The organism is Streptomyces sp. NPDC048288 (genome assembly GCF_043201555.1).
In the GTDB taxonomy this organism is placed as follows: domain Bacteria; phylum Actinomycetota; class Actinomycetes; order Streptomycetales; family Streptomycetaceae; genus Streptomyces.
In genome coordinates this window covers 114,379-171,053 of the sequence record NZ_JBICZD010000010.1, presented here as the reverse complement: position 1 = coordinate 171,053, position 56,675 = coordinate 114,379, and the positions used below count along the sequence as shown (strand labels likewise).

Below are 56,675 nucleotides of genomic sequence, written 5' to 3'. Positions count from 1 at the left end.
CACGACGACCGTCGCGGACCCGCCGCCCGCGGGCACCTCCTACCTCAGTGACCAGACCTGGCTCTCGGCCGACAACGGCTGGGGTCCGGTGGAACGCGACACCAGCAACGGCGAGTCCAAGGCCGGTGACGGGCATCCGATCACCATCGGCGGCGTGGTGTACGCCAAGGGGCTCGGCGCCCACGCCCCCAGCGACATCGAGTACTACACCGGGAAGACCTGCGAGCAGGTCACCGCCGATGTCGGGGTGGACGACGAGGAGGCCGCGAACGGGACCGTGGCCTTCGAGGTCTGGGCGGACGGCACGAAGGTCGCCTCCACCGGCGTACTGACCAATGCCATGCCCGCCCAGCCGCTCACCGCCGACGTCACCGGCGCGGAAGTGGTCCGGCTCGTCGTCACGGACGGCGGGGACGGCATCACCTCCGACCACGCGGACTGGGCGGACGCCAGGATCACCTGCTGAGAGCGCTGCCTCGGCGCGCTGCTCCGGGTGCCGGACGAGCCCGGCCGGCCGGACCTGAACCCCGGCCGGCCGGGCTTGAACGTTCCTGCGGTGCTCTGCGACGGCGTCAGACGCCCGCGGCCGTCGCGTCCGGCCTGCGGGCCAGGGCGGCCGCCGCGGCGCCCACCAGGCCCGCGTCGGTGCCCATCTGGGCCGGTACGACCGTCAGGCGCTGCACGAAGGAGAGCGTCGCGTAGTCGGTGAGGGCCTTGCGCAGCGGCGTGAAGAGGATGTCCCCCGCCTTGCCCACGCCCCCGCCGATCACCGCGATGTCGATCTCGACCAGGGTCGCGGTGGCCGCGATCCCGGCCGCCAGCGCCTGCGCGGCCCGTTCGAAGGACGCCACCGCGACCGGGTCGCCGGCCCGGGCCGCGGCCGCCACCGCCGCCGCCGAGGTGTCGCCGTCGGGCCCCGGCCGCCAGCCGCCGTCCAGCGCGCGCCGGGCGATGTTGGGCCCGCTCGCGATGCGCTCCACACAGCCGCGCGATCCGCAGGGGCAGGGATCCCCGTCCAGGTCCACGCTGATGTGGCCGATGTGGCCCGCGTTGCCCGTCGGGCCGGGATGGAGCTTGCCGCCCAGCACCAGGCCGCCGCCGACGCCCGTCGACACCACCATGCACAGCGCGTTGTCGTGACCGCGGGCCGCGCCCTGCCAGTGTTCGGCGGCCGTGATGGCGACGCCGTCGCCGATCAGCTCGACCGGCAGTCCGCCGGCCGCCGCACGCACCCGCTCGACGAGCGGGTAGTCGCGCCAGCCCGGCACGTTGACCGGACTCACGGTGCCGGCGGAGGCGTCCACCGGGCCCGCGCTGCCGATCCCGAGCGAGCCGGCCCGTTCCCACAGCGGTGAACCGGCGAGTTCGCCGACCACCTCCTCGACGGCCCCCATGACCGTCTCGCCGTCCTGCTGGGCGGGCGTCGCGCGCTGGGCGCGCGCCTGGATCCGTCCGTGGCCGTCCACCAGCGCGCCGGCGATCTTGGTGCCGCCGATGTCGAGGGCCGCCACGAGGTCGGTGTGCATCAGAGTCAGATCTCCCCGTCAACCATGAGTAGCCGAGTAAAGGGCGGATAGCCGGTCCAGCGGTGGGGGCGCAGGCCGGAGATTGCGGTGGACAGTCTCTCTTGCATCTGACAACGTTGTCCAGGCTCTATGCTCGACGCCACATCCTCATACAAACCCACGAGCCTGTGTATCCCTGATACAAATCCATGAGCCCAGGACCCGAACCCGTGAGCCCGTGCGGGCCGTGGACGACAGGACAGGACGCCGCATCGTGCCCGAGACCTCCCGCCGCGCAGACCGTCTCCCCGGCTCCCGATACGGGACCCGGCCGACGATGAAGGACGTGGCAGCGCGGGCCGGCGTAGGCCTCAAGACGGTGTCCCGGGTGGTCAACGGCGAGCCCGGGGTGACCCCGGACACCGAGCGCCGGGTCCAGGAGGCCATCGACGCGCTGGGCTTCCGCCGCAACGACAGCGCCCGGGTGCTGCGCAAGGGCCGTACCGCGAGCATCGGTCTCGTCCTGGAGGACCTCGCCGACCCGTTCTACGGCCCGCTGAGCCGTGCCGTCGAGGAGGTGGCCCGGGCGCACGGCGCGCTGCTGATCAACGGCTCCAGCGCCGAGGACCCGGACCGGGAGCAGGAGTTGGCGCTGGCGCTGTGCGCACGGCGGGTGGACGGGCTGGTGGTGATCCCGGCCGGGGACGACCACCGTTACCTGGAGCCGGAGATCAGGGCGGGCGTGGCGACGGTGTTCGTGGACCGTCCGGCCGGGAAGATCGACGCCGATGTGGTGCTGTCCGACAACTTCGGTGGTGCCCGCGACGGCGTGACCCATCTGATCGCGCACGGCCACCGCCGGATCGGCTTCATCGGCGACATGCCCCGCATCCACACGGCGGCCGAGCGGCTGCGCGGCTACCGGGCCGCGATGGAGGACGCCGGGATACCCGTCGAGGACGCGTGGACCTCACTCGGCATGACGGACCCGGAGCGGGTGCGGCGGGCCGCCGAGGAGATGCTGTCCGGGTCCGACCCGGTCACCGCGATCTTCGCGGGCAACAACCGGGTCACCGTCACCGTGATCCGGGTGCTCGCCGAGCAGACCCGCCCGGTGGCGCTGGTCGGCTTCGACGACATCGAACTGGCCGACCTGCTGCATCCGGGCCTCACGGTCGTCGCCCAGGACGCGGCCCTGCTCGGCCGGACGGCCGCCGAACGGCTCTTCCGCCAGCTGGACGGCACGCTGCTGGCACCGGAGCGGATCGAGCTGCCGACCCGGCTGGTCACCCGCGGCTCCGGCGAGCTGCCCCCGGCGGACTGAGCCGCGCGTGGGCGGCCGTACGCTCGCGGAACTGGGCCTGGACCGGGCGCCGCGCGACCATCCGCTGACCTACCCCGGCGCCTGGCCGGCCGACTCCGCCCTCCTCGACGGCGACCGGCTGTCGCCCCTGGACCGGCTGGTGTACGACGACGGCCGGGTGCCGGTGCTCGCGGTCGGCTCCAACGCCTCTCCCGCCCAACTCCAGCACAAGATGGCCGAGTTCGGGGTGAGCGGGCCGATCCCGATGGTGCGCGGCCGGGTGACCGGTCTCGACGTGGGTGTCTCGGCCCATGTCAGCCGGCTCGGCTATGTCTCGGCGGCCCCGGTCCACTCCCCCTCCTCGGTACGGGAGTTGTTCGTCCTCTGGCTGGACGGGCGGCAGCTGGAGGTGATCGACGCGAGCGAGGGCGTACCGCTGCCGCACGGCAACTTCCGGCGGGTCCGGCTGCCCGCCCCGGACGTCCGCGTCGCCCTCGCGGACGGTACGACGCTTCCCGGCGTCCACGCGTACGTCAACCGGCACGGCGTCCTGCACGACGGCACCGGCACCCCGCGCCGCCATCCCGGCGAGCGCGCCCTCCTCGCCGAACTCCTCGCGGAGTCGGTCGAGTTGAGGGAGCTGTTCGGGGTCACCCCCGAGGAGTTCTGCGCACGGGCGCGGGCCGACTCCGCGCTGTGCCGGCGGGGTACCCGGCTGTTCGCCGAGCGGCGATGGGCGGTCGCGTCGGGCCTGGAGCGGTACGCCGACGCTCAGCAGACGGGAAGCCCGGGCACGGGCTCGTCGTTCTCGCCGCCCTTGATGTAGACGTCGCTGATGTACACACCGGTGTTGCCGTTGTCGTCGTCGGTCCTGGCCCACCACACATTGGTCCGCTTCCCGTGCGTCGCCCGCAGTCCCAGGTCGGCCTGGCAGTAGAAGGAGTGGGTCCCGGGGTGGACCTTGCCGGCCTTGTCACCGGCGGCGGTGTAGGACTTGGCGGCGCTCCGCACCTGGCAGGCGTACGTACCGTCGCCGTCGGGCAGGCAGGCCGGGGCGGGCGTGGCGGTAGCCGTCCCGGACCCGGAACCGGCGGTGCCGGACGGGCTGGAGCTGGGGGTCTGCGCCGGGGGCGGCGTGGCGGAGGCGTCATCCGCCGGGACCGTCGGGTCCGCCGATCCGCCGGTCCCGGCGCGCGTGGCACCCTCGGCCGGGACCGCGCTCGTCTCCTCCCCCTGCCCGAGCGGATCCGGCCCGACCGTCCGCCCGGCCCCGGTGCCGCGCACGCCCTCCGAAGCGCCGATCCCGGTCGGGGCGGGCGGACCCGAGTCCACGTTCGCCGTCCGGCCCTTGTCGTGCAGCGAGGTGACGGTCAGCACGGTCGCCGCGAGAACGACACCGACGGCCACCACGACGAGCGTCCGGGCCCGGCGGCGCGTGCGGCGCGGCGGAACAGGGCTCATCATCGGGCCGCCCGGGGCGGCGGGTCGAGCCCCGCCATCTAATCTCCGCGCGAACACCGGACCGACGCCGCCCTGGCGTTCGACCCCCTGGGCTCCGGTCTCCTGGGCCCCGGTCTCCTGGGCCCCGGTCTCCTGGGCGAGTCCGGCGGCGGAGATTCGGCCGCGGTCTGCACCGGGCTCGCTGGCGGGCTCCGGGGCAGCCCCTTCGCCGAGCCCGGCCAGGGGCACCTCGGCAGACCCTCGGGCGGGACCGCGCCCAGCTCCCTCTACGGCCCCTTCCAAGAGCCCGCCGACAACCCCCTCAGCAGACTCCGGCCCGAGCCCATGAGCGGGCCCCTGGACGGATCCGGGGGCAAGCCTCTCGACACGCCCCTGGACAGCCCCCTCCCCGGCCTCACGCCCCGGCCCCTCGGCCCGCCCTTGAGCGCCCCCTTCGCCGACCCCTTGGGCAAGCCCGCCGTCAGGGCTGCCGGAGGCTCCCGGCACGAACCCACCGCCAGGCTCCTCGACGCCGCCCTGGGCGGGTCCGCCCTCAGCCCCCTGGGCAGCTCCCGGGACGAACCCTTCACCAGCCTCCTCCACCAACCCGCCGTCAGGCCTCCCGGAAGCTCCGGGCACGAACTCACCGCCGGCCTCCTCGACGCCCCCTTGGGCGAACCAGTCGGCCGCGCCGTCGGCAGGTCCGTGGCCCGGAGGGATCGGCGGGGTGCTGGGGGCGGTTCCCGGTCGTGCGGGGTCTCTCAGGGTGGTCGTCGGGGTGTCCGCCGCCGGTGTCCGGGCCGCGGTGCGCAGCAGGGCGCAGGCTTCCTCGGCGGCCGGGCGGGCCTCGGGGCGCTTGTCCATGAGGCGGCGCAGGACGGGGGCGAGGGGTCCGGCGTGGCGGGGCTCGGGGAGGGGCTCGTCGACGATGGCGGTGAGCGTGGAGAAGGTGGACGTACGGCGGAACGGCGAGGCGCCCTCCACGGCCGCGTACAGGGCGGCGCCGAGGGCCCAGATGTCCGAGGCGGGGCCGGGGTCCGCGCCCTTGGCCCGCTCGGGCGCCAGGTAGTCGAGGGAGCCGACGAGTTCACCGCTGCCGGTCAGATGGGTGGCGGAGCCGTCGCCGGGATCCTCGATGGTGGCGATGCCGAAGTCGGTGAGGACGACCCGGCCCGAGCGGTCGAGGAGGATGTTGCCGGGCTTGACGTCACGGTGCAGGACGCCGACCCGGTGGGCCGCGGCCAGGGCGTCCATGACCTCGACGCCGATCCGGGCGGCCTCGTGCGGGCCGAGGGTGCCGCGCTCGCGCAGCAGGTCGTCCAGGGAGGGGCCGTCGACCAGTTCCATGACGATCAGCGGCCGGCCCTCGACCTGCGCGATGTCGTGCACGACGATCACCCCGGGATGGCGCACCCGGGCGGCGGCCCGTGCCTCGCGCTGCATCCGCAGCCGCAGACCGGCCAGTTCGGGTCCGGCGCTGTCCGTGTAGGCGCGCAGCTCCTTGACCGCGACCTCGCGTCCGAGGACCTCGTCGACGGCGCGCCACACCACACCCATGCCGCCGCGGCCGAGCCGTGCCACGACCCGATACCGCCCGGCCAGCAGGCGACCGGTCCCGTCACCCTGTCCGTACGAACCCGACACAAAAACTCCGCCCCTCGCACACATCTGTGAATGGCGCACCAGAGTACGGGGCGGTGCCTGGGGCGGTTCAAGTCCGCCGAAAAAGCTGTGACTTGGCCGCTACCCGCTAGTTGCCGGAGGCCGTCAGGTCACCGCGCCGGGGCGCCGCGAAGCCCTCCAGACCGGCCCGGGTCAGGCCGGTCAGGCGGGCGACTTCGGCGAGGTCGAGGGCGCCGCAGTCCAGGCCGCGCAGCAGATAGCCGGCGAGGGCCTTGGCGGTGGCGGGCTCGTCCATGACGTCGCCGCCGACGCGGCCCGCGTACCGGGCGAGCCGGGCGGCCGCCTGCTCGAAACCCTCGCGGTAGAAGGCGAACACGGCCGCGTACCGGGTCGGGAGGTGACCGGGGTGCATGTCCCAGCCCTGGTAGTAGGCGCGGGCGAGGGCGCGCCGGGTGAGCCCGTAGTGCAGCCGCCAGGCGTCGTGCACCTGGGCCGTGGGGCCGACCGGCAGGACGTTGGTGGAGCCGTCCGACACGCGTACGCCCGTACCGGCGGCGGCGACCTGCATGACCGCCTTGGCGTGGTCGGCGGCGGGGTGGTCGCTGGCCTGGTAGGCGGCCGACACGCCGAGGCAGGCGCTGTAGTCGAAGGTGCCGTAGTGCAGTCCGGTGGCGCGCCCCTCGGCGGCCTGGATCATCCGGGCGACGGCGGCGGTGCCGTCGGTGGCGAGGATGGCCTGGCTGGTCTCGATCTGGATCTCGAACCCGATCCGGCCGGCCTCCAGGCCGTGGGCCTTCTCGAAGGCCTCCAGAAGCCGTGCGAAGGCGCTCACCTGTTCGGGGTAGGTCACCTTCGGCAGGGTCAGGACCAGGCCCTCGGGCAGGCCGCCCGCCGCCGTCAGTCCGGTGAGGAAGACGTCGAGGGTGCGGATGCCCCGGTCGCGTACCGCGGCCTCCATGCACTTCATCCGGATGCCCATGTACGGCGCCGCCGTGCCGGTGGGGTACGCCTCGGCGATCAGCCGCGCCGCGCGGGCGGCCGCCTCGTCCTCCTCGGCGTCGGGGCGCGGGCCGTAGCCGTCCTCGAAGTCGACGCGGAGGTCTTCGATCGGCTCGCGCTCCAGCTTGGCGCGGACCCGGGAGTAGACGGGTTCGGCGAGTTCGTCGGCCAGGCCGAGGACGGCGGCGAAGGAGGCGGCGTCGGGGGCGTGTTCGTCGAGGGCGGCGAGCGCCCGGTCGCCCCAGCTGCGGACGGTGTCGGCGGCGAAGGCGTCACCGGGGACGTAGACGGTGTGGACGGGCTGGCGGGTGCCGGGGTCGCCCGGATACCGGCGCTCCAGTTCGGCGTCGACCGGCGCGAGGGAGGCGCTGATCTCCTCGCCGACGGCGCCCGAGAGGCTCGTCGCCACCTTCTCCTGCTGGCTCTGACCCATCCCGCACCCTCCTGTTTTCCACTGTACGGAATCAACAATCCGTTGAATGAAGTTATCCGGGCGCCTTCGGGATGGTCAACACCATGTCCACGGGGCGACACGCCCCCATCTGGGCATGTTCACGATCGACTCACACCTGGGTAGCACACTCACTGCGCAGGACTCGCCTCACGCACCCCTCGCCCGGCCGCCGTCGCCACCGAAGGAGCACCCGTGCCGAACCAGCGCCGAGTCACCCGCCGCCTGGGCCTGAAGGTCATACTGGCCGCGGCGGTCACCGTGCCCCTCTCCAGTGCCGCGATCTCCGTCTCGTCCGCCTCCTCGACCTCCTCCGCCACCCTGCGCTCCGCCCGGTCCACCCCCTCGGCCCCGCCGCGCCGCGCTCCCCGGCTCGACGTCATGACCTTCAACCTGCGGTACGCGAGCAGCGCCGAACCCAACAGCTGGAGTGACCGCAGACCGGTGATGCGCGAACTCCTGCGCCGCGCGAACCCCCAGGTCATCGGCACCCAGGAGGGCCTCTACCAGCAGCTGCGGGACATCGACGCCGACCTTGGACCGCACTACGACTGGGTCGGCACCGGCCGGGAGGGCGGCAGCCGGGACGAGTCCACCGCCATCTACTACGACCTCCGGCGCCTGGCCCCCGTCGAGCACTACACCTTCTGGCTCTCCGACACCCCTGAGGTCATCCGCTCCAACACCTGGAACGCCGCCTTCCCGCGCATCGTCACCTGGGTCCGCTTCCGCGATCTGGCCGACGGCGGGCGGGAGTTCTACGTCGCCAACACCCACTTCGACCAGAAGAGCCAGTACGCGCGCGAGCGCAGCGCCACGCTGCTCGCCCAGCGGATCGGGGAGTTCGACCCCGCGCTGCCCGTCGTGGTGACCGGCGACTTCAACGCCTACGCCCACAAGAACCCGGCCTACGACACCCTGGTGGACTCGGGACTCGTGGACACCTGGGACGCGGCGGAGCAGCGGGGCCCCCAGTACGCGACCTTCCACGGCTACCACCGCCTCAAGCAGGACGGCGACCGTATCGACTGGATCCTGACCTCGCCGGGCGTGACCACGCACCGGGCGACGATGGACACCTTCTCGATGCACGGCCAGTTCCCCAGCGACCATCTGCCGGTCCAGGTCTCGCTGAGCCTGCGCTGACACGACGAGGCCCCCGCGACCGGTGCCGGTCGCGGGGGCCTCGGACAGCCTGACGGCGGTGATCAGCCCTTGCGGGCCTTGACCTCGTCGGTGAGCTGGGGGACGACGTCGAAGAGGTCGCCGACCACGCCGAAGTCGACGAGTTCGAAGATCGGGGCTTCGGCGTCCTTGTTGACGGCCACGATGGTCTTGGAGGTCTGCATGCCCGCGCGGTGCTGGATGGCGCCGGAGATGCCGTTGGCGATGTACAGCTGCGGGGAGACGCTCTTGCCGGTCTGGCCGACCTGGTTGGTGTGCGGGTACCAGCCCGCGTCGACGGCGGCGCGGGAGGCGCCGACGGCCGCGCCGAGGGAGTCGGCGAGTGCCTCGATGATCGCGAAGTTCTCGGCGCCGTTGACGCCCCGGCCGCCGGAGACGACGATCGCGGCCTCGGTCAGCTCCGGGCGGCCGGTGGACTCGCGCGGGGTGCGGCCGGTGACCTTGGTCCCGGTCGCGGCGGCGGAGAAGGTCACGTCCAGGGCCTCGGCCGTACCGGCGGCCGGGGCGGCCTCGACGGCGGCGCTGTTGGGCTTGACGGTGATGACCGGGGTGCCCTGGGAGACACGGGACTTGGTGGTGAAGGAGGCGGCGAACACCGACTGGGTGGCCACCGGGCCCTCATCAGAGGCTTCCAGGTCGACGGCGTCGGTGATGATGCCGGAGCCGATGCGCAGCGCGAGGCGGGCGGCGATCTCCTTGCCCTCGGCGGAGGACGGGACCAGCACGGCGGCCGGGGAGACGGCGGCGACGGCGGCCTGCAGCGCGTCGACCTTCGGGACGACCAGGTAGTCGGCGTACTCGGACGCGTCGTGCGTCAGCACCTTGACCGCGCCGTGCTCGGCGAGCGCGGCGGCGGTGTCGGCGGCACCGGCACCCAGCGCGACGGCGACGGGCTCACCGATACGGCGGGCCAGCGTCAGCAGCTCCAGGGTGGGCTTGCGGACGGCACCGTCCACGTGATCGACGTAGACGAGGACTTCAGCCATGGGATTGCTCTCCTGCGAAACGAAGTTGAGGGGCGGTCAGCGCGTGCGGGGCTCAGATGAACTTCTGGCCCGCGAGGAACTCGGCGAGCTGCTTGCCGCCCTCGCCCTCGTCCTTGACGATCGTGCCCGCGGTACGGGCCGGACGCGCGGTGGCATCGGCCACCTTGGTCCAGGCGCCCTCCAGGCCGACCTCCTCCGCCTCGATGTCGAGGTCGGACAGGTCCCAGGACGCCACCGGCTTCTTCTTCGCGGCCATGATGCCCTTGAACGACGGGTAGCGCGCCTCACCCGACTGGTCCGTCACCGACACCACGGCGGGCAGGGAAGCCTCCAGCTGCTCGCTGGCGGCGTCGCCGTCACGACGGCCCTTGACCGTGCCGTCCCCGACCGACACCTCGGAGAGCAGGGTCACCTGCGGGACACCCAGCCGCTCCGCCAGCAGCGCGGGAACCACACCGGCGGTGCCGTCGGTGGAGGCCATACCGGAGATCACCAGGTCGAAGCCGGCCTTCTCGATCGCCTTCGCCAGCACCAGCGAGGTACCGATCGCGTCGGTGCCGTGCAGGTCGTCGTCCTCGACGTGGATCGCCTTGTCCGCACCCATCGACAGCGCCTTGCGCAGCGCGTCCTTCGCGTCCTCGGGACCCACCGTCAGGACGGTCACCTCGACGTCGTCGTCGGAGTTCTCCGAGATCTGCAGGGCCTGCTCGACCGCGTACTCGTCCAGCTCGGAGAGCAGACCGTCCACGTCGTCACGGTCGACGGTCAGGTCATCGGCGAAGTGCCGGTCGCCAGTGGCGTCGGGCACGTACTTCACAGTGACAACGATCCTCAGGCTCACGCCGGCTCTCCTACTGCATCGTCTTTTCTGGGCTGCCTCTTGCAGGCAGCATAGGCGCCTCAAGCGGCTCATCCCGGTCGGGGCGGCCGCGCGCTCCGAACGAAATATTACTCACCAGTACACCCAGTGCGCTCCCGCTAAGCAAGCGCTTTGAACTGTGACCTTCGCAACGCAGCGTAACCGGAACTCGACGCGTTCGCAGAACGAGGAGCGCGTGATCAATCCCGCAGTCCGTGGAACCCGCCCTGGTGATAGAGGAGTGGACGGCCGGCGCCGGAGGAGTCACCGAGGACCACCTCGGCCAGCACGATGCGGTGGTCGCCGGCCGGCACGCGCGCGACGACCCGGCACACCAGCCAGACCAGGACGTCGGCCAGGACCGGGACCCCGGCATGCTCCTCACGCCAGTCGGTGGGCGCCCCGAACCGGTCGGCGCCGCTGCGCGCGAAGGTGGCGGCCAGCTCTTCCTGGTGCTCGCCGAGGACATGGACGCCGATGTGCTCGGCGGTGGATATCGCGGGCCAGCTGGAGGCACCCGTGCCCACGCCGAAGGAGAGCATCGGGGGCTCGGCGGAGACGGAGGTGAGGGAAGTGGCGGTGAAGCCGACCGGGCCGTCGGCGCCGCGCGCGGTGATCACCGCGACACCGGCCGCGTGCCGCCGGAAGGCGGAGCGGAGCAGGTCGGGAGAGGCGAGCTGAGGGGTGCCGAGGTCGGGCGTGGCCGTCATGGAGTTGTCCTTCGTCTGCGGGAGGCGGCGTGGAGGAGGGTCCGGGGTGCTCAGCGACCCGGACAGCGCGCGCTCGCGGTGCGGGCCAGGTCCACATGGACCCGCCCGAAGAGAAGGATTTCGTGAGGCATACGGTCAGGCTGACGATAGGTGGTGCGCCCAGTCAAGTACGTTCCGGGATATGGGAGCTGCCTCACCGTCATCGTCATGACCGTCAGACCGCCTCTCCCAGTGCCGCGATGACGTCGGCCTTGCGGGGCTGTCCGGTGGCCCGGCGGACCACTCGGCCGCCCGCATCGAGCACCAGTACGGTGGGTGTCTTGAGGATCTCCAGTTCGCGCACGAGGTCCAGATGGGCCTCGGCGTCGATCTCGACGTGGGCCACCCCGGGGACGATCCCGGCGACCTCGCCGAGCACCCGCCGGGTGGCCCGGCAGGGGGCGCAGAAGGCGCTGGAGAACTGCACCAGCGTGGCCCGTTCGCCAAGTTCGGTCCCCAGTTCGGCCGCTCCGAGCCGCTTGCCGTCGTCCCGTCCGCGCACCCGTACCCTCCCGCTCCGCCGCTTGTGCAGCACTCCGTATCCGCTCGCCGTCGCGAGCACCGCCAGGCACACCACCAGTCCGGTCGTCATCGCACCAGCATCGGCGAGACCGGCGGCCACCGGGCTCAGCGTTCACGAGACTGCAAAGATTCCCGGCTCCCCTGACGGCCCACGGGGCGGAATCCTTGGTTCATGGACATCGACGCACGTGGGCCGCGGTTCGGCGCGGCCGTGACGACGGTCGTGCTGGCCGCCGCACTGATCTCCCGCAGCCCCTGGATCCTCGCCTTGCAGACACTGGCGTTCGCGCTCGGCGCGGCCGGCGGTGTGCACCGTTCGCCGTACGGCTGGGTCTTCCGGACCCTGGTACGGCCCCGAGTCGGCCCCCCGACGGAGTTCGAGCCGCCGGAGCCGCCGCGGTTCGCGCAGGCGGTCGGGCTGGTCTTCGCGGGACTCGGTCTGGCCGGATTCGCGCTGGGCCCATCCTGGTTGGGGCTCGCGGCGACCGGGCTCGCGCTCGCCGCGGCCTTCCTCAATGCTGCGTTCGGGTACTGCCTGGGTTGCGAGATGTTCCTGTTCATACGGCGGTTGACGGTGCGCCCAGAGTAAAGGCAGGTTAAAAGCGCGAGGTGGATCAAGGGGCCAACGTGACGAGAATCTCGCCGCGCCCGGGCACCAGGGCTGGCTCCCCGTCCGTTCTTCGGGCACGATCTGCGAGACGCCGTAAACCTACGGCCGCGTAACTTTCCCGCCGGGAGCCCCTTTCCCAGGCAGAGCAGAAAGGGTCCGTCCCACCCATGGCAGAGCTGGTCTACCGTCCCGTCATCGGTTTCGCCAAGACGCTGTTCAAGGTCTGGGACCTCAAGATCGACTGCCAGGGGTCCGAGAACATCCCGCGCTCGGGCGGCGCCGTGCTGGTGAGCAATCACATCAGCTATCTGGACTTCGTCTTCGACGGTCTGGCGGCCCTTCCGCAGAAGCGGCTGGTGCGGTTCATGGCGAAGGAGTCGGTGTTCCGGCACCGCGTCTCCGGACCGCTGATGCGCGGGATGAAGCACATCCCGGTGGACCGCACGCAGGGCGAGGCCGCCTACCAGCACGCGCTGGACTCGCTCAAGTCCGGTGAGATCGTGGGCGTCTTCCCGGAGGCGACCATCTCCCAGTCCTTCACGCTGAAGAGCTTCAAGTCGGGTGCGGCGCGGCTCGCGCAGGAGGCCGGCGTCCCGCTGATCCCGATGGCGCTGTGGGGCACCCAGCGCATCTGGACCAAGGGCCAGCCGCGCAACTTCAAGCGCAACCACCTCCCCATCACCATCCGCGTCGGCGAGCCGGTCGAGGCCCCGCGCGAGCAGTACGCGGGCGCGATCACCCGGCGGCTGCGCGAGCGGGTCCAGGACCTCCTGGACGCCGCCCAGCGCGCCTACCCCGCCCGCCCGAAGGACGCGACCGACACCTGGTGGCTCCCGGCGCACCTGGGCGGCACGGCCCCCACGGTGGACCAGCTGAAGGCCGCCGAGGCGATCTGAGCCTCAGCCCGCCGTCTCCGGCGCGCGCACCTCGATGCGGGCGCCCGGGCTGAACTTCTCCAGCAGCTCGGCGAGTTCCGCGCCCGCCGACGCCACCTCGGGCACCGGCATCGGGGTCATGCTCTCCAGCAGGAAGATCGCCGAGGTCGTCCGTTCGGTGAGGCGGGTGCGCGGGCCCTGGCGCCAGTTCCAGCGCCGACAGGTGACTCCCTCGTCGTCGCACCACACGACCTCGCCGGCGTCGGGGTGCTCGACGCTCTCCTCGCCCCCGGCCACCGTCACGAAGTCCTCCTCCCCCGTGGCGCGCACCAGGCGCATCCCGCCCCGGATCAGGTCGAGGTCCTCACCACCGACCGGGATCAGGTGGGCGACGCTGATCGCGTTGTAGAGGTCCACGAGCAGGTTGATGCGGGGCAGGCCGCCGTCCGCGAGGGCCCGCTTGGCCAGCGCCTCGGCCGAGTTGCGGGTGCGGGACGGCTTGGAGCCGAACGCCGTGTAGACGGCGCGCCAGGAAACCATGTGCGGGTCCTCGTGCGGAGCACGTCCGTCCAGGCGTACGGCCAGACGCCGGGCCGCGTCGTCGAGGAGGGCCGAACTCGCCTCGGTACTGGGCCCGTTGACCAGTCCGTCGGCCTCGATCGCGAGGTGTGTGAAGCCGGGCGCGAGGGCGCGCACCTCGTCGGACACGGTGAGCGTGAGAGTCATCTGCCTTGCCTCAGAGTGCGGTGGGGAGCGTCTTCCAGAGGGCCGGACGGTCGGGCGCCGCCTGCAGCGCGCCGAGTACGGCCGGGTGAGGTTCAGCGTACAGGACCGGATAGTCCATCTCATTGGACTGCGGGTCGGGGATCCAGGCCAGCCGTTCGCCGTCGAGGGAGAACCGGGCGTCGACGCCGGGCTTGTTGCCGCGCGGATCCTGCCGGTGCCAGGCGCCGTCGAGACGGACGGCGACCAGGCCGTGCACGGCGTGACCGGCGCCGTCGTCGTGCGCCAGCCGCTGGTAGCACAGGGCCGTGGGGATGTCCTCGGCGCGCAGCAGGGCAGCGAGGGCGTGGGCCTTGGCGTAGCAGATGCCGGTGCGCCGCTCCAGCACGTCCGAGGCGCGCCAGGTCACGCGCGGGTCGCCGGAGTCCTGGGAGTGCGGGACGGCGTCCCGCACGAATTCGTACGCGGCCCGCGCATAGGCATACGAGTCCACGGCACCCGCGGCCAGCCGGCCGGCCGTCCCCCGGACCACGGGATGGTGATGGTCGATGACCTCGTCGGCGGCCAGATAGGCGGACAGGTCGGCAGTGTTCTGGATCAGCTCCATGTCCGCAGAGCATAGGAATGCGGTCACCCGAGCGTCAATGACTTTTCAGGTGACCGCATATCTATGCAATGTCACGCGTGACGCGTGACACGCTAACGTGCCATCTCCTCCTTGAGCGCCGCGACGAACGCGTCCACGTCCTCCTCGGTCGTGTCGAAGGCGCACATCCAGCGCACGTCCCCGGCGGCCTCGTCCCAGAAGTAGAACCGGAAGCGCTTCTGCAGGCGCACGCTCACGTCGTGCGGGAGGCGGGCGAAGACGCCGTTGGCCTGCACCGGGTAGAGGATCTCGACGCCGTGCACGGCCCGGACGCCCTCGGCGAGCCGCTGGGCCATCTCGTTGGCGTGCCGGGCGTTGCGCAGCCACAGGTCCTTGGCGAGCAGGGCCTCCAGCTGCACCGAGACGAAGCGCATCTTGGAGGCGAGCTGCATGGACAGCTTGCGCAGGTGCTTCATGTGGCTGACGGCGTCCTGGTTGATCACCACGACCGCCTCGCCGAAGATCGCGCCGTTCTTGGTGCCGCCCAGGGAGAGGATGTCCACGCCGGCCGCGTTGGTGAAGGTGCGCATCGGGACGTCCAGGGAGGCCGCCGCGTTGGCTATCCGGGAGCCGTCCAGGTGCACCTTCATGCCGTGCGCGTGGGCGTGCTCGCAGATCGCGCGGATCTCGTCCGGCGTGTAGAGGGTGCCCAGCTCGGTGCTCTGGGTGATGGACACCACCTGCGGCATCGCGCGGTGCTCGTCGTCCCAGCCGTACGCCTGCCGGTCGATCAGCTCGGGGGTGAGCTTGCCGTCGGGGGTGGGCACGGTGAGCAGCTTGAGGCCGCCCATGCGCTCGGGGGCGCCGCCCTCGTCGACGTTGATGTGCGCGCTCTCGGCGCAGATCACCGCGCCCCAGCGGTCGGTGACCGCCTGGAGCGCGACGACGTTGGCGCCGGTGCCGTTGAAGACCGGGAAGGCCTCCGCGCTCGCCCCGAAGTGGCTGCGGATGATCTGCTGGAGGTGCTCGGTGTACTCGTCCTCGCCGTAGGCCACCTGGTGGCCGCCGTTGGCGAGGGCCAGGGCGGCGAGCACCTCGGGGTGGGTTCCGGCGTAGTTGTCACTGGCGAAACCGCGGACCTGCGGGTCGTGGTGGCGACGCGCATCGGTCTTCGGAGGGTTCACGGCTTCTCGGTCAGCCACAGACGGTTTCCGTTCACTTCGGCGGCGGGCTTGCTCCAGACGCCCTCGATGGCCTCGGCCAGGTCCTTGACGTCGGTGAAGCCCGCGAACTTCGCGTTGGGCCGCTCGGCGCGCATCGCGTCGTGCACCAACGCCTTCACCACCAGGATGGCAGCGGCGGAGGTCGGGCCCTCGGGGCCCCCGGCCTTGCGGAAGTAGTCGGCCAGGGCGAGCGTCCACGCCTCGGCGGCGGCCTTGCCCGCGGCGTACGCGGCGTTGCCCGCGGTGGGCCTGCTCGCGGCGGCGGCGCTGATCAGGACGTACCGGCCGCGCTCGCTGCGCTGCAGCGCCTCGTGGAAGGCGAGGGAGGTGTGCTGCACGGTCTTGACGAGCAGCAGCTCCAGGAAGTCCCAGTCGTCCAGGCTGGTCTTGGTGAAGGTCTCGCTGCCGCGCCAGCCGCCCACCAGGTGGACGAGACCGTCGACGCGGCCGAAGTCCTTCTCGATGTGGGTGGCCCAGTCCCGCGTGGACTGGAGGTCGAGCAGGTCCACCGTGTCACCCGTGACGCTGGCGCCGCCGGACGCGTACCGCGCCGCGTCCACGGCCTCCGACAGGCGCTGCGGGTCGTTGTCCGCCCCGACCACCGTCGCGCCGGCCTCGGCCAGCCGCATCAGCGTCGCACGCCCCGCGGGTCCGCCCGCGCCGGCCACCGCGATCACCGCACCGCTGAGAGCCCCGTTGCCCACCATGTCGTTCCCCTCTTGAACCTCTTGAGCAGTGTTCCGGTGCCGGTCGCTCACGCGGCGACCGGCTCGGCGCTGTCCGCGGTGATGCCCTTGGTCTCGGCGATCACGTTCTTCAGTTTCTTGGACAGGGCCTCGTAGAACATGCTCAGCGGAAACTCGTCCGGAAGCACGTCGTCCACGAGCTTGCGCGGCGGGAGGGACAGGTCCAGGGCGTCGGGACCCTTGGCCCACTTGGAGCCCGGGTGCGGGGCCAGGTAGGTGGCGACCAGCTCGTACCCGGCGAACCAGTGGACGAGCTTCGGGCGGTCGATGCCGTCCTTGTAGAGCTTCTCGATCTCGGCGCACAGCTGGTTGGTGACCTGCGGGGCACGCTCCCAGTCGATGGCGAGCTTGTTGTCGGTCCAGCGGACCACGTCGTGCTTGTGCAGGTAGGCGAAGAGCAGCTGGCCGCCGAGCCCGTCGTAGTTGCGGACGCGGTCGCCGGTGACCGGGAAGCGGAACATGCGGTCGAAGAGGACCGCGTACTGCACGTCACGGGCCTGCGGGACACCGTCGGCCGCCAGCTTGACGGCCTCCTTGAAGGCGGTGAGGTCGCAGCGCAGCTCCTCCAGGCCGTACATCCAGAACGGCTGGCGCTGCTTGATCATGAACGGGTCGAAGGGCAGGTCGCCGTGGCTGTGGGTGCGGTCGTGGACCATGTCCCACAGCACGAAGGCCTCCTCGCAGCGCTTCTGGTCGTGGACCATGGCGGCGATGTCCTCGGGCAGGTTGAGGCCGAGGATGCCGACGGCCGCGTCGGTGACCCGGCGGAAGCGGGCGGCCTCGCGGTCGCAGAAGATGCCGCCCCAGGAGAAACGTTCCGGCGCCTCGCGCACGGCGATGGTCTCGGGGAAGAGGACGGCGGAGTTGGTGTCGTAGCCGGCCGTGAAGTCCTCGAAGGTGATGCCGCAGAACAGCGGGTTGTCGTAGCGGGTGCGCTCCAGCTCGGCCAGCCAGTCCGGCCAGACCATGCGCAGCACGACCGCCTCCAGGTTGCGGTCCGGGTTGCCGTTCTGCGTGTACATCGGGAAGACGACCAGGTGCTGGAGGCCGTCCGCGCGGCTCGCGGCGGGCTGGAAGGCCAGCAGCGAGTCGAGGAAGTCGGGCACCAGGAAGCCGCCGTCGGCCCAGTGCCGCAGGTCGGCCACCAGGGCGCGGTGGTACTCGGCGTCGTGCGGGAGCAGCGGGGACAGCTCCGCCACGGCCTCCACGACACGCCGTACGGCCGTCTCGGCGTCGGCCCGCGCGGGCGCGCCCTCGGCGTCGAAGTCGATCGAACCGTCCGTGGACTGCCATGGCCGGATCCGCTCCACGGCCTCCTTGAGCACGGGCCACTCCGGGTGCTCGACCACCCTGGTCACGGGAGGAACCTGCCCCTCCGAACCCACCTGCACAAGAATTTCCGTCATGACCCATCCTCTACAGCAGAACCTCGCGTAAGGACACCGTATGCATACGAGGTTTCTCCCAGCAAGGGGGCCCTCAGGAAATTATCCTGCGACACCGCTACTTCACCGTGCTTTTTCCTGTACTAAACCGTGAATGCGCTCACATCCACTACGAACGGTGAGGGGGCGTCAGATCCGCGGGACCGGACGGATCCGGCCGGTCAATGCGCGGCGGGACGCGCCCACCCCCGGGTGACCGCGAACGGGGGCACGGGCCAGGCGCCGTGCGACCGGCACACCAATCCCCCGTGTACGTACGGGTTCATCGAGGCGGGCGGCCATTAGGCTGCGCCCAACCGCGTGGACAGCGACGTCCGTCGTACGGCCCGCGCGCGTGCCCCCACCGCCGCCGTCGACGGAAGCGAGTTGAATCTTGAACTTCCTTACCATCGGTCACCGCGGAGTCATGGGCGTCGAGCCCGAGAACACCCTCCGTTCCTTCGTCGCCGCCCAGCAGGCCGGCCTCGACCTGATCGAACTCGATCTCCACCTCAGCAAGGACGGCGCCCTGGTCGTCATGCACGACGCGGAGGTGGACCGCACGACCGACGGCACCGGCCCGATCGCCGAGAAGACCCTGGAGGAACTGCGCGCACTGGACGCCGGCCGGGGCGAACGGGTGCCGGTGTTCGAGGAGGTCCTGGACGCCGTACGGTCGCCGCTGCAGGCCGAGATCAAGGACGTGGCCGCGGCCCGCGCGCTGGCCGAGGTCATGCTCCGGCGGGACCTGGTCTCCCGGGTGGAGGTGTCGTCGTTCCACGACGAGGCCGTCGCCGAGATCGCCCGGCTGGTGCCGGGCGTGCGCACCGCGCTGATCGCCAGCAGGTACGGCCCCGACGTGGTCGAGCGGGCCCGGGAGGCGGGGGCCGCGACCCTCTGCCTCAACATCCGGCGGCTGACCCTGGAGGTCGTCGAGCACGCCCGCAAGGCGGATCTGCGGGTGATCGGCTGGGTGGTGAACACCCAGGACGACCTGCGGCTGGTGCGCGCGCTGCAGCTGGACGGCGCGACGACCGACTACCCGGAGATCAAACGCACCGCCCGCTTCACCGCGTGACCCGCGGCCGGGACGTCACACCAGCGGCTTGACCAGCAGCTCGAACCGCAGGTCGTCGCGGAGCGGGATGCCGAAGCGCTCCTCGCCGTACGGGAACGGCGTCATCCGTCCCGTACGGCGGTAGCCGCGCCGCTCGTACCAGGCGATCAGGTCGTTGCGCACCGAGATCACGGTCATGTGCATCTCCGTGGCATCCCAGTCCTCCCGGGCCCGGCGCTCCGCCTCGGCGATCACCGCCTTGCCGACGCCGGCGCCCTGCAGGGCGGGGCTCACCGCGAACATGCCGAAGTAGGCGTGGGCGCCGCGGTGTTCCAGCTGGCAGCAGGCGACGACCCGGCCCTCCCGCTCGACGACGAGAAGCTTGCCGTCCGGGGTCTTGATCACTTCCAGGACGCCCTCCGGGTCGGTCCGCTGCCCGTCCAGGATGTCCGCCTCGGTGGTCCAGCCGACCCGGCTGGCGTCGCCCCGGTACGCCGACTCGATCAGCGCGACGAGCACGTCCACGTCGGCGTCGGTGGCGTCGCGGAAGGTCAGGCCGGCGGCGGCGTTCTCCATGGGCGGGTACTCCGATCTCGGGCGCGGTGATCCAGGGACGAGCCTAACGCCGCTGGTCCGCTCCGGGTTCCGGCCCCCGGGTGGCACTAGGCTCCCGTCGCATGGTGCACGTACTGAGCAGCCGAACCCTTCTGCGCCCCACCGATCCCGAACGCTCCCGCACCTTCTACGGCGAACGGCTCGGCCTCCCCGTCTACCGCGAGTTCGGTACGGGCCCGGAGCGCGGCACGGTCTACTTCCTCGGCGGCGGGTTCCTGGAGGTGTCCGGGCACTCGGACGCGCCCGCCTCGCCGGGGACACAGCTGTGGCTGCAGGTCGCGGACGTCACGGCGGCGCACGAGGAGCTGCTGGCGCGGGGCGTGGAGATCGCTCGTCCGCCGGTCCGCGAGCCGTGGGGCCTGATCGAGATGTGGATCACGGATCCGGACGGCGTCAGGATCGTGCTGGTGGAGGTGCCGGCCGACCATCCGCTGCGGTACCGGCCGGGGATCTAGCGCACGGCTTCCCGATGGCCGCTGTCAGAGGTGGGGTCTAGCGTCGGAAGGGAGATCCCGTGTGAGGAGGGGCCATGGAGTTCGACAAGCCGGTGCCGGGCGGACCCTGCTGGACGGAGCTGGGGACCGATGACCTGGAGGGCGCCAAGCGGTTCTACACGGAGCTGTTCGGCTGGCGTCCGGAGACGGACCCGCGGCAGGCGGCGGGCTGTTACACCGTGGCGCATCTCGGCGACGCGGCGGTCGCCGCGCTCACCCCGCTCTACCAGGAGTCCCAACCGGTCGCGTGGAACGTGTCGTTCGCGGTGGCCGACGCGGACGTGACCGCGCGGCTGGTGGAGGAGGCCGGCGGCACGGTGGTCGTCGGCCCGATGGACATCTTCGACGCGGGCCGCTTCTCGGTCGCCCTCGACCCCACCGGCGCGGCCTTCCAGCTGTGGGAGGCACGGGCGTTCCCGGGCGCCGGGCTGCTCAACGCGCCGGGCACGCTGGGCTGGGTGGAGCTGGCGACCCGGGACACCGGCCGGGCCGGGCACTTCTACACCACGGTCTTCGGCTGGGGCACCCGGGGTTCCGAGCAGTACACGGAGTTCGCCGTGGGCGGGCAGGAGTTCGGCGGGATGGCCGACATGGGCGACCGGTACCCGCCGGAGGTGCCCGCGCACTGGCTGCCGTACTTCGCGGCCGAGGACGTCGACGCGACGGTACGGGCGGCCGTGGCGGCGGGCGGTTCGGTGCGGGCGGAGCCGATGACGGTGCCGGACGGCCCGCGCATCGCCGTCCTGGCCGACCCGCGGGGCGCGGTGTTCGGTGTCTTCGCGGAGGACGAGGGGAGCTGAGCCGACGGCCACGCATCCGCGACGCGGCCGTGAGGGCCCGCACCGCAGCCGTGAGGCCCGCAACGCGGCCGTCAGGCCCGCAGCGCGCCCATCCGGCCCTCCAGCCGGCCCAGCAACTCGGCGAGCAGCCCGGCCAGTTCGCCCTGCCCGGTGGGGGCGAGGACGGACAGCACGGCCGTCTCGTAGGCGAGTTGCTCGGGCAGGATGCCGTCGACGAGGTCACGGCCGGCGTCGGTGAGGCGGAGGTGGGCGACCCTGCGGTCCCGGCTGTCGCCGCGCCGCTCGACCAGGCCGCGCTCGGTGAGCTGCTTGAGGCGTTTGGTGACGGCGGCGCCGGAAGAGAAGGTCTCCTTGGCGAGTTCGCTCGGGGTCAGTTCGTGGCCGGTGCGGCGCAGCGCGCCGAGCAGGTCGAACTCGGGGCGGCTGAGGCCCGCCCGGCGCAGCGGGGCGTCCTCGGCCTGCTGGAGGAGGGCGGCGCAGCGGTTGATCCGGCCGATGACCTCCATGGGCCCGGTGTCCAGCTCGGGGTGGACGGACCGCCACTGCCGGACCACACCGGCGACCGTGTCCTCCCGGTCCGCTCCCCGTCCCGCTCCCCCGCCTCTGTCCGCGTCGCTGCCGGCCGCCGGTCGTCCGTTGGTCGCCGTCATGGCCGTACGTCCTCCGTTGTCCTCGCGCCGTCCCAGGAGTGCGGTTCCTGGCGTCGTACCGTCGCGGCGAGCGTACGGTGTCCGGACTGCTCGGCGAGCACGACCCGCTCCTGGGGCAGTGCGCGTTGCCACCACTCGCCGGACGCGGCGTCGGCGGCGGCGCGCAGGTCGGCCAGGGCGGCGGACAGGGTGCGCCGGACGGTCTCCAGGGCGCGCGGGGCCGGCCGCGGCTCGGCGAGCAGCCGGGCGGCCTGCTCCCGGGCCCGTTCCACGGCGGTCAGGGCGTGCTCGATGCCCTCGCCGGCCCGGCGGTTGGTGACGACGATCGCGGTCACGAACCCGACGAACGCGCCGACCAGGGTGTCCACGACCCGCTCGGTGATCAGCTGCCCGGCGTCCTGGGTGCGGGCGAACTCGGTGATGAGCAGGGCCATCGGGGTGACGCAGACGCTGCCGAGCCAGTAGTTGCGGCCGATCAGCGCCTCCGCGCCGAAGTTGAAGGCGAGGCAGCACAGCACCAGGGCGGCCGGGTGCAGATGGGCGAAGGGGACGACGGCGGCGAAGACCAGGACGCCGAGGAGGTTGCCGACGACGCGCTGGACGCCCCGGCTCCAGGTGAGGGTGACATTGGCCTGGTAGAGGGAGGCGGCGGTGACCAGCGCCCAGTAGGGGCGGCCGACGCCGAGGGCCAGGGAGGCGTAGCCGGCGAGGGCGCAGCCGAGCGCGGTGCGGGCGGCGAGGGGGGCGAGCGGGCCGAGCCGGTGCCACAACGGGCGCGGGGGTACGGCGAGTTCGGCGTCGATGCCGAGGAGTTCGTCGTCGGCGCCGGCCACCCGCGGGACCCGTCCGGTGCCGCGCAGGTCGCGGGCCCAGCCGCGCAGCCGCCCGGGGTCCGCGTCGGCGGGGGCGGCGAGGGCGACCTCGGCGCGGACGACGAGGTGTTCCAGGGCGCGCCGGGTGCGGTCGGTGCGGGCGCCGGTGGCGAGCAGGGACTGCCAGGCGGCCTGCACGGCGGCGGCCGCGGCGGCCCGGGCCTTCGCGTGGCCGTCGCCGGTGCCGCGGGTGGCGGCGTAGGCGGCGGTGGCGTTCAGGGCGTGGGCGGTGGCCCGGCGTTCGGGGCCGTGCGGGCGCAGCAGCCCGGGCGCCATGCCGACCAGCCAGGCCCAGACGCCCGCCGCCAGCGCGAGGCCGACATGGGCGGGTACCTGGCCGAGGCTCTGCGGGGCGAACAGCGAGGCGGAGGTGATGAAGGTGAGGACCACGTTCCCGGGCGGGCCGACCCGGGTGGCGTCGCACAGCGTCTTCTGTACGGCGGCCATGAGCGCGCCGACGGTGACCAGGACGACCGCGTTCGTGGTGAGCGACGCGGCGACCAGGGCGAGGGCGAGGCCGCCGACCATGCCGAGCACGACCCGGACCAGGGTGCGGGCCCGTGCGGGATAGGGGCGGTTGTGGCCGTAGAGGGCGCACAGCGACCCGGCCATCGTGTACATCGCCAGGTCGAGACGGCCTAGGGCCAGCAGCGTCAGATTGGGCGGGGCGACCGCGGCGACCACGCTGAACGCGGGCTTGAACCAGATGTCGGAGGGCCGGCCGAGGCGCAGCACCCCGGAGAGGGGAAGGGGTCGGGTCGCGGTGCTCATATCTATGAACTTAGCATGTGTTTTACTCGTAAAACAATCTCGCTCACCTGCTGTGCTCCGCCGAATGCTCCCCGTGTACACCCTTGCGCCCGCGTGCGCGCCACACCGGCGGGGCATCGCATCCATCGATGCGACGTCGAGCGGGGAGGTGCGCGTGCACGGACCGGCTTCGCCCGGCTGGCTGCTGGTCGCGCTGTGCGCGGCGACCGGGGCCTACTGCCTGCTGCGGATGCGCAGCAGCGTCGAGGAACAGCGGCGCGCCGCGGGCGGCGAGGCGCTGATGGGGTTCGGCATGGCCGCGATGGCCGTGCCCGCGACCGTCTACACACCGCCGGCCTGGGCCTGGCCGCTGTACGCGGCGGTGTTCGGCGCGGCGGCGCTGCGCGCGCTGTGGAGCGCCCGCAGCAGCCCGCACCATCTGCACCATCTGGTGGGGGCGGCGGCGATGGTCTACATGGCGGTGGTGATGGCGGCCTCCCCCGGCGCCCACCACCACGGCGGCGCCGGAGTCCCGCTGGTGACCGGTCCGTTGCTGCTCTACTTCACCGGCTATGTCCTGGTGTCCGGCGCGCGGCTGGTGCCGGTCGCGGTGGCGGCCGCCGGGACCGGGGCGGCCCGCTGGGGCGACCGGCCCGAACTGGCGCGGGCCTGCCGACTGTCCATGGGCATCGGCATGGTGGCGATGCTGCTGGCCCTGTGAGCTTCTGACGGCACGCCCGGCGCAAACGTTGCCTGCGTCACTTTGGCGCAATGGCCTGTACCCCTGAGCACTCACCCGCTCATAGGGTGCTGGCCATGATGGTCCCTGTGGCACTGCTGCTGCTCGGCGCCCTGACCGCCGTCGCCGGTCCCCGGCTGCTCGCCCGGGCCGACTGGACGGACCGGGAGCCGGTGGTCGCCCTGTGGGTGTGGCAGTGCGTGGTGGCGGCCGTACTCCTGTGCTGCGCGCTGTCGATGACGCTGAGCGCCGCGGCGGCCTGGCAGGCGGTGCGCGGGCAGGTGTTCGCGAGCGCCCCCAGCGGGGTGATGGACGCCTACGCGCTCGGCACGACCGGCCCGTGGGCGGCGGCGACCGCGGTGACCCTGGCCTGTGCCGGGCTGTGGAGCGGGGCGATGCTGGTGCGCGAGATCCGGCGCGCCCGGGTCGGGCGACGGCAGCAGCGGGCCGAACTCCTGGTCCGCGCACCGCTGTTGCCCGGCGAGGAACCGGCGGGCGGCCGTCTCGTGGTCCTGGAGGGCGAGCGGCCCGACGCCTGGTGGCTGTCCGGTCCGGCGCCCCGGCTCGTCGTCACCACGGCCGCGTTGCGCCGCCTGAAGGGCCGTCAGCTGGATGCCGTGCTCGCCCATGAGCAGGGTCACGCCCAGGCCCGGCACGACTGGCTGCTGCACTGCTCGGCCGCGCTGGCGGGCGGGTTCCCGCAGGTCCCGGTGTTCGCCGCGTTCCGCGACGAGATGCACCGGCTGGTCGAACTGGCCGCCGACGACATGGCCTCCCGTCGGCACGGCCGTCTCACCACCGCCCTCGCCCTGGTCGAACTCAACGAGGACCGGGGCGTGTTCGGCCCCGGCCCGGCCCCGCACGCCCATGTCCCGCAACGCGTCCACCGGTTGCTCACCGCCCCGGACCGCCTCCCCGCCCGGCACCGGCTGCGGCTGACCGCGACGGCCGCCCTGGTCCCGGTGATCCCGGTCCTGGTGGCGCTCGTACCCGGTCTGCGCGCGCTCGGGTAAAGCCGTACCCATCAGGGGAATTGCCCTCCGGGCAATGATTCGGCAAAGATCACGCCATGCGCCCCCCAGCCAGCGACCGCCCCGCCCCCCTTCTGACGACCGCCGTTCTCGCCCTCTCCTCGGCGCTGCTGCTCGCCCTCGTCGCCGGTGAGTGGCCCCCGTTGGTCGCGCTGGACGAGGGCATCGCGGACACCACCCACCGCTGGGCCGTGGCGGACCACGGCACCACCCAGGTGCTGCGCATACTGACGGACTGGGTCTGGGACCCGCTGACCATGCGCCTGCTGTGCGCGGCGGTCGCGGTGTGGCTGGTGTGGCGGCACTCGGCATGGTGGACCGCGCTGTGGCTGGCCCTGACCTGCGCCCTGGGCACGGCCGCCCAGCAGTCCCTCAAGGCCGCCGTCGGCCGCCCCCGCCCGGAGTGGCCCGACCCGGTCGACTCCGCCCACTACGCCGCCTTCCCCTCCGGGCACGCCATGACGGCCACCGTGGTCTGCGGCCTGCTGCTGTGGCTGCTGCACCGCTGCGGCACCGGCCGCACACTGTGGCGGACGGCCCTCACCGCGGCCGGGATCTCGGTCGTCGGCGTCGGCCTGACCCGGGTCTGGCTCGGCGTCCACTGGCCCTCGGACGTGGTCGGCGGCTGGCTGCTCGGGGCCCTGGTGGTGGCCCTCGCGGTGCTGGCCTACGAGTGGGAGCGGGACGGCCGGGAGCATCCTCACTAGCGGACGATCCCGTTCAGGACCGGCCGGACGATCACCGTGCCTACGATCGCCGGGCGGCCCCGGGAGACTCCCGCGCGGCCGCTGAAGGAGGGGGTACTTTGTCCAGCATTTCCAGACGGTCCCTGCTCGGATACTCGGGGACGGCGGCCGCCGGCGCGGTGGTCGGCACGGCGACATCGGCGGAGCAGGCGCAGGCCGCGGAGACGGAGACGGCCTCGGCGGTGTTCCCGGAGGGGGAGCTCTTCACCGGCGGCTCCAGCATCGGTGACGTCGACACCTATCTGACGATCAGGTTCAGCGTCGAGACGAACGCCACCGACGCGTCGGGCAACCAGATCAGCCCGGGTGAACTCGCTGATCTGCTCAGCGACTTCGCCGTCAGCCGGGGCTGGCCGGCGGTCACCTTCTACGGCAGGCCGGTGCCCGCCAAGCTGAACTGACCCGCATCCGAAGGCGGCCGTGCGCCGGACGGACCCGCGGGTAGAGTCCGGCGCATGACCGCCGTGCTCTTCGACTTCTCCGGGACCCTCTTCCGTATCGAGTCCACCGACTCCTGGCTGCGGGCGGTGCTGGCCGAGGCAGGAAGGGAGCTCCCCGAGGCGGAGCTGGCGGCGGCAGCCCAGGCGCTGGAGGTGGCCGGGGCGCAGCCCGGCGGGGCGAACCCGGCCGAGCTGCCCGGGGAACTGGCCGCGGTGTGGGCGGTCCGGGACGAGAGCGCGCGGGCGCACCGGGCCGCCTACACCGGGCTGTCCCGCCGGGTGGCGCTGCCGGACGCGGCCCTGCACGACGCGCTGTACGAGCGGCACATGTCCCCGGCCGCCTGGACGCCGTACCCGGACGCCGCGGAGGTGCTCAGCACGCTGCGCGCGCACGGGATCGCGGTCGGCGTGGTCAGCAACATCGGCTGGGACCTGCGCCCGGTCTTCCGCGCGCACGGGCTCGACGCCCATGTGGACGCGTACGTGCTGTCGTACGAACACGGTGTCCAGAAGCCGGACCCGCGGCTGTTCACGGTCGCCCTGGAGGCGCTCGGGGCCGAGCCGGAGAAGACGCTGATGGTCGGGGACAGCAGGCCCGCCGACGGCGGGGCGGCGGCGCTCGGGTGCCGGGTGCACTTCGTGGACCATCTGCCGGTGACGGAACGGCCGGACGCACTGCTGCCCGTCCTCGACCTGGTGGGCGCGGCCCGCCGACAGGTCACGCCCACCCAGGCCTGACCTGTCGCGCCGTCCGCCCGAGACGCTCCCCCGTGTCGCCTCGGACGGACGGCAGCCCTGAACAGGCCCCGCGCAGCGCGGTGCCGACTGCGTCGATTATAGTTGGCTGGCAGCCAGTCAACGCAGGAGTTCCAGCATGTCCCCGCGCAGCGCCTCGGTCAATGAAGAGTTGCGCAGGCGTTCCCGGGAGCGGCTGCTCCAGGCCGCGGTCGAGCTGGTCGACGAGCACGGTTTCGAGGCCACCACGCTGGGCGCCATCGCCGACCGGGCGGGTTCCGCGCGCGGGCTGGTGTCGTACTACTTCCCCGGCAAGCGCCAGCTGGTGCAGTCCGCCGTGCACCGGCTGATGCACCGCACGCTGGAGGAGGCGCTGGAGCACGAACCGCACACCGAGGACGGCCGGGAGCGGCTGGCCCGGGCCATCGACTCGATCCTCGGACTGGCGCGGGAGCGGCCGGTGCTGATGCGTCAGCACATGGCGGGGCTGCTGCAGGCGGAGGGCTTCGTGCAGTGCCCGGAACAGCGCCGGCTCGCCGAGCTGCTGGGCGAGACCGTCGCCCGCTACGGCTCGCAGGAGGTCGCGGCCGACTACCCGATGCTGCGCGCCCTGCTGATGGGCGCGGTGTACGCGGCGCTGGTGCCCGGGGTGCCGATGGCGATCCCGACGCTGCGGGCGGAGTTGTTCGAACGCTACGGGCTCGACTGGGAGCTGGGCGTGCCCCCGGACTCCGCGCCCGTCACCGAACGGCGGGACATCTCCCGGTTCTTCGCCACGGAGGACCGGGGCGAGCCCGAACGGCCCTAGTCAGCGGCGGGCGTGACCGGGCGTCAGAAAGCCCGCGTCGCGCGCCTGCGCGATGAGCCGGAGCGACCGGCGGCGGCTGTGCCCCGTCGCGCACATCACCGCGAGCACGGGGTCGAGGCCGTCCGCCTGTGCGGCCCGGTACTCCTGGGCGACCAGCCAGCGCCCCTCGATGCCGCGCGGCCAGGGCGGCCGGGCGCGCCGGGCACCGCCCGACTCGCCGTTCTCCTCGGCCGCTTCGGGCTCCTCGTCCGCGTAGGACTCCATCCCGCACGCCTTGAAGAGCGGCTCCTCGATCCAGTCGGCGAGCACCGTCAGATCGGCCAGGGAGAGCGCGGGCCGCGCCTTGACGTCCTCGATGGACACCCGCCCCTCGGCCACCACGGCCAGCGCGTCGACCCGCGCGCCGTCGCCGAAGACCAGCCCGACCTGGAACCACGCCGTGGCTCCGGTGTGTTCCTGCACCTCCCAGGCGGGCGACACGGACACCGTGCCGTCCTCCGCGCGCCGATCGGAAAGATTGAGAAACGATGCTTCTAGCACATACGCAAGGTAACCTCATGATCACACTGCGAACGGACGGACACGCGTCCGCTTCACCCCTGCGGCCCCTGTCGAGGCGGTCGGGCCGGTGGGATGCTGGAGCCACCAGCCCCTCGGGCAAGGAGTCCCCCCGTGTTGCGTGTCGCCGTCGTCGGCTCCGGGCCGAGCGGGTGCTACACCGCCCAGAACCTGGTCCAGAACGACCCCACCGTGGTCGTGGACGTCCTGGACCGGCTGCCGTGCCCGTACGGTCTCGTGCGGTACGGCGTCGCCCCGGACCACGAGAAGATCAAGTCGCTGCAGGGAAACCTGCGCACGGTCCTGGAGCACGAGCGGGTGCGGTTCCTCGGCGGGGTCCGGGTCGGGGGCCGGGGCGGGCTGCCGGCCGAGCGGCTGCGGGAGCTGTACCACGCGGTCGTGTACTGCGTGGGCGCCGCCACCGACCGGCGGCTCGGGATCCCCGGTGAGGAGCTGCCGGGCAGCTGGTCGGCGACGGAGTTCGTGTCCTGGTACAGCGCGCATCCGGACGCGGTCGACGCCGGGTTCGTGCGTGACGCCCGGTCGGCGGTGGTCATCGGGGTCGGCAACGTCGCGGTCGACGTGGCGCGGATGCTGGCCCGGGGCGCGGCGGAGCTGAGCCCGACCGACATGCCGCAGGCGGCCCTGACGGCGCTGGCGGCGAGCCGGATAAGAGACGTGCACGTGGTGGGCCGGCGGGGGCCCTCGCAGGCCCGGTTCACCACCAAGGAGCTGCGCGAGCTGGGCGGCCTGCCGGGCACCGAAGTCCTGCTGGATCCGGACGAGTTGGCGCTCGACCCGGCCTACGCCGACCCCTCCGCGCTGCCCGCCGCCCAGCGGCGCAACATCGAGGTGCTGCGGAACTGGGGCGGCACCGGCGGCCGGGGCGCGGAGCGCAGCATCTGGCTCCGCTTCTTCCTGCGCCCGGTCGAGATCCTCGACGACGGCGGACGGGTGGGCGGGGTGCTCTTCGAGCGCACCGAGCTCGACACGCGCGGCCGGGTGCGGGGCACCGGACAGTACGAGACGGTCGAGACGCAGCTGGTGCTGCGCTCGGTGGGCTATCGCGGGGTGCCGCTGGACGGGCTCCCCTTCGACGAGGAGACCGGCACCGTTCCGCACGCGGCGGGCCGGGTCCTGGACGGCTGCTTCAGCGTGCCGGGCGACTACGTGGCAGGCTGGATCAAGCGCGGGCCCACCGGCGTCATCGGCACCAACCGGCCGGACGCCAAGGAGACGGTGACCTCCCTGCTGGAGGACGCGCCGCTGCTGCTGCGCCGGGAGGTGGCCGGGGACCCGGTGGCCGCGCTGCGCTCGGCCGGCATCGAGCCGGTCGAGTGGACGGGATGGCAGGCGATCGAGCGGGCCGAGGCGGCGCTCGGGGCGCGGCTCGGCCGGAGCGTGGTCAAGCTGGCCGACTGGGACTCCCTGCTCGCGGCGGCGCGCACGGGGTCGTAGCGGAGTCGACCGCGATCCGGTGGGCATGACACGTATCGGCAACGAGTCGGAAATCAACAAACTGTTCAAGCCGCTTACGGTCTCGTGCTGTCCGGATGTCGTCCCCGCTCTGGAGTCCCCATGGCCACCACCACCGCCCCCGTCCATCCCGTCGACGAGGTCCCGCCCGTACGGCAGTTGGCCGCGTTCGGCCTGCAGCATGTGCTCGCGATGTACGCGGGCGCGGTCGCCGTCCCGCTGATCGTGGGCGGTGCGATGAAGCTGTCGCCCGCCGACCTGGCGTATCTGATCACCGCCGACCTGCTCGTGTGCGGCATCGCGACGCTGATCCAGTGCGTCGGCGTCTGGCGCTTCGGCGTCCGGCTGCCGATCATGCAGGGCTGTACGTTCGCGGCGGTGTCGCCGATGGTCCTGATCGGGACGACGGGCGGCGGGCTGCCCGCGATCTACGGCTCGGTGATCGTCGCGGGCCTGGCGATCATGCTGCTCGCGCCCGTCTTCGGCAGACTGCTGCGCTTCTTCCCGCCGCTGGTCACCGGCACGGTCATCCTGATCATCGGGGTCTCGCTGCTGCCGGTCGCGGGCAACTGGGCGGCGGGCGGGGCCGGCGCGAAGGACTTCGGGGAGCCGAAGAACCTGGCGCTGGCGGCCTTCGTGCTCGCGGTGGTGATAGGCGTGCAGCGGTTCGCCCCCGCCTACCTCGCCCGGATCGCGGTCCTGATCGGCATCGCGGTGGGCCTGGCGGTGGCCGTGCCGTTCGGGTTCACGGACTTCAGCGGGGTCGGGGACGCCGACTGGCTGGGCATCAGCACGCCGTTCCACTTCGGGGCGCCCGCCTTCAAGGCGTCCGCGATCATCTCCATGCTGGTGGTGGCCCTGGTCACCATGACCGAGACCACGGGTGACCTGATCGCGGTCGGCGAGATGACCGGCCGCAAGGTCGAGCCGCGCTCCCTCGCCGACGGGCTGCGCGCCGACGGCCTCTCGACCGTCCTGGGCGGGGTCTTCAACACCTTCCCGTACACGGCGTACGCGCAGAACGTGGGCCTGGTCGGGATGACCCGGGTGCGCAGCCGCTGGGTGGTCGCCGCGGCCGGCGGCATCCTGGTGCTGCTCGGTCTGCTGCCCAAGCTGGGCGCGGTGGTCGCGGCGATACCGGCTCCGGTACTGGGCGGCGCGGGTCTGGTGATGTTCGGGACGGTCGCGGCGAGCGGTCTGCGCACCCTCGCCTCGGTGGAGTTCAAGGACAACCACAATCTGACGGTGGTGGCCGTCTCGGTCGCGATCGGCGTGCTGCCGGTGGGCGTGCCGACGGTCTACGAGAAGTTCCCGGACTGGTTCCAGACGGTGATGAACAGCGGCATCAGCGCGGGCTGCCTCACCGCGATCGCCCTGAACCTGCTCTTCAACCACCTGCCCGCGAAGGCGGACCCGGCGCCGGGGAGCGTGTCGGCCGGCGCCGAGGCCGCCTAGGCCGGCTCACCCCGCCGTGAACAGCCCGGTCGGCACCGCTCCCGCCAGTGCCCCGTACCCGGCCGGGTTGAGGTGCAGCCAGTCCCCCACCTGGAGGTCGGCCCGCAGCCGGGCCGGGTCGGCCGGATCCCGTACCACCCGGTCGAAGTCGATCACCGCGTCGAAGTGGCCGTGCCCCCGGATCCAGGCGTTGACGCGCTGCCGGGCCGCCTCCCGCACGCCCGCCCCGTCGTCGTAGGCGTTGCCGCCGAAGGGCAGCAGGGTGGCGCCGTAGACGCGGATGCCCTGGGCGTGGGCGCGGACGACGATCTGCCGGTAGGCGGCGATCAGGTCGTCGGCGACGGCCTGCTGGGCCTGTGGGGTGGCGGCGGCGGTGCCGATGTCGTTGACGCCCTCGAAGACGATCAGCCAGGAGACCCCGCTGCGGGAGAGGACGTCCCGGTCGAGGCGGGCGAGGACGTTGGGGCCGAGGCCGTCGTTGAGGACGCGGTTGCCGCCGGCCGCCTGGTTGAGGACCGCGATGTCCGAGGTGTCCGGGCGGGACCGGAGGCGGTCGAAGAACTGGTCGGGCCAGCGGTCGTTCCCGTTGGTCGTGGAGCCCCGGCCGTCGGTGAGGGAGTCGCCGAGCACGGCCACGGCCCGGGTGCCGGCCGGGGCCCGCACCTCGACGTCGCTGAGCAGGTACCAGTGGTCGACATGGGCCGCACCCGTGAGATCCGCGTCCCGCGTGTGGTCGCCGTTGACGAGGTACGACGTGGTGCGCGAGCCCGGGTGCGAGGTGAGCGCCAGATCGGGCTGGCCCTGCGCGGTGTACGCGGTGACGGTGAGGTCGGCGCCGGCGGTCAGCGCGAAGTCCACGGGGTCGGAGACCACTTGGGCGCCGACGGGGACGACGGTCGAGGCCCGCCCGGAGAACGTGACCGGCCGGAGGCTGCCGGGGACGATCGCGGCGGCGCCGGCCCGGCCGCCCTCGGGGAGCGCCACGGTCACCGAGGTGAGCGGGAGCGGGGTGTCGCCGTACGCGTTGGAGAACCGCAGCCGCAGCCGGTGGCCGCCGACGGTGACCCGGACGGTCTGGCGCAGGGTGGTGTCCGCCAGCACGGACCGCTCCCCCGTGAAGGGCGCGGGCGGCAGATTGCCGAGCTCGGTGAGCTGGGGCATCCCGGTCCAGGTGTTCACCCAGCGGCTGCCCGGATCCGGGTGCGCGGCGGCCTGCCGGGGGCCGTGCACCAGTGCGGTCAGCGCCCCGGCGGTCACGACCAGGGCGAGGGCGAGCACGCAGGTGCCGAGGAGCGCGGCGAGCGGTGTTCTGCTGGGCTTCGGCTTCACGGGGGCCTTCCTGACGAGGGGCGACAGCGGAGCCGTCGCCGACTGACCGTGCAGGTGGTGCCGTTGGGCGCCGTCATCGTGGCATGGCCACGACCGGTCATAGAAGCGCTCCCACCCCACTTTGCGGACGAGCGGGCGAGCGGAACGGATGCTGCGCGGGACGTTGACTAGAAAGCGCTTTCACCCTACGTTCCGTTCAACACCGTGACCGATGGTTCGGAATCACGGACGCTATTCACTCATCTGATCAACGGAACACCGGAGAGACCCCCCACTCGAAAGAAGGCATACGGGACATGACTTCACGAGCACGGACCGGGGCGCGCGCACTGGCGGGCGGGCTGACCGCCCTCGGGCTATCGTTTGGCATGATCATGACAGGCGGAACCCAGGCGGACGCCGCGACCTGGCCGACGGCCAGCGGCAGCCAGGCCGTCACCGCGACCATCAAGCTGTCGGGCACCAAGGACTACGGGATGCTGCGCCTGTACGGCAGCGGAGACCTGGGCAGCGGCGGACAGAGCGAGGACCAGGACCCGATCCTGGACCTGGCGGCGGGCACGGTCCTGAAGAACGTCATCATCGGCGCCCCCGCCGCGGACGGCATCCACTGCGAGGGCAGCTGCACCCTGCAGAACGTCTGGTGGGAGGACGTCGGCGAGGACGCGGCGACCTTCCGCGGCTCCTCGTCGTCGAACGTCTACACCGTCTCCGGCGGCGGCGCCAAGGAGGCCAGCGACAAGGTGTTCCAGTTCAACGGCGCCGGGACGCTCAACGTGTCCAACTTCGCCGTGCAGACCTTCGGCAAGCTGGTCCGCTCGTGCGGCAACTGCTCCACGCAGTACAAGCGCACGATCAACCTGAACACCGTCGAGGCGACCTACAAGGGCAGCGCGCTCGTCGGGATCAACACCAACTACGGCGACAGCGCGACGCTGAAGAACATCACGATCGTCGGGGACAGCGGCAGGAAGATCGTGCCGTGCCAGAAGTACATCGGCAACAACACGGGCGCGGAGCCGCCGACGAACGGGAGCGGCCCGGACGGGACGTACTGCAAGTACGCGAGTTCGGACATCACCTACAAGTGAGCGCGACCGGCGGGGCCGTCGCCGGGCGACGACGGTCCCGTCACTCGTCGGCCGGGTGCGCCTGGCGCCACTTCCACCGCCAGAGGCCGTCGGCCCGGTGGTCGTGCTCGAAGCCGTCGCCGAGCGGTCCCACCCGCTCGATCGCCTCGGCGGTGCGCGGGTCGTCGCGCAGGGCGAGACCGTGGGCGGCCTCCAGGCGGACGAGTTGGCTGTCGTCGCCGAGCAGGGCCGCGAGGCCGTCGGCGTCGGCGTCGGCGTCGGCGGGCGTACGGTCGAGCGGGCGGGACAGCTCCGCCGCTGCCGCGACCCGCACACCGGCCTCCGGTGCCCCGGTCAGCGCCAGCAGGGTCCGGGTGCTGTCCGGGAGGAGGTTCGCGTCCCGGGTGCTCGCCGCGCAGGCGGCGAGCCGCACCTCGGGGTCCGGGTCACCCATGAGGGTGCGCAGGGCCGCCCTGGCGGCGGGCGTGTGCGGCAGGTGGTCGGCGCAGAGGGTGTAGGGCACCTCGCGGCGCACCCGGGCGTCGGGGTGGGCGGCGTAGCGCAGGCCGACGGCCTCCTCGTCCGGACGGTCGTGCCAGGCGAACATCTCCAGCACCTGCGCGAGTATCTCGCCGTCCGTCTCCTCCCTCACCCAGGCGGCCAGGAGTTCGCTCTCCCGCTGCTCGTAGGAGCGGCTGGAGTCGACCAGCCCCCGCGTGCGCAGGTAGTCCACCACGAACCGGCGGGGCACCCGGTCCGGGGCGTGCCGATGGGCCACCACGGCGGACCAGGTCTCGAAGCTGCGCCGACGGGTGAGCGTCCAGCAGACCTCGGACCAGTCCACATGGTCCTCGTCCGCCTGCCGGACGGCGCGGGCGACCAGTTCGTCGACGGGGGTCAGGATGCGGAAGGCCCACTCCAGGGAGGTCAGGACGGCACCGTGCCCGGACCGCACAGCCAGGCCGCCGAGCGAGACCTGGTCGACCCAGCGGTACTCGTCGTCCTGGACCCGGACCGTGACGGCCGGGCCCGACGCGCCCGTCCTGCGCCGCAGTTCCTCGGCCGCCCCCGTCTCGTACCAGCTCCGGGCCAGCGCGAGCAGCCGTTCCCGGGCGGCCTCCGGCAGGCGCAGCCGGGGCTCGTCGCCCAGCACGGCCGAGAAGACCTCCAGGGAACCGCCGTCGACCGCGCGCCACAGCGGTGTGGTCCCGTCCGGCAGCTCCCGGTCGGGGGCCGCGCCGCCCTCCACCAGCGCCCGGGCGACCGGCCCGTCGTAGGCCGCGACCGCCGCGCACAGCAGCGGCAGCCCGTCCGCGTCCGGCGTGTCCGGATCCGCGTCCCCTTCCAGCAGATCCCGCACGGCCTCGGCGTCCCCCGCCCGCACCGCCGCCCGGAGCCGGCCGCCGGGGCTGCTCTCGCCCAAGTCCCCCGATTCCCCCAAGTCCCGCAAGTCCCCGTCCCCCGCTGCGAACAACGTCTTCCCCTCGCCGAACGGCATCGGTTGGGAGTATGCGGTGGTCCCGCGGGGCGGCGCATCTCGTTTCCGGCGCGGACACCGCGGCCACAGCGGATACCGCGGATACTTCCGTGGTGCCGCTGACATCGATCGCGGAGATCGCCCGCGAGCCTGTGGTGCTGGAACCGGCCGACCGGCGGGCGGAGCAGGAGACCAGCACCTGGTGGCTGGGGATGGCGGAGGCGGACCGGGCCGCCGGTTTCCGTGGCGCGGCGACGTGCTACGTGCGGCACGACCCGCAGGCCGGGCAACTGCGGTGCTCCACCGGCTCGGTGGCCGCCGACGCCCTCCCTTTCCGTGCCGCCTATGCGGAGTGCGACGATCTCGGGCCCGTCGTCGAGGCGTTCCTCACCGACCGTGACCCCGGGGTGATCGGCTGGGCGGACCTCGCCGACGCGCGGGGTGGCGGGGAGGGTGCTGCGGCGGCGCGGTCGGCCGTCCGGGTCCGGGTGTCGGGACGGCGCCGTAGGGGAGGTCAGTGGGCCGGGTGGCCGGTCGGCTCGCCCGGTTCCGCGCGGTAGTCCTCTCCCAGTTCCGCGCGGTAGTCCGCGTACGCGGTGCGCAGTTTGTCGCCCGGCCAGTCGGCGGGCAGGAGGTCCGGGGGCAGCACCGGGTCGGTCAGCAGGTGGCGTACGGCCGCCGCGAAGACGGCGAAGCGGTCGGCCGGCAGGCGGGCGGCGGCCGCTCGGGTCAGGAGGGTACGGGCGGTGGCGGCCCAGGTGGTCAATGGCCAGAGGGCGGAGGCCAGTTCGCGTGCGGGGTGGTCGGGGCGGGCCGTGTAGGACTGGGCGGTGTCGGTGAGGTCGCCGGGGAGCGGCCTGGCCAGGTTCGCCGGGCGGAGCCAGACGCCCTCGCGGAGTTCGGCCAGGCGCAGGGCGGTCAGGCGGGTGCGCAGGTCGGCGCGTTCGGCCGGGCCGCGGCCCGTCGCCGTGACGACCAGCATCTCCCAGTCGCCGTGCCACGCGCGCGTGCGCGGCCGTACTGCCTCGTCCTGGCGGCTCTGGCGGGCCAGCAGCCGCTCGCTGAGGCCGTAGACGGCGTCGTCGGTGCGGCGCAGGTCGCCGGCCGCCGTCATCCGGCTGAGCGCGGCCCGGAGCGTGGAGCCGCCGACCCCGAAGGGCTCGACGAGCCGGACCAGGTCCTTCACCGGCAGCTCCGGCGGATGCGTGCCCAGCAGCAGGCTCAGCACGACCGAGCGGGCCGACAGCGGCCGCAGGTCGGTGCCGGCGGGCTCGGCGGACACGTTCATGCGCATGGTCACGTACTGTACGTGCGACTTCTTGTTGCATTATTGATACGACCGTAGGAAGAGTGCAACATGGAGGCCATGGACTCGACCGTCGCGCTTCCGCAGCCGCAGTACGCCACCCACGACGTCACCAACCAGGCGCCGCCGCTCGCCCCCTACGACGCCTCCGACGACCCGGCGCTGCTGGAGGGGCTGCGCCGGGAGGGCGCGGAGTGGGCCGAGCCGGGGATCCGGCGGCTCGGGGCGCGCGCCGGGAGCGCGGAGGCGCAGGAGTGGGGCGAGCTGGCCAACCGGCACGAGCCGGAGCTGCGCACCCATGACCGGTACGGCAACCGGATCGACGAAGTCGACTTCCACCCCAGCTGGCACCACCTGATGCGGACGGCCGTGGCCGAGGGGCTGGCGGGGGCGCCCTGGGCGGACGACCGGCCCGGCGCCCATGTCGCGCGCACGGCGGGCGGGCTGGTGTGGGGACACACCGAATCCGGCCACGGCTGCCCCACCTCGATGACCTACGCGGCCGTTCCCGCGCTGCGCGCCCAGCCGGATCTGGCCAAGGTGTACGAACCGCTGCTGACCAGCCGGGAGTACGCCCCCGGGCTGCGTACGCCCACCGAGAAGCCGGGGCTGCTCGCCGGGATGGGGATGACCGAGAAGCAGGGCGGTTCGGACGTCCGGACGAACACGACGGCGGCCACTCCCACAGCCGAGCCGGGCGTGTACACCCTGCGCGGGCACAAGTGGTTCACCTCGGCGCCGATGTGCGACGTCTTCCTGGTGCTGGCGCAGGCACCCGGCGGCCTGTCCTGCTTCCTCGTGCCGCGCGTGCTGCCGGACGGCAGCCGCAACGCCTTCCGCGTCCAGCGCCTGAAGGACAAGCTCGGCAACCGGTCGAACGCCTCCTCGGAGCCCGAGTTCGACGGCACCGTGGCCTGGCTGGTCGGCCCGGAGGGGCGCGGGGTGAAGACCATCATCGAGATGGTCAACTGCACCCGGCTGGACTGTGTGATGAACTCGGCGACCCTGATGCGCAAGACACTCGTCGAGGCCGGTCACCATGTGCGCCACCGCAGCGCGTTCGGCGCCCGGCTGATCGACCAGCCGCTGATGCGCAACGTCCTGGCCGACCTGGCGCTGGAGTCGGAGGCCGCGACCACGCTCACCCTGCGGCTCGCCGGGGCGGCCGACCGCGCGGTGCGCGGGGACGAGCAGGAGCGGGCCTTCCGGCGGATCGCCACCGCCGTCGGCAAGTACTGGGTCACCAAGCGCGGCCCGGCCTTCACGGCGGAGGCCCTGGAGTGCCTCGGCGGCAACGGCTATGTCGAGGACTCCGGCATGCCCCGCCACTACCGCGAGGCCCCGCTGCTGTCGATCTGGGAGGGCTCGGGCAACGTCAACGCGCTCGACGTGCTGCGCGCGCTGTCCCGGGAACCCGGCGCCGCCGACGCCCTGTTCGGCGAACTCGCGCACGCGCGCGGGGCGGACGCCCGGCTGGACACCGCCGTGACCCGGCTCAAGAGCGACCTGGCCGGAACCGAGCAGGCCGGGGCCCGCCGGCTGGTCGAGCGGATGGCACTGGCCCTCCAGGCCTCCCTGCTGGTCCGGTACGCCCCGGCCGCCGTCGCCGACGCCTTCTGCGCGACCCGGCTCGGCGGCGACTGGGGGCACGCCTTCGGCACCCTGCCCGCCGGGACGGGCCTCGACCCGATCCTCGAACGGGCGCTGCCTGGCGGGAATTGATCCCTCATCGGGCGTTCCCGGCCGGTGCCCGCCTGTGGATCGCACACAGTCGCCGCCCGATTCCGCATCGTTGTCAGTGCCGTGGTGCAGACTCCTGAACAGGTGGTACTCGCCCGGGGAGGACAACGTGTTCACGGGGATCGACGAGGTCGACTGGGCCTCGCTGCGGCACGCGTACGGCAGCGCGGAGGACGTGCCCGGTCTGCTGCGGGGACTGGCCTCGCCGGACGCGACCGAACGGGAGGTCGCGCTCGACGGGATGTACGGCTCGGTGCATCACCAGGGGAACGTGTACGACTCGACGCTCGCCTGCGTCCCGTTCCTCTTCGCGCTCGCCGCGCGCCCGGAGGTGGCGGACCGGGGCGCCATAGTCGAACTGCTGGTCAGCATCGGCGCGGAGAGCGCCGGCCCGGCGGCCCGTGCCGCCGTGCGCGCGGGCGCCGGCACGTTCGTGCCGCTGGCCGACGATCCGTGCCCCGGGGTACGGCGGGCGGCGGCCGGGGCGCTGGTCCGGTTCCTCGACGAACCGGCGCTGGTGCTGGGGCTGTTGCGGCGGCGGATCGCGGTCGAGCGCGACGAGCAGGTGCTGCTGGCCCTGACGGCGGCGCTCGGCCTGTTCGTACGGCTCCATCCCGCGCGGGCGGCCGGGGCGGTGGACCTGCTGGCCGCGCAGGGCGGGCCGCCGCATCCCCCGGGGACGCGGCTCGCCGCGCTCGGCCAGCTGGCTCTCGGCGCCCCGGAGCGGCTGCCCGCCGACCTGGTGCCGACGGCGGTCCGGCTGCTCAGGGAGCGGTCCGCGAGGCGCACGGCGGGCCCCGACCGGCCGGACGCGGACACCCTGGTCGGCCGGATACGGCGGCTGCGGCCGTCGGACGAGGAGGGCGCGTATCTGCTGCGCACCCTGCACCGGGCGCTGGACGACCGGGTCGCCGACCGGATCGCGCTGCTCGTCGGCCAGCTGGGCAGCCCCGTCGTGACGGACCGGTGCAGCGCGGTGTGGATGTCGGCCGGGCTGTTCCGCGAGTGGCGGGCGGACTTCACCGCGCCCGTCGCGCTGATCGGGGCTCAGCTGGGCGGTGCGGAGGACCAGTTGCGGGACGCGGCCGTCTCGGTGCTCGCGGACCTGTTCCGGCTGGCGGCGCCCGCGGCCGACGACCTGCACGCGCTGGTGACCGCGCGGCCCGACCTGTGGGTGCACACCTGGGAGCGCGGCAGACCCGCGCTGGGCGGGCCGCTCAAGGGGCTGGCCAGAAGCGGCGATCCGCGCGCGGTGCCGGTCCTGGCCCAGCTGCTGGCCCGGCCGGTGGTGCCCGGCGGGCTGGGCTTCGAGGTGGTCCATCTGGGCCGGGCGGCCGCTCCGCTCGCCCCCGCGCTGCGGCACCGCCTCGGGCGGATCCCGCTGGACGCGCCCGAGGCGGCCGAGCTGGCCGCCCCGCTGCTGGCCGCGGTCACCGCCCTGGCGGACAGGGCGGCGGTGCCGGAGGTGCTGCGGCTGCTGCGCGGCGCACCGGACGGGCTCGGGGCGCGGGAGGCCCTGGCCGGCCAGGCGGTGCGGGCGCTCGACACCCTGGGGACGGCCGCGCGGGCGGCGGCACCCGTGCTGCGCCGCCTCCTGGACACCCGGCACGCGGCCCTGGCGGCCGGCGCCCTGTGGTCGGCCGAGGGCGATGCCGGCGCCGTACTCCCGGTGCTGATGCGGGAGTTGACGCTCGGCCGGGGCCCCAGCGCCCGGACGGCGGCCGAGCAGCTGGGGCGGCTGGGGGCCGCCGCCCGGGACGCGCTGCCCGCCCTGCGCACGGCGGCCGGTTCCGGCCGGGCGTGGGAACGGACCTCGGCCGCACAGGCGTACTGGCGGATCGCCGGGGACCCGGAACCCGTGCTGCCGGTGTTCCGGTCCGCCTGGTCGGAGAACCCGTACACCCGCGGCACGATCGCCGCGTGCCTGGCCGCGATGGGCCCGGCGGGCGCGCCGCTGCACGACCTGCTGACGGCCGAACTCGCCACCGCCCGACGGCACACGGCCCGCCCCGGCGGGTACGGCAGCCACGACATCGCCCAGGACGAGCGGCTGCTCGCCGACTGCCGCACGGCGCTGGCCGGCCGGTGACCGAGCGGCCCCGGGCCGGCGCGTGCCTCAGCCGGTCATCCGGCCCCACTGCGGGCCCAGCCGCGACCACTCGGCGTCCCAGCGGTCCATCCGCCGCCGCTCCAGCCGGCCGCGCACCACGAGCCCGGCCACAAAGGGGACGGCGGCCGTGCTCAGCCCGACCAGGCCGCCGATCAGCGCGGAGCGGAGGTGGGCCTCGGAGACGGTGGCGGGCCGGGTGACCAGATGGCCCTGGGGGTCCGTCCACACGGTGACCGGCGTGCCCACCTTGCTGCCGGCCGCGACCCGGGCCTGGCCGGAGTGCGCGGAGCCGTCCTCGACGGTCCACCCCACCCTCGCCCAGACCCGCTCACCGCCGGAGGAGCCGGCCTGCTGCCCGGACGTCCCCGGGGCCTTCTCGACGACGTGCGCCACCACCGGTCGCCATTCGACGCGCTCCCGGGCCAGACCGCCCTCGACCGACCGGGCCGCCGCCAGCCCGGCGAACACCCCGGCCAGGAAGGTGAACAGCCAGGCGCCGAGCAGCACCCAGGCCTCCACCGTGTCGGCGCGACGCTTCAGCGGGTTGCGCCGCCAGCGCCACAGCCAGACCTTCGGACCACGGAACGCCTTCAAAGGCATCCTCCTCACGCGCGCACGGACAGCCCGGACCGCCCTCCCATACGGGAGAGGCCGCCCCGTTGCTCACGGCGAACCTCCGAGTCGACGGTCGCACGACCGGCCCCGCTCGCGCAGGCGTCTTCCGGAACGCGTTCCGCCGCCTTGTTCGACCCGCCGACACGACGGCTCCGACCTGCGCGGACACGGTCGGACGGGTGGCTGTCGGTGGTGGGGTGCAGACTGGCCGATATCTGAGTGCTGGCTGTGACAAGGACGTCATGGAGGTGATCGGCATGACCGAGGTACTGCTCGCCGTGGGGACCCGCAAGGGTCTGTTCCTCGGGCGGCGGCGAGGTGACACCTGGGAGTTCGACGAGAGTCCCTACTTCAACGCGCAGGCGATCTATTCGGTGGCCATCGACACCCGGGGCGAGCGGCCCCGCCTGCTGGCGGGTGGCGACAGCGCGCACTGGGGCCCCTCGGTGTTCCACTCCGACGACCTGGGCCGCAGCTGGACCGAACCGGCCCGGCCCGCCGTGAAGTTCCCCAAGGACACCGGTGCCTCGCTGGAGCGGGTCTGGCAGCTGCATCCGGCCGCCGCCGAACCGGACGTGGTCTACGCGGGCACGGAACCGGCCGCGCTGTACCGCTCGGAGGACCGCGGGGAGAGCTTCGACCTGGTCCGGCCGCTGTGGGAACACCCCACGCGCGGCCAGTGGGTGCCGGGCGGTGGCGGTGAGGGTCTGCACACCATCGTCACGGACCAGCGCGACCCGAAGGCGGTGACGGTCGCCGTCTCGACGGCCGGGGTGTTCCGCACCGAGGACGGCGGCGCCAGCTGGGCGCCGTCCAACTCCGGTGTGTCCGCGGTGTTCCTGCCGGACCCCGACCCTGAGTTCGGCCAGTGCGTGCACAAGATCGCCCAGGACGCGGGCAGTCCGGACCGGCTGTACCTGCAGAACCACTGGGGGGTGTACCGCAGCGACGACGCGGGAGCGCACTGGACCGACATCGGCGCGGGCCTGCCGTCCACCTTCGGCTTCGCGGCGGCGGCCCATCCGCACCGCGCGGAGACGGCGTACGTCTTCCCGATCAACGCCGACGCGGACCGGGTGCCCGCGCAGCACCGCTGCCGGGTCTTCCGCACCGCCGACGCGGGAGCGACCTGGGAGCCGCTGTCGGCGGGGCTGCCTGCCGCGGACCACTACGGCACGGTGCTGCGGGACGCGCTCTGCACGGACGACGCGGATCCGGCCGGGGTGTACTTCGGCAACCGCAACGGCGAGGTGTTCGCCTCCGCCGACGACGGCGACAGCTGGCGCCAGTTGGCCTCCCATCTGCCGGACGTGCTGTGTGTACGGGCGGCGGTCGTCGCCTGAGTCCGGTGCCTCCGGGTCCCCGGAAGGAGGGTGTTTCTGTCATCCGTGCCGACGGTCCGGTCATCCTCGGTCGCCCCTCGACCGCGGCTTGATCACCGACCCGTGTACGGCAGTAGGGTGACGCCGTGGCACCACGACCTTTGCATGAAATCGTCGAACCGGGCTGGGCGAAGGCCCTGGAACCCGTGGCCGGGAAGATCGCCGAGATGGGCGACTTCCTGCGTACGGAGATCGCCGCGGGACGCACCTACCTCCCGGCGGGGCCGAACGTTCTGCGGGCCTTCCAGCAGCCCTTCGACGACGTCCGCGTCCTGATCGTCGGCCAGGACCCCTACCCGACCCCCGGGCACGCGGTGGGGCTGTCGTTCTCGGTCGCGCCCGAGGTGCGCCCGCTGCCGGGCAGCCTCATCAACATCTTCCGGGAGCTCAACACCGACCTGGGCCTGCCCCAGCCGTCCAACGGCGACCTCACGCCCTGGACCCAGCAGGGCGTCCTGCTGCTCAACAGGGCGCTGACGACGGCCCCGCGCAGCCCCGCCGCGCACCGGGGCAAGGGCTGGGAGGAGGTCACCGAGCAGGCGATCAGGGCGCTGGCCGCCCGCGGCAAGCCGCTGGTGTCCGTCCTGTGGGGCCGCGACGCCCGCAATCTCCGCCCCCTCCTCGGCCAGTTGCCCGCGGTGGAGTCCGCGCACCCCTCGCCCATGTCGGCGGACCGCGGCTTCTTCGGCTCACGCCCGTTCAGCCGGGCCAACGACCTGCTGGTCCAGCAGGGGGGACAGCCGGTGGACTGGCGCCTGCCGTGACCGACGCGGGCGGCGAGGCCACTGTCGCGGGGTCACCCTCCGACGGCTCCAGCGCCTCCGATGCCTCCGATGCCTCCGATGCCTCCGATGCCTCCGGGGCAGGGTTGCCTGTCGGCGCCTCCGGTGGGTCCGGGGCAGGGCTGCCTGCCGACGCCTCCGGTGGCTCCGGTGGCTCCGACGCCTCCGGTGGCTCCGGTGGCTCCGACGCCTCCGGTGGCTCCGGTGGCTCCGGTGGGTCCGGTGGGTCCGGGGCAGGGTTAGCCGCCGGCGGCCCTCACGCCTCCGGGCCGGGGTTCCTTGCTGTCGGCCCCGGTGGGGCCGGGGCGGGGTTTCTCGCTGTCGACTCCGGTGGGTCCGGGCTGCGGGTCGTGGTGGGGGTGGCGGGGCGGGAGCCGTCGGTGCCGCGGGAGTCGCGGGAGCCGGTGCGTACGGGGACGCGGGGTATCGACCCCGGGCATCTGATGCGGCAACTCCTGCCCATGGCGCGGGCGTTGGCCGGCGAGTACGGGCTGGACCGGGTGGCGGCGGTGGTCGTCGGCGCGGCGGGGCTGGCCAGTCTCGGGGACGCGCTGCGGGCCGAACTGCCGGGCGCGCTGGGGCGGGAGCTCGGCGTGCGGACGGTCGTGCTGGCCGCCGACGCGGTGACGGCGTACGTCGGCGCCCTGGGCCCGCGCCCGGGCGCGGTGGTCGCCGCCGGTACGGGACTGATCGCGACCGGTACCGATCTGACCGGCTGGCGGCGGTCGGACGGCTGGGGCCATCTGCTGGGCGACTGCGGCGGCGGTGCCTGGATCGGCCGGGCGGGACTGGAGGCGGCGCTGCGCGCCTTCGACGGGCGGGACGGCGGCTCCGCCGCGCTGCGGGCCTGCGCCGAGGAGCGGTTCGGGCCGCTGCCGGGGCTGCCCGGGCTGCTCTACCCGCGCACCGACCGGCCCGCCGTACTGGCCTCCTTCGCACCTCAGGTCGCCGACTGCGCCGTACACGACCCGGTCGCGGCCGGGATCCTGCGCACGGCGGCCCGGCACATCGCCGAGTCGGCCGCGGCCGTCTGCCCCACGTCGGGAGAGCCGCGGGTCGCCCTCACCGGCGGCCTGACCCACCTGGGCGATCCGCTTCTCCTGCCGCTGGCCGAGGAGTTGGCCCGGCGGCTGCCCCGGGCCAGGCAGGTCCCGGCGGAGGGCGATCCGCTGCACGGAGCGGTACGCGTCGCGAGTGACCTGGTCAGCGGGCGGCTCACTCTGCCGAGTGATGAACGGATGTTCTCCGTGGTGCACACAAAAGGTGATTGATCCCATGGAGACATGAAGTGTCCGACAGCTGATGGGATCACCTCCGAATCATGCGTAACTCATCAGACAAAACCGGACGGATACCGCTCACCTGCACCCTCCCCGAACAAGGGAGCCCAATAAGCCAGTAACATGCGGCGCCATGAGCTCCCCCACTGGGCCCGCCGGCCTGCCAGTACGAATGCCGCGCCCCCGCCAGCCCGGACGGCACCGCCGCCCCGAGCCGCTGGTGGCGCCCGAGGACGCGCCCGCGCTCGTCCTCGCGGTGCCGGGTACGCCCAGCGCGGCCACGCGCAGCCTCTCCGAAGAGGTCGTGAGCATCGCCCGTTCCGAGCTGCCCGGCCTGGACGCCCGGATCGGGTACCTGGACGGGGACGACGCGGAGTTCCCCACCCTCCAGTCCGTCCTCGCCCGTGCCGCCGAGGAGCGCACCGCCCGCTACGAGCAGGCCGTCGCCGCCGGTGTCGAGGGGCTCAAGGCGCCCGACGGCCCGGTCGCCGTGGTCGTGCCGCTGCTGGCCGGTCCGGACAGCGCGCTGCTGCGCCAGGTCCGCCAGGCCGTGATGGAGAGCAAGGTCGCCGCCGACCTCACCGATGTCCTCGGCCCGCACCCGCTGCTCGCCGAGGCGCTGCACGTGCGTCTCTCGGAGGCGGGACTGGCCCGAGCCGACCGCGCCCGGCTGTTCACCGTGGCCACGGCCGCGGACGGCATCATCCTCGCGTCCGTGGGCGGCGACGAGGCGGTGCAGGCCGCCGGAATCACCGGCATGCTGCTGGCCGCGCGCCTGGCCGTGCCGGTGATGGCCGCGGCGCTGGACCAGGAGGGTTCGATCGCCTCCGTCGCCGAGCAGCTGCGCGGGTCCGGTTCGCAGCAGCTGGCGCTGGCGCCGTATCTGATAGGGCCGGAGATCGACGCGGCGCTGCTGACCGCTGCCGCGGAGGAGGCCGGGTGTGCCACCGCGGAGCCGCTGGGGCCGTACCCGGCGATCGGGAAGCTGGCGCTGGCCAAGTACACGACGGCGCTGGGGATCGCTCCGCAGCAGCCGCAGGGGGCGCCGGTTCGCTGACGCGTGCCGTTCCCTCTTCCGGACGGGGTCCTTTCTTCGAGGGGGCCCCGTTGGTTGTTTTTCGGGGTGGCGCGGTCGGGGTTCGGCTGCGGGCCGGTGGGAGCTTGTCGCGCAGTTCCCCGCGCCCCTGACGGGGCGCACAGCGGGCGGCGTCAGTCGAAGACGACGCAGGAGGCCGCCGGGACCTCCACCGAGCCGTCGTAACGGGGCTGGCCCGTCTGCTGGTCGATCGTGAACCAGGTGATGTTGCCGGAGCGCTCGTTGGCGGCGTAGAGGACGCCGTCGGACTCGGTGAGGGCGCGGGGCCAGTGGCCGCCGCAGGGGACGGTGGAGGTGAGGTGGAGGCGGTCCTCGTCGGTGGTGAACGTCGTGAGGACGTCCTCGCTGCGGGTCGCCGTCCAGACGAAGCGGCCGTCGGGCGAGACGGCGATGCCGGAGGGGTAGGCGTCGCCGGCCGGGGCTCCGGGGAGTACCGGGGTCTCGCTCAGGGGCCGCAGGGAACCGGTGGCGGCGTCCCAGCGGCAGACGGTGACGGTCGGGGTGAGTTCGTTGACCACGTAGGCGTACCGGCCGTCGGGGTGGAAGGCCAGGTGGCGGGGGCCGGAGCCGGGGCGCAGGGCGAACTCGCGGTGCAGGGCGGGGATGCCGCCGTCGAGCGTGCAGACGCGGACCGAGTCGGTGCCGAGGTCGACGCTGACCGCCCACCGGCCGCTGGGGTCGGGCTGCACCTGATGGGCGTGCGGACCGCGCTGGCGGCGTTCGTGCGGCCCCGACCCGGTGTGCTGGAGGAGTCCGGAGGGGACCGGGGCGAGGGTGCCGTCGGGGCGGACGGGGACGGCGGAGACGCTGCCGGAGCCGTAGTTGGCGGTCAGGACATGGCCGTCGAAGACGCTGAGGTGGGTGGGGCCGCTGGCGTCGACCGGGACCGGCGGACCGGCCAGGCGTGGCTTGTCGTCGTGGACGTGGTAGGCGGCCACCGCGCCGTCGGCGGTCTCGCTGACCGCGTACAGGGTGCGCCCGCCGGGTGCGAGCGCGAGGTAGGACGGGTCGGGGACGCCGTCGACGCTCTCCAGGAGGGCCAGGGCGCCGCTGTGCGGTTGGACCGCCGCCGTGACGACCCCGGGCCCGCCCGCCGCCGTGAACGACCCGATGAAGGCCCTCCGCCGCCTGCCGCCGTCTGCCACCGCTGTCCCCTCTCGACACAAGTCTCGATACGAGTCGAGACGCAAGTCTCGCCACAGGTCCCGCCACAAGCCGGTACGAGTCGGTACGAGCCGATCCCGGGCCGACGGTAGCAGTTTGCGGTCTAGACCAGGATGTGCGGGTCGGCGTGGCTCAGGCGCCGACCAGGGGCGAGCCCGAGGGGGTGCGCAGCGGCTCGGCGAGTTCGGCCAGCGCGCGCTCCAGGCCGTGCAGATGGGCGAGGGCGGGTTCCGTGGGCGGCTCGGCGGGCCCCGCGATGCGTGCGGAGCCCCTGGTGAGCGCCTCGACGGCGGCCTCCACCCGCCAGGAGGCGGCGGCCAGCCGGGCGTCGTGCGAGGCCTGCGGGTCGGCGGCGACGGCGGCCAGGCCGCGGATCTCCCGGGCGCAGTCGTCCAGCAGGGTGAGGACGCGGCGGGCCCGGCGCTTGCGGCCGAGCATCGGGTTGAGCGGATGGACCAGCGGGGCGACCGAGAGCCGTACCCGGCCGAGCAGCTGCTCCAGTTCGGCCAACCGGGGTGCCGGGTCGGCGGTGGTGGACCCGGCGAGCCGGGCGGCGGCCTCGGCGGTGCCGGCGTGGACGCAGCGCAGGGCGCGCTGGATCCAGGCGTCGGTGGTGAGGTGGGTGGTGACCGGCAGCACGAACAGCACGGCGAGCACGGCACCGAGGGCGCCCACCCCGGTCTCGGTGAGCCGCAGCGCCAGCAGACCGGGGCTGAGGACGCCGAGGAGGCCGTAGAGGAGTTCGGCGAGGAAGGTCACCCAGAGCATCATCCAGGTGTAGGAGACGGCGGCCGAGTAGAAGACGCCGAAGACGGCGACCGCGACCAGGACGGCGGTGGGGACGGGGGCCCCGTGCACGGGGCCGGCGACGAGCAGGCCCAGTCCGATGCCGATGACCGTGCCCAGGACCCGGCGGAAGCCACGGACCAGCGTCTCGCCGCGCGAGGCCGTGTTGACGAAGATCCACCAGGTGGCGCCGACAGCCCAGTACCAGCGCTGGCCCGACACCAGCTGACCGACGACCAGGGCGAAACCGGCGCCCGCCGTCGCCTGCACGGCCTGCCGGGTGGTCACCCGGGCGAGGCCGGTCCCGGCGGGCGGCACGGGCACGGGCGCCGGGGGCAGGCGACGCTCGTAGCACCACACTCCGAAGCGGACGGCGGCCGCGCAGAGCACGGAGAGCAGGACGGCGGCGGACAGCTCGGGCAGCTGTCCGGGGGTGGCGTGCAGGAACTGGGCCACGAAGAAGGTCATGAAGGCGAACACACCGAGGCTGTGGCCGCGCGGCCCCCAGCGGCGCGCGTACACGCCCGTGCCGACCACGGCGAGGAAGGCCAGGTCGCGGGCGACCGGCACGGCGTGCAGTTCGGCCGCGGCGGCGAGCACGGGCAGGCCCACGGCGGGCAGCAGCGCGGTGGTGACGGCCTGCCCGCGCACCGTCGGGTCCGCGACCGTGAACAGGGCGAGCAGCGCGGCGAGCCCGCCGGTGACAGCGCCCGCGAGGGAGTGTCCGGCCAGACCGCAGACCACGACGGCCAGGCCGATGCCCAGCACGGCCCGCGCGGCGAACCGCAGCCGCACCCGCCCCGGGTCCGGCGCCACGAACACCCTCTTCAGCACTGCTTCCCCTCCCACGGACCGCACAGAAATGGCGCTGCGGGGATCCACAGCGCCATCGACGTACCCATGAGAGCATCGTGCGGCCCACTGGTTCAACCGTCGCCCATTCCACTGTGCCATTGGCCCACTCAGGTGACGAGCGGTCGAAGGCCGGGCGCGCCAATGGCCCAGGTCGGCGGGATGACCGTGTGAGCCATTGGTACAGTCGTACGTCGTGACCGTGGACGAGCTCGACACCCGCATCCTGCGGCTGCTGCTGGAGCAGCCGCGCACCAGCGTCCGCGAGTACGCCCGGGTCCTCGGTGTCGCCCGGGGGACGTTGCAGGCCCGGCTGGACCGGCTGGAGCGGGACGGTGTGATCACCGGCAGCGGCCCCGCCCTCTCCCCCGCCGCGCTCGGCCACCCGGTGCTGGCCTTCGTGCACATCGAGGTCACCCAGGGCCACCTGGACGACGTCGGGGACGCGCTGGCCGCCGTACCGGAGATCGTCGAGGCGTTCTCGATCACCGGCGGCGGGGATCTGCTGACCCGGGTGGTGGCCCGGGACAACGCGCATCTGGAGGACGTGATCCAGAAGCTGATCAGCCTGCCGGGCGTCGTCCGCACCCGTACCGAGGTGGCCCTGCGCGAACGCGTTCCGCACCGGCTGCTGCCGCTGGTGGAGTCGATCGGCCGGGCGGCACGGCCGTAGCGGCGTACCGGCCCAGCTGTCCAAAACCGACCACTTCACGGAGGCGCTCGTCTAGATTCCTGAGAAGTGCCAGAGGGGGGCGGCGGTTTGACGCAGAGCGGCACCCACAACAACATCGTGGGCGGCAACACGACGGCGACGACGGTCATCCAGGCCGGATCGATCGGCCAGATCAACGTGCATCCGGAGGCTACGTCCCCGCAGGCCGAGGCCGGCGTACCGGACGCGGACGCCTGGGTGCGCAAGGCCGTCGGTTCCGGGGTCTGGGGACATGTGCCGTCCGGCCGGGACAGCGCGCACCACCGCCGGAACGTCGCCGCCGCCGTCGCACGACTCGCCTCGCTGCGCGACGACCTGGAAGGGCGTCTGGAACAGGATCCCTGGTGCGACACGCGCATCGCGACCGCGTTCCTCGACAACATCGGCCTGCTGCTCGGCGAGCCTCCCCGGGAACAGCGCCCGGACCAGGCTCAGCAGGCGCAGCCGGCCGGACTCGACCTCTATCCGGCCGAAGCCGCTCTCCTCGTGCTGTTCCCCTTCCTCCACCGGGTCCACTCCCTGCGGCGGACGGCGGAGCTGATGGAGATCCGGCCCTGGTCGCTGCGGACCGAGCCGGACGCCGGGGCGCTGCGGCGGGCGTACGAAGTCTTCACGGAGGAGAGCGAGGCGCTGGTCCAGCGGGCGCTGCGGGATCCGGCGGCCGAGCCTCTGGTCGGCTGGTGGCTCTGCCACCGCTGGCTGACCCGGCACGAGGAGTTCACCGACGCGACCTCGGTTCCGGGCCTCCTGGCGGAACTCGGCCCGGCCGCGGAGGAGTTGGGCGGGGCGCTCGCGGCGGACCGGGTGACCGCCCTGCTGCACGGGCTCCGGCGGGGACCCGACGTCTGTCACCCGGAGTTCCTGAACCTCCTCCCCAGCGACGACCGGGTCCGCTGCGGTCCCGGCCACCAGCAGGTCCGCTTCCAGCGGGTCGCCCTTCTGCTGGCTCTCGCGTATGGCATGTCCGCCGAGATGACGGCGCTGCCGGACATCGTCGCCGAGCACCTCGCCATCCCCTACCCGGTGAACCTGGACGAGCTGCGCCGCACGCTCGCCGATGCGGACTGGGGAGGTTCGCACGATCTCCCGGTGCTCCGCGCCGAGTGCCACCACGAGGCGGTCGTCGAAGGGCTGCGGGAGTACGCCGGACGGGCCGACGTCCTGCTGCACGCCGTACGGCGCACCGTGCGCGAACGCGTCAACCAGCCCGTGCCGGAACTGCCGACCCGGCTGTCCGCCGACGGCGTGGTCCCCAGTCGGGGCACCTTCGACGGGTACGCGCGCTTCCGCAGCGACGGTCGCCGTGTCCTCGATCTGGCCATGGGGATCGAGCTGTACAAGGACCGCGATCTCGCCGTCCGGGAGCTGTACCAGAACGCGCTCGACGCCTGCCGTTACCGGCGCGCCCGACAGGAGTACCTCGACCGCACCACCGGTACACCGGGCGAGCCCTACCCGGGGAGCATCTCCTTCGTCCAAGGGCTCGACGACGACGGCCGGGCGTACCTCGACTGCGTGGACGACGGCATCGGCATGGGCGAGGCCGAACTCCGCGGCGTCTTCTCCCACGCCGGCGCGCGCTTCGCGGAGCAGCTGGAGTTCAAACTGGAGCGGGCGCGGTGGGAGTCGCTCGATCCGCCGGTGAAGCTGTATCCCAACAGCCGTTTCGGGATCGGCGTGCTGAGCTACTTCATGCTCGCCGAGGAGATCCGCGTCACCACCTGCCGGATGGACACCGACGGCCTGCCGGGGGCGGTCCTCGATGTGTCGATCTGCAGTCCGGGTCATCTGTTCCGGATCGTGAAGACCGCGGCCCGGGGCCGGCAGCCGGGGACGCGGGTACGGCTGTATCTGCGGTCCGATGTCGATCCGGCGTCCTGGTCGGCCGTGGACGTCCTGGAACGGGTGCTGGCCCTCGCGGAGTTCCCCGTGTCGGCACAGCAGGGAGGGCGGACGAGCACGTGGACCGTGGGACAGCTCAAGGAGCGGGAAACCCAGCCCCGGACCGAGACCTTCGGGCTCAACGCCCACGGGCGTCAGGCGTACTGGCCCCGCGACTGCGCCGACCCGCAGGTGATCTGGTGCGAGCACGGCGGCGCGCTGCTGGTGGACGGCCTGCTCGTGGAACCCACGGGGCGCGACGGAGTGCTCTCGCCGAGCGGCTCCGGCCTGGTCGGCGCCGTGGTCAACCTCCGTGGTGAATCGGCCCCGGCACGGCTCTCGGTGGATCGCCGGAACATTGTCGACGACGTGGCACAGCCCGTGCGGGAACTGCTCGGCACCGCCATCGAGGTGCTGACCGACGGCGACGGCGACTGGCCGGACTTCGTGTGGCTCTGCAACGTCGCGGAGGGCAGCGCCGTAGCGGGCGACATCGTCGCGTCCGCGTTCTCCTCGGCGGCACTGGACATGACCTACCGAGGGATCACCTTCGGCGGCGGACACATGGGCTTTTTCCCGGCCGACGTTTCCCTGGTGCCCGGCGACCGGCACCAGGAGGGCGGCATGTACGTCCGGCCCACCTGGACCATCGTCAATGGCGAGGCTCCGGATCACATCTACCTGTGGCGAGTCCTCGCTCGCCGACCTCGCGCGGCGCTGCGGGTGCTGACCGAGGTCTGTCCGGAGATCGCGGCTCCCGGGCCCGTACGCATGCCCACGTTGTCCGACCAGTGGCTCCTGCTGTCGGAGAACGGGCACAGAGGATGGCAGGGAGCACCGAGTCTGGGGGCCATCGCGCGCTCGGCGAGCAGGCTGCATCTCACGGGGCGCGAGGTCGCCCACCGTCTTGCGGATCTCGGTTTCGAGGACAACGACCCCCGGCGGTGGTCGGAGGACGCCGAACTCACCACAAGCAACTGCGAAACGTTCATGCACGCCTATGGCGGCTACCTGAACCGCAGGCACGCCCTCACCCTGGATGATCTCGTGCGTGCGGCTCAACACTCGGGCACAGGTGTCACGTCGACCGCCGCGTTCCTGCGCAGCTTCGGCTATCTCCTCACCGACGACGTCGTGACGCTGGGCGAGGCCACCGAAGGTGACGACCTGCTCTGGCTCGATCCGGAGAACAGGTCCGCCGGCTGCCTGGACCCCGACGCGACGGTTCCCCTGGGCCACATCGCCCACTTGAGCGTCAGACTCGGCCTGCCCGTGCCCGAGGTGTGCGGCAGACTCTCGGCCCACGGTCTGCGGACCGACGCCGACCGGCTGCCCACACATCCGACGGACGAGACCCTGCTCCTGCTCAGCGTCAACGCCGACGGCAAGCGCCCCTGGCTGGAGGGCACTTCGGTGCCGCCGGGACATGTTCTGGAGGTGGCGGAGAAACTCGGACTGAAGCCGCCACATGTGCTGGCCCGGTTCGCGTCCATGGGGTTCGCTCTTCCCGAGCCCTTTCCCTCCGACGCCTCCGCCTCCGACATCTGGCTGCTGTGCGACGAGGTCTACAGCGAATGGCTCACGCCACAGAGCGCTGTCCACTACGTGAACGTCTTCCACCAGGTCGAGAATCTCCGGGAGTTGAGACACAAGACCAACAGGATGCGGGCCTTCGGTCTGGACGTCCCCTTGGAGGTACCGATCCGCCCCACCCGACTGGACAGGGAACTCCTCCAACCGAACGGCCCCGTCAGCTGGTGGGCCGCAGACGACCGGGTCGTGCCGTTCAGCGCGGTCCTGCGGGCCGCCCGCGAGGTCGGCGCGAGCGCCACCGCCGTGGCCAAGCGACTGCGTGCCTGCAACATCCCCACCTCGCACGACACTCTCCCGAAGGGTCTCGCCTTCAGCGAAGCCCTGCGGCTCCTCCGCGTGGACGAACTGCCCGAGGGCGAGCTGCCGGACGTCGGGCACTTCCCGCTCGAGTACCTCCACAAGACCGCCCTGCGCAAACGCACCGGCATTCGCGAGGTCGTCGCCGTCATCCGCCAACTCGGCGTCCCCCTCCCCGATCCCGCGGAGACGATCAGAGCCGCGCTGGCCCGCGTCCCCCGCCCCCACCACCCCTGACCGCGAATCCCGTCCGAACCGTTGACGCCCCCGCGCCCCTTCCCTATCTTCTGGACGGCTTACCGAACGGTGTTCGATATACCAAACAGACCTGAAACGAGGAGCCCATGGCGCACTCCCTCTCCCGAAGGACCCTCCTCCAGGTGACGGCGCTGGCCGCCGCCGGGGCCGGTGTCGCCGTCGGAGGGGAGGCGGCCGCGGCCGAAGCGGCTGGATCGGTACGGCCGTTCGGGCTCGGGGAGGTGGCGCTCGAACCAGGGCTGTTCGCCGAGAAGCGGGCGTTGATGCTCGACCACGCGCGCGGTTACGACGAGAACCGGCTGCTGCAGGTGTTCCGGGCCAACGCGGGTCTGGACACGGGCGGTGCGGTCGCGCCGGGTGGCTGGGAGGGGCTGGACGGGGAGGCGAACGGGAATCTGCGCGGACACTACACGGGGCACTTCCTGACCATGCTGGCGCAGGCGTACGCGAGCACCGGCGAGGAGGTGTTCGCGGCGAAGGTCCGCACGATGGTGGGGGCGTTGGGAGAGGTGCGCGAGGCACTGCGGAAGGATCCGTCCGTGTTGAGCGTCGACGGGGTCCTCGGCGGCCGTGCCGTCGAGAACGAGCGAGGGTCGTACCAGTACGTCGAGTTGCCGGCCGGAGTGCTCGAAGGGGCCTCGGCCGTCACGCTGTCCGCGTGGGTGAAACCCGGTCACGCGGACGCCTGGGCGCGGGTGTTCGACTTCGGGAACGACACCAGCCGGTATCTCTACCTGGCGGCGCGGAACGCGCGGGGGGTGCCGCGCTTCGCGATCACCACCGGCGGGGCGGGCGGCGAACAGGGGCTCGACGGTACGGCCGCGCTGTCCGTGGACCAGTGGAGCCACCTCGCGGTGACGATCGCCGACGGCACCGGCACGCTGTACGTCAACGGCTCGGCCGTGGCCCGGAACACGGCCATGTCGCTCACTCCGGCCACGCTCGGGGCGCTGGCGCATCACTGGCTCGGGCGCTCCCTCTACGCCGACGACCCGGTCTTCGCGGGCGCCTTCGGCGGGTTCGACGTGTGGTCGCGGGCGTTGGGGGAGGAGGAGATCGCCGGTCTGCAGAGCGGGCGGGCACGCGGGGACCTCGTCTCGTACGCCTTCGACGAGACGTCGGGGCCGGACCTCGCGGACGGGTCGGGGCGGGGGCTCGACGGCGTCCTCCGCCGCACCTGGGGCGGGCCGTGCCACCCCGGGTTCCTCGCGGCGTATCCGGAGACGCAGTTCATCCTGCTGGAGTCGATGACCGGCAGCGACTACACGAAGGTGTGGGCGCCGTACTACACCGCGCACAAGATCCTGCGGGGGCTGCTGGACGCCCGTACCGCGACCGGCGACGAGCGGGCGCTGGACCTCGCCTCCGGGATGGGCGACTGGATGTACGCGCGGCTGTCCGTGCTGCCCGCCGCCACGCGCCAGCGGATGTGGGGGATCTTCTCCAGCGGCGAGTTCGGCGGGATCGTCGAGGCCATCTGCGATCTGCACGAACTCACCGGGAAGGCCGAACACCTCGCGCTGGCCCGGCTGTTCGACCTCGACAGCCTCATCGACGCCTGCGCGGCGGACACCGACACGCTCGACGGCCTGCACGCCAACCAGCACATCCCGATCTTCACCGGCCTGGTCCGGCTGTACGACGCGACCGGCGAGGAACGCTACCTCGCGGCCGCGAAGAACTTCTGGGGCATGGTCGTACCGCATCGCATGTACGGGATCGGCGGCACGAGCACGACCGAGTTCTGGAAGGCGCGGGACGTGATCGCGGGGACGATCAGCGCGACCACCGCCGAGAGCTGCTGCGCGTACAACATGCTGAAGCTGAGCCGGTCGCTGTTCTTCCACGAACAGGATCCGGCGTACATGGACTACTACGAGCGGGCGCTGTACAACCAGGTGCTCGGTTCCAAGCAGGACCGGGCCGACGCCGAGAAGCCGCTGGTCACCTACTTCATCGGGCTGACGCCCGGGCATGTGCGGGACTACACGCCCAAGCAGGGCACGACCTGCTGCGAGGGCACGGGCATGGAGTCCGCCACCAAGTACCAGGACTCGGTGTACTGCGCGGCGGACGACGGCGGCGCCCTGTACGTCAACCTCTACAGCCCGTCCACGCTGACCTGGGCCGAGAAGGGCGTCACGGTCAGCCAGCGCACCGGCTATCCCCGGGAGCAGGGCAGCACGCTCACCGTCGGCGACAGTGCGCGGCCGGCCGCCTTCGCGCTGCGGCTGCGGGTGCCGGCGTGGGCGAAGGAGGGGTTCCGGGTGACGGTCAACGGGCGTACGGTGCCCGGCACTCCGGTGCCGGGGAGCTACTTCGAGGTGTCCCGGACCTGGCGGCCCGGGGACACCGTGCGGGTGTCGGTCCCGTTCCGGCTGCGGGTCGAGAAGGCCCTCGACGATCCGTCGGTCCAGACCCTGTTCTACGGTCCGGTCAACCTGGTCGGCCGCAGCCCGGCGACGGAGTACCTGGAGCTGGGCCTGTACCGCAACGCCGGGCTCTCCGGCGACCTGCTGCCGTCGCTGTCCCCGGTGGCCGGGGCGCCGCTCCACTTCACCCTGGACGGCACCGAGTTCGCCCCCTTCCACGAGGGCACCGAGGACCCGACCCATGCCTACTTCCGGCGCGCGGAGCCGACGGTGGCGTTCGGCGGTGCCGACTCGGGGGTCGCCAATCCGGTCGGGGCCGACGGCCGCTCGCTGCTCGACGAGGTCTGGGCCGGGGCGCCGTTCCGGGACAAGAAGGCGCTGGTGGCGCGGGTGCGGTCGGTGGTGGACGCGTGGGTGGCGGGCGGGCTGCTGGCCGGGGCGGACGGCGAGCGGATCGTGGCCACGGCGCGGGAGGCGTCGTACGCGCGCTGAGGCCGGGCCGGGGCGGCCGTCCGGGGCGGCCGTCACCCGGTCGGAGCAAAACAGGCATTCGATCGCCCCGCTCCCCGCGCGGGACCAGGCCTGACTGCATAGCGTGGCCGTATGACCACGACCTGGGCAAAGCCGCAGCGACCGGCCACCGAGGACCGGCGGTGGCGGGCGCTCGGGGTCTGCCTGACGGCAGGCTTCATCTCGCTGCTCGACACCTCGATCGTGAACGTGGCACTGCCCTCGATGGAGCACGGGCTGGGTGCCACGGAGGCCGCCCAGTCCTGGGTGGTCTCCGGATACGCCCTGGCCTTCGGGCTGGCGCTGGTCCCGGCGGGCCGGCTCGGCGACATGCGCGGGCGGCGCCAGTCCTTCCTGTTCGGGCTCGCCGTGTTCACGCTGGCCTCGGCGGCCTGCGGGCTGGCCGCGAGCCCCGACTGGCTGGTGCTGTTCCGGCTCATCCAGGGCGCGGCGGCGGGCATGGTCGCACCGCAGACCTCGGGCCTGATCCAGCAGATGTTCCAGGGCGACGAGCGGGCCAAGGCCTTCGGTCTGCTCGGCAGTGTCATCGGGGTGTCGACGGCGGTGGGCCCGCTGGCGGGCGGTCTGATCATCGACGCCGTCGGCACGGACGACGGCTGGCGCTGGGTCTTCTTCGTCAACCTGCCCATCGGCGTCGTCGCGTTCGCGGCGGGACTGCGGCTGCTGCCCCGGTTCCCCGGGACCGCGGGCAGACGCGAGCGGTTCGACCCGATCGGGGTGCTGCTCCTCGGCTGCGGGGTGCTCGCGCTGATGCTGCCGCTGGTCCAGGAGCAGCAGTGGACCGGTCGGGAGAAGTGGGCGCTGCTGCCGGTGGGCGCGCTGCTGCTCGGGCTGTTCTGGGTGTGGGAGCGGCGGCAGGGACGGCTGGGGCGGGCCCCGCTGGTCGACCTGAACCTGTTCTCGCTGCGGTCCTTCACGCTCGGCGCGCTGATCAGCCTGAGCTACTTCGCGGGCTTCACCACGGTCTTCTTCGTCATGGCCCTGTTCCTGCAGAACGCGGCCGGATA

The 56,675-nt window shown here is 73.0% G+C and carries 51 protein-coding genes (2 of these 51 only partly in view); 29 read left to right on the top strand and 22 right to left on the bottom strand.

All coding sequences use genetic code 11. From position 1 onward, the window contains the following. Window positions 1-466: the end of an NPCBM/NEW2 domain-containing protein gene (locus tag ACGFZS_RS33005; RefSeq protein ID WP_393798153.1), read on the top strand. 1,550 nt of this gene lie to the left of the window's left edge; 466 of the gene's 2,016 nt are visible here — the last part of the coding sequence; its start codon lies off the left edge, out of view; the stop codon is at window positions 464-466. Window positions 467-572: 106 nt separating this feature from the next. On the opposite strand, the gene ACGFZS_RS33000 is transcribed toward ACGFZS_RS33005, so the two are convergent. After that, window positions 573-1,526 carry an ROK family protein gene (locus ACGFZS_RS33000; RefSeq protein WP_133024989.1) on the bottom strand — a complete coding sequence of 318 codons (954 nt, stop codon included), beginning with the start codon at window positions 1,524-1,526 and terminating at the stop codon, window positions 573-575. Window positions 1,527-1,779: 253 nt separating this feature from the next. Between ACGFZS_RS33000 and ACGFZS_RS32995 the strand changes: the two genes are divergently transcribed. Together ACGFZS_RS32995 and ACGFZS_RS32990 are read left to right on the top strand one after the other, a co-directional pair. Further along, a complete protein-coding gene (locus tag ACGFZS_RS32995; RefSeq protein ID WP_393798152.1) occupies window positions 1,780-2,829 on the top strand; it encodes a LacI family DNA-binding transcriptional regulator in 1,050 nt (349 codons plus the stop codon). A gap of 7 nt (window positions 2,830-2,836) precedes the next feature. Then, window positions 2,837-3,634 (top strand): hypothetical protein, encoded by a 798-nt coding sequence (locus tag ACGFZS_RS32990; protein WP_393798151.1) that lies wholly within the window; start codon window positions 2,837-2,839, stop codon window positions 3,632-3,634. Here the strand turns inward: ACGFZS_RS32990 and ACGFZS_RS32985 are convergent. Then, on the bottom strand, window positions 3,580-5,916 hold the full coding sequence (locus ACGFZS_RS32985; protein ID WP_393798150.1) for a protein kinase: 2,337 nt from the start codon (window positions 5,914-5,916) through the stop codon (window positions 3,580-3,582). The two genes, ACGFZS_RS32990 and ACGFZS_RS32985, sit on opposite strands and share 55 nt — an antisense overlap. An 82-nt stretch (window positions 5,917-5,998) precedes the next feature. Beyond that, a complete protein-coding gene (locus ACGFZS_RS32980) occupies window positions 5,999-7,303 on the bottom strand; it encodes a DUF6986 family protein (RefSeq protein ID WP_393798149.1) in 1,305 nt (434 codons plus the stop codon). Window positions 7,304-7,516: 213 nt separating this feature from the next. On the opposite strand from ACGFZS_RS32980, the gene ACGFZS_RS32975 reads away from it, so the two are divergent. Further along, entirely contained in the window at window positions 7,517-8,467 is a 951-nt protein-coding gene (locus tag ACGFZS_RS32975) for an endonuclease/exonuclease/phosphatase family protein (protein WP_393798148.1), read from the top strand. Window positions 8,468-8,529: 62 nt separating this feature from the next. Here the strand turns inward: ACGFZS_RS32975 and ACGFZS_RS32970 are convergent, their stop codons facing one another. From ACGFZS_RS32970 to ACGFZS_RS32955, 4 genes are all read right to left on the bottom strand, one after another. Continuing rightward, complete coding sequence (locus tag ACGFZS_RS32970; protein ID WP_393798147.1) at window positions 8,530-9,492, bottom strand: electron transfer flavoprotein subunit alpha/FixB family protein; 963 nt, start codon at window positions 9,490-9,492, stop codon at window positions 8,530-8,532. Between the two features lie 52 nt (window positions 9,493-9,544). After that, window positions 9,545-10,333, bottom strand: coding sequence for an electron transfer flavoprotein subunit beta/FixA family protein (locus ACGFZS_RS32965; protein ID WP_393798146.1), 789 nt, complete (start codon window positions 10,331-10,333; stop codon window positions 9,545-9,547). 218 nt (window positions 10,334-10,551) lie between these two features. Next, window positions 10,552-11,061, bottom strand: coding sequence for a flavin reductase family protein (locus ACGFZS_RS32960; protein WP_393798145.1), 510 nt, complete (start codon window positions 11,059-11,061; stop codon window positions 10,552-10,554). Window positions 11,062-11,275: 214 nt separating this feature from the next. Then, window positions 11,276-11,692 (bottom strand): thioredoxin family protein, encoded by a 417-nt coding sequence (locus tag ACGFZS_RS32955; protein ID WP_393798144.1) that lies wholly within the window; start codon window positions 11,690-11,692, stop codon window positions 11,276-11,278. Window positions 11,693-11,794: 102 nt separating this feature from the next. On the opposite strand from ACGFZS_RS32955, the gene ACGFZS_RS32950 reads away from it, so the two are divergent. Continuing rightward, window positions 11,795-12,211 carry a DUF4395 domain-containing protein gene (locus ACGFZS_RS32950; RefSeq protein WP_393798143.1) on the top strand — a complete coding sequence of 139 codons (417 nt, stop codon included), beginning with the start codon at window positions 11,795-11,797 and terminating at the stop codon, window positions 12,209-12,211. Window positions 12,212-12,399: 188 nt separating this feature from the next. Next, window positions 12,400-13,128 (top strand): lysophospholipid acyltransferase family protein, encoded by a 729-nt coding sequence (locus ACGFZS_RS32945; RefSeq protein ID WP_393798142.1) that lies wholly within the window; start codon window positions 12,400-12,402, stop codon window positions 13,126-13,128. A gap of 3 nt (window positions 13,129-13,131) precedes the next feature. On the opposite strand, the gene ACGFZS_RS32940 is transcribed toward ACGFZS_RS32945, so the two are convergent. The 5 genes from ACGFZS_RS32940 to ACGFZS_RS32920 all read right to left on the bottom strand — a co-directional run bounded on the left by ACGFZS_RS32940 (window position 13,132) and on the right by ACGFZS_RS32920 (window position 17,791). Then, the gene (locus tag ACGFZS_RS32940) at window positions 13,132-13,833 is read right to left on the bottom strand and encodes a B3/4 domain-containing protein (protein WP_393798141.1); all 702 of its coding nucleotides are present in this window, start codon (window positions 13,831-13,833) and stop codon (window positions 13,132-13,134) included. Between the two features lie 10 nt (window positions 13,834-13,843). Further along, on the bottom strand, window positions 13,844-14,437 hold the full coding sequence (locus ACGFZS_RS32935; RefSeq protein WP_393798140.1) for a transglutaminase domain-containing protein: 594 nt from the start codon (window positions 14,435-14,437) through the stop codon (window positions 13,844-13,846). Between the two features lie 92 nt (window positions 14,438-14,529). Then, the gene (locus ACGFZS_RS32930; protein WP_393798139.1) at window positions 14,530-15,600 is read right to left on the bottom strand and encodes a threonine aldolase family protein; all 1,071 of its coding nucleotides are present in this window, start codon (window positions 15,598-15,600) and stop codon (window positions 14,530-14,532) included. Further along, window positions 15,597-16,343 (bottom strand): SDR family NAD(P)-dependent oxidoreductase, encoded by a 747-nt coding sequence (locus ACGFZS_RS32925; protein ID WP_365694606.1) that lies wholly within the window; start codon window positions 16,341-16,343, stop codon window positions 15,597-15,599. Before ACGFZS_RS32925 ends, ACGFZS_RS32930 begins: the two co-directional genes overlap by 4 nt. A 50-nt stretch (window positions 16,344-16,393) precedes the next feature. Then, window positions 16,394-17,791, bottom strand: a complete 1,398-nt coding sequence (locus ACGFZS_RS32920; RefSeq protein WP_393798138.1) for a DUF6421 family protein — start codon at window positions 17,789-17,791, stop codon at window positions 16,394-16,396. A 412-nt stretch (window positions 17,792-18,203) separates the two neighbouring features. Here ACGFZS_RS32920 and ACGFZS_RS32915 point away from each other — a divergent pair, with 412 nt between their 5' ends. Beyond that, complete coding sequence (locus ACGFZS_RS32915; RefSeq protein WP_365694417.1) at window positions 18,204-18,887, top strand: glycerophosphodiester phosphodiesterase family protein; 684 nt, start codon at window positions 18,204-18,206, stop codon at window positions 18,885-18,887. A 15-nt stretch (window positions 18,888-18,902) separates the two neighbouring features. Here the strand turns inward: ACGFZS_RS32915 and ACGFZS_RS32910 are convergent, their stop codons facing one another. Further along, on the bottom strand, window positions 18,903-19,442 hold the full coding sequence (locus ACGFZS_RS32910) for a GNAT family N-acetyltransferase (RefSeq protein ID WP_393798137.1): 540 nt from the start codon (window positions 19,440-19,442) through the stop codon (window positions 18,903-18,905). Between the two features lie 101 nt (window positions 19,443-19,543). Between ACGFZS_RS32910 and ACGFZS_RS32905 the strand changes: the two genes are divergently transcribed. Together ACGFZS_RS32905 and ACGFZS_RS32900 are read left to right on the top strand one after the other, a co-directional pair. After that, a complete protein-coding gene (locus tag ACGFZS_RS32905) occupies window positions 19,544-19,936 on the top strand; it encodes a VOC family protein (RefSeq protein WP_393666086.1) in 393 nt (130 codons plus the stop codon). Between the two features lie 74 nt (window positions 19,937-20,010). Further along, window positions 20,011-20,775, top strand: coding sequence for a VOC family protein (locus ACGFZS_RS32900; RefSeq protein WP_393798136.1), 765 nt, complete (start codon window positions 20,011-20,013; stop codon window positions 20,773-20,775). Window positions 20,776-20,846: 71 nt separating this feature from the next. Here the strand turns inward: ACGFZS_RS32900 and ACGFZS_RS32895 are convergent, their stop codons facing one another. Together ACGFZS_RS32895 and ACGFZS_RS32890 are read right to left on the bottom strand one after the other, a co-directional pair. After that, the gene (locus ACGFZS_RS32895; protein ID WP_365694424.1) at window positions 20,847-21,425 is read right to left on the bottom strand and encodes a MarR family transcriptional regulator; all 579 of its coding nucleotides are present in this window, start codon (window positions 21,423-21,425) and stop codon (window positions 20,847-20,849) included. Further along, a complete protein-coding gene (locus tag ACGFZS_RS32890) occupies window positions 21,422-23,068 on the bottom strand; it encodes an FUSC family protein (protein ID WP_393798135.1) in 1,647 nt (548 codons plus the stop codon). Before ACGFZS_RS32890 ends, ACGFZS_RS32895 begins: the two co-directional genes overlap by 4 nt. A gap of 154 nt (window positions 23,069-23,222) precedes the next feature. Between ACGFZS_RS32890 and ACGFZS_RS32885 the strand changes: the two genes are divergently transcribed. The 6 genes from ACGFZS_RS32885 to ACGFZS_RS32860 all read left to right on the top strand — a co-directional run bounded on the left by ACGFZS_RS32885 (window position 23,223) and on the right by ACGFZS_RS32860 (window position 27,546). Then, entirely contained in the window at window positions 23,223-23,768 is a 546-nt protein-coding gene (locus ACGFZS_RS32885) for a DUF5134 domain-containing protein (RefSeq protein ID WP_393798134.1), read from the top strand. Window positions 23,769-23,863: 95 nt separating this feature from the next. Beyond that, window positions 23,864-24,799: a M56 family metallopeptidase gene (locus ACGFZS_RS32880; RefSeq protein ID WP_393798133.1), complete on the top strand. Its 936-nt coding sequence runs from the start codon at window positions 23,864-23,866 to the stop codon at window positions 24,797-24,799. 56 nt (window positions 24,800-24,855) lie between these two features. Next, on the top strand, window positions 24,856-25,524 hold the full coding sequence (locus ACGFZS_RS32875) for a phosphatase PAP2 family protein (RefSeq protein WP_365694430.1): 669 nt from the start codon (window positions 24,856-24,858) through the stop codon (window positions 25,522-25,524). A gap of 98 nt (window positions 25,525-25,622) precedes the next feature. Next, window positions 25,623-25,964, top strand: a complete 342-nt coding sequence (locus ACGFZS_RS32870; RefSeq protein WP_393798132.1) for a twin-arginine translocation signal domain-containing protein — start codon at window positions 25,623-25,625, stop codon at window positions 25,962-25,964. Between the two features lie 54 nt (window positions 25,965-26,018). Continuing rightward, entirely contained in the window at window positions 26,019-26,741 is a 723-nt protein-coding gene (locus ACGFZS_RS32865; protein ID WP_393798131.1) for an HAD family hydrolase, read from the top strand. 136 nt (window positions 26,742-26,877) lie between these two features. Further along, window positions 26,878-27,546, top strand: coding sequence for a TetR/AcrR family transcriptional regulator (locus tag ACGFZS_RS32860; RefSeq protein WP_393666101.1), 669 nt, complete (start codon window positions 26,878-26,880; stop codon window positions 27,544-27,546). On the opposite strand, the gene ACGFZS_RS32855 is transcribed toward ACGFZS_RS32860, so the two are convergent. Further along, on the bottom strand, window positions 27,547-28,032 hold the full coding sequence (locus tag ACGFZS_RS32855; RefSeq protein ID WP_365694436.1) for a DUF6214 family protein: 486 nt from the start codon (window positions 28,030-28,032) through the stop codon (window positions 27,547-27,549). Window positions 28,033-28,218: 186 nt separating this feature from the next. Here ACGFZS_RS32855 and ACGFZS_RS32850 point away from each other — a divergent pair, with 186 nt between their 5' ends. Both ACGFZS_RS32850 and ACGFZS_RS32845 read left to right on the top strand, forming a co-directional pair. Continuing rightward, window positions 28,219-29,562: an FAD-dependent oxidoreductase gene (locus ACGFZS_RS32850; RefSeq protein WP_393798130.1), complete on the top strand. Its 1,344-nt coding sequence runs from the start codon at window positions 28,219-28,221 to the stop codon at window positions 29,560-29,562. A 120-nt stretch (window positions 29,563-29,682) separates the two neighbouring features. Further along, window positions 29,683-31,035, top strand: coding sequence for a nucleobase:cation symporter-2 family protein (locus tag ACGFZS_RS32845; RefSeq protein ID WP_365694439.1), 1,353 nt, complete (start codon window positions 29,683-29,685; stop codon window positions 31,033-31,035). Window positions 31,036-31,041: 6 nt separating this feature from the next. On the opposite strand, the gene ACGFZS_RS32840 is transcribed toward ACGFZS_RS32845, so the two are convergent. Further along, the gene (locus tag ACGFZS_RS32840) at window positions 31,042-32,364 is read right to left on the bottom strand and encodes an SGNH/GDSL hydrolase family protein (RefSeq protein WP_393798129.1); all 1,323 of its coding nucleotides are present in this window, start codon (window positions 32,362-32,364) and stop codon (window positions 31,042-31,044) included. Between the two features lie 296 nt (window positions 32,365-32,660). Between ACGFZS_RS32840 and ACGFZS_RS32835 the strand changes: the two genes are divergently transcribed. Next, window positions 32,661-33,455, top strand: coding sequence for a pectate lyase (locus tag ACGFZS_RS32835; protein WP_393798128.1), 795 nt, complete (start codon window positions 32,661-32,663; stop codon window positions 33,453-33,455). Between the two features lie 40 nt (window positions 33,456-33,495). On the opposite strand, the gene ACGFZS_RS32830 is transcribed toward ACGFZS_RS32835, so the two are convergent. Continuing rightward, complete coding sequence (locus tag ACGFZS_RS32830) at window positions 33,496-34,857, bottom strand: ankyrin repeat domain-containing protein (RefSeq protein ID WP_393798127.1); 1,362 nt, start codon at window positions 34,855-34,857, stop codon at window positions 33,496-33,498. Between the two features lie 167 nt (window positions 34,858-35,024). On the opposite strand from ACGFZS_RS32830, the gene ACGFZS_RS32825 reads away from it, so the two are divergent. Then, on the top strand, window positions 35,025-35,471 hold the full coding sequence (locus ACGFZS_RS32825; protein WP_393798126.1) for a hypothetical protein: 447 nt from the start codon (window positions 35,025-35,027) through the stop codon (window positions 35,469-35,471). On the opposite strand, the gene ACGFZS_RS32820 is transcribed toward ACGFZS_RS32825, so the two are convergent. Next, complete coding sequence (locus tag ACGFZS_RS32820; RefSeq protein ID WP_393798125.1) at window positions 35,426-36,205, bottom strand: PaaX family transcriptional regulator C-terminal domain-containing protein; 780 nt, start codon at window positions 36,203-36,205, stop codon at window positions 35,426-35,428. The genes ACGFZS_RS32825 and ACGFZS_RS32820 overlap by 46 nt on opposite strands. A gap of 72 nt (window positions 36,206-36,277) precedes the next feature. Here ACGFZS_RS32820 and ACGFZS_RS32815 point away from each other — a divergent pair, with 72 nt between their 5' ends. Then, the gene (locus tag ACGFZS_RS32815) at window positions 36,278-37,939 is read left to right on the top strand and encodes a DNA alkylation response protein (RefSeq protein ID WP_393798124.1); all 1,662 of its coding nucleotides are present in this window, start codon (window positions 36,278-36,280) and stop codon (window positions 37,937-37,939) included. Between the two features lie 127 nt (window positions 37,940-38,066). Then, on the top strand, window positions 38,067-40,046 hold the full coding sequence (locus ACGFZS_RS32810; protein ID WP_393798123.1) for a HEAT repeat domain-containing protein: 1,980 nt from the start codon (window positions 38,067-38,069) through the stop codon (window positions 40,044-40,046). 27 nt (window positions 40,047-40,073) lie between these two features. Here ACGFZS_RS32810 and ACGFZS_RS32805 read toward each other — a convergent pair whose 3' ends face one another. Then, window positions 40,074-40,667: a hypothetical protein gene (locus tag ACGFZS_RS32805; RefSeq protein WP_355712034.1), complete on the bottom strand. Its 594-nt coding sequence runs from the start codon at window positions 40,665-40,667 to the stop codon at window positions 40,074-40,076. A gap of 272 nt (window positions 40,668-40,939) precedes the next feature. Here ACGFZS_RS32805 and ACGFZS_RS32800 point away from each other — a divergent pair, with 272 nt between their 5' ends. The 4 genes from ACGFZS_RS32800 (at window position 40,940) to ACGFZS_RS32785 (ending at window position 45,183) form a co-directional block, all read left to right on the top strand. Continuing rightward, a complete protein-coding gene (locus tag ACGFZS_RS32800) occupies window positions 40,940-42,025 on the top strand; it encodes a WD40/YVTN/BNR-like repeat-containing protein (RefSeq protein WP_390975984.1) in 1,086 nt (361 codons plus the stop codon). Between the two features lie 125 nt (window positions 42,026-42,150). Further along, window positions 42,151-42,828 (top strand): uracil-DNA glycosylase, encoded by a 678-nt coding sequence (locus tag ACGFZS_RS32795; RefSeq protein WP_359219760.1) that lies wholly within the window; start codon window positions 42,151-42,153, stop codon window positions 42,826-42,828. Between the two features lie 422 nt (window positions 42,829-43,250). Then, window positions 43,251-44,117, top strand: coding sequence for an N-acetylglucosamine kinase (locus tag ACGFZS_RS32790; RefSeq protein WP_393798122.1), 867 nt, complete (start codon window positions 43,251-43,253; stop codon window positions 44,115-44,117). Window positions 44,118-44,259: 142 nt separating this feature from the next. Next, on the top strand, window positions 44,260-45,183 hold the full coding sequence (locus ACGFZS_RS32785; protein ID WP_365694458.1) for a hypothetical protein: 924 nt from the start codon (window positions 44,260-44,262) through the stop codon (window positions 45,181-45,183). A 152-nt stretch (window positions 45,184-45,335) separates the two neighbouring features. Here the strand turns inward: ACGFZS_RS32785 and ACGFZS_RS32780 are convergent, their stop codons facing one another. Further along, complete coding sequence (locus tag ACGFZS_RS32780; RefSeq protein ID WP_393798121.1) at window positions 45,336-46,367, bottom strand: lactonase family protein; 1,032 nt, start codon at window positions 46,365-46,367, stop codon at window positions 45,336-45,338. Between the two features lie 151 nt (window positions 46,368-46,518). Continuing rightward, the gene (locus tag ACGFZS_RS32775) at window positions 46,519-48,006 is read right to left on the bottom strand and encodes an FUSC family protein (protein ID WP_393798120.1); all 1,488 of its coding nucleotides are present in this window, start codon (window positions 48,004-48,006) and stop codon (window positions 46,519-46,521) included. Window positions 48,007-48,220: 214 nt separating this feature from the next. On the opposite strand from ACGFZS_RS32775, the gene ACGFZS_RS32770 reads away from it, so the two are divergent. From ACGFZS_RS32770 to ACGFZS_RS32755, 4 genes are all read left to right on the top strand, one after another. Continuing rightward, a complete protein-coding gene (locus ACGFZS_RS32770) occupies window positions 48,221-48,697 on the top strand; it encodes an Lrp/AsnC family transcriptional regulator (RefSeq protein ID WP_393666128.1) in 477 nt (158 codons plus the stop codon). Window positions 48,698-48,784: 87 nt separating this feature from the next. After that, window positions 48,785-52,744, top strand: coding sequence for an ATP-binding protein (locus ACGFZS_RS32765; protein WP_393798119.1), 3,960 nt, complete (start codon window positions 48,785-48,787; stop codon window positions 52,742-52,744). Window positions 52,745-52,851: 107 nt separating this feature from the next. Next, a complete protein-coding gene (locus ACGFZS_RS32760) occupies window positions 52,852-55,629 on the top strand; it encodes a beta-L-arabinofuranosidase domain-containing protein (protein WP_393798118.1) in 2,778 nt (925 codons plus the stop codon). Between the two features lie 111 nt (window positions 55,630-55,740). After that, on the top strand, window positions 55,741-56,675 hold the 5' portion of the coding sequence (locus tag ACGFZS_RS32755; protein ID WP_393798117.1) for an MFS transporter. It continues 559 nt past the right edge of the window; 935 of the gene's 1,494 nt are visible here — the first part of the coding sequence; it begins with the start codon at window positions 55,741-55,743; its stop codon lies beyond the right edge, outside the window.

Bases quoted from the DNA above. Each gene is read 5' to 3' on its own strand.
- ACGFZS_RS33000 (WP_133024989.1), bottom strand. From the start codon at position 1,526: ATGCACACCGACCTCGTGGCGGCCCTCGACATCGGCGGCACCAAGATC.
- ACGFZS_RS32985 (WP_393798150.1), bottom strand. From the start codon at position 5,916: ATGTGTGCGAGGGGCGGAGTTTTTGTGTCGGGTTCGTACGGACAGGGT.
- ACGFZS_RS32980 (WP_393798149.1), bottom strand. From the start codon at position 7,303: ATGGGTCAGAGCCAGCAGGAGAAGGTGGCGACGAGCCTCTCGGGCGCC.
- ACGFZS_RS32970 (WP_393798147.1), bottom strand. From the start codon at position 9,492: ATGGCTGAAGTCCTCGTCTACGTCGATCACGTGGACGGTGCCGTCCGC.
- ACGFZS_RS32960 (WP_393798145.1), bottom strand. From the start codon at position 11,061: ATGACGGCCACGCCCGACCTCGGCACCCCTCAGCTCGCCTCTCCCGAC.
- ACGFZS_RS32955 (WP_393798144.1), bottom strand. From the start codon at position 11,692: ATGACGACCGGACTGGTGGTGTGCCTGGCGGTGCTCGCGACGGCGAGC.
- ACGFZS_RS32950 (WP_393798143.1), top strand. From the start codon at position 11,795: ATGGACATCGACGCACGTGGGCCGCGGTTCGGCGCGGCCGTGACGACG.
- ACGFZS_RS32945 (WP_393798142.1), top strand. From the start codon at position 12,400: ATGGCAGAGCTGGTCTACCGTCCCGTCATCGGTTTCGCCAAGACGCTG.
- ACGFZS_RS32940 (WP_393798141.1), bottom strand. From the start codon at position 13,833: ATGACTCTCACGCTCACCGTGTCCGACGAGGTGCGCGCCCTCGCGCCC.
- ACGFZS_RS32935 (WP_393798140.1), bottom strand. From the start codon at position 14,437: ATGGAGCTGATCCAGAACACTGCCGACCTGTCCGCCTATCTGGCCGCC.
- ACGFZS_RS32920 (WP_393798138.1), bottom strand. From the start codon at position 17,791: ATGACGGAAATTCTTGTGCAGGTGGGTTCGGAGGGGCAGGTTCCTCCC.
- ACGFZS_RS32910 (WP_393798137.1), bottom strand. From the start codon at position 19,442: ATGGAGAACGCCGCCGCCGGCCTGACCTTCCGCGACGCCACCGACGCC.
- ACGFZS_RS32905 (WP_393666086.1), top strand. From the start codon at position 19,544: ATGGTGCACGTACTGAGCAGCCGAACCCTTCTGCGCCCCACCGATCCC.
- ACGFZS_RS32900 (WP_393798136.1), top strand. From the start codon at position 20,011: ATGGAGTTCGACAAGCCGGTGCCGGGCGGACCCTGCTGGACGGAGCTG.
- ACGFZS_RS32895 (WP_365694424.1), bottom strand. From the start codon at position 21,425: ATGACGGCGACCAACGGACGACCGGCGGCCGGCAGCGACGCGGACAGA.
- ACGFZS_RS32890 (WP_393798135.1), bottom strand. From the start codon at position 23,068: ATGAGCACCGCGACCCGACCCCTTCCCCTCTCCGGGGTGCTGCGCCTC.
- ACGFZS_RS32880 (WP_393798133.1), top strand. From the start codon at position 23,864: ATGATGGTCCCTGTGGCACTGCTGCTGCTCGGCGCCCTGACCGCCGTC.
- ACGFZS_RS32875 (WP_365694430.1), top strand. From the start codon at position 24,856: ATGCGCCCCCCAGCCAGCGACCGCCCCGCCCCCCTTCTGACGACCGCC.
- ACGFZS_RS32865 (WP_393798131.1), top strand. From the start codon at position 26,019: ATGACCGCCGTGCTCTTCGACTTCTCCGGGACCCTCTTCCGTATCGAG.
- ACGFZS_RS32860 (WP_393666101.1), top strand. From the start codon at position 26,878: ATGTCCCCGCGCAGCGCCTCGGTCAATGAAGAGTTGCGCAGGCGTTCC.
- ACGFZS_RS32845 (WP_365694439.1), top strand. From the start codon at position 29,683: ATGGCCACCACCACCGCCCCCGTCCATCCCGTCGACGAGGTCCCGCCC.
- ACGFZS_RS32835 (WP_393798128.1), top strand. From the start codon at position 32,661: ATGACTTCACGAGCACGGACCGGGGCGCGCGCACTGGCGGGCGGGCTG.
- ACGFZS_RS32820 (WP_393798125.1), bottom strand. From the start codon at position 36,205: ATGCGCATGAACGTGTCCGCCGAGCCCGCCGGCACCGACCTGCGGCCG.
- ACGFZS_RS32815 (WP_393798124.1), top strand. From the start codon at position 36,278: ATGGACTCGACCGTCGCGCTTCCGCAGCCGCAGTACGCCACCCACGAC.
- ACGFZS_RS32805 (WP_355712034.1), bottom strand. From the start codon at position 40,667: ATGCCTTTGAAGGCGTTCCGTGGTCCGAAGGTCTGGCTGTGGCGCTGG.
- ACGFZS_RS32800 (WP_390975984.1), top strand. From the start codon at position 40,940: ATGACCGAGGTACTGCTCGCCGTGGGGACCCGCAAGGGTCTGTTCCTC.
- ACGFZS_RS32785 (WP_365694458.1), top strand. From the start codon at position 44,260: ATGAGCTCCCCCACTGGGCCCGCCGGCCTGCCAGTACGAATGCCGCGC.
- ACGFZS_RS32760 (WP_393798118.1), top strand. From the start codon at position 52,852: ATGGCGCACTCCCTCTCCCGAAGGACCCTCCTCCAGGTGACGGCGCTG.